This is a genomic window from Legionella sp. 39-23, from assembly GCF_001897665.1.
Classification (GTDB): domain Bacteria; phylum Pseudomonadota; class Gammaproteobacteria; order Legionellales; family Legionellaceae; genus Legionella; species Legionella steelei.
Genome location: NZ_MKTO01000035.1, coordinates 1 through 57,671, shown reverse-complemented (window position 1 = coordinate 57,671; position 57,671 = coordinate 1). Strand labels below are relative to the sequence as shown.

Below are 57,671 nucleotides of genomic sequence, written 5' to 3'. Positions count from 1 at the left end.
TCCGGAAAGACCCGCTCTTGTAAGATGCTGTATAACGTCGTGCTATTTTCCAGACGCTCCGAATATGCCCGCGATATAGAAGCGGCGCGTACATGCTTTGCCTACAATGGTATTAAGCTTGCTTTAAGCCGTAGGATGCAATCCCCCTATTTTTTGGCAACCCTCCCTTTTTTATTTACGAATCATCTCCAAAAGGGATTTCAGCTACCCACGATGATGTGGCCTATTTCCTCATGGAATGCGACTCAATACATGCCCATTCTTTCGGATTGGGCGGGGACTGGGCGGGGCATTTTATTGCCGACACTACGCAACCAATTTTCCTGTATCGATCCGTTCTCGGGTAAGTTGGGCACGAATTACAACATTTCTGTGACCGGCACGTCCGGTGGAGGTAAAAGTTTTTTCATTCAAATGCTAATGCTCAACGTGCTGTTTAACGGAGGGGATCTCTTTATTGTCGATGTAGGGGGAAGTTATAAGAAGTTATGCCATGCCTTAGGTGGTGTTTATCTGGAATACTCCAATTTGGCAATGAACCCCTTTACCCATGTCACCAACATTGGCAAAGAAATACAGCATATTCTTTCTTTATTTCAATTATTAGCGTGCTCTAAGGATGGGGCCAGTGATGATTCCCGAGGAACGTTACGAGAGGCAATACTGCAGGCGTTTTTTGAGCATCAACAAACCACTTTAATTGATCATGTGCAGTCTAAGCTTCTGGAATTGCATCAGAACGACCGAGAAAAATACCCTACAGGAAAAATTCTGGCGAAAAATCTTGATCCTTATTGTACTCATTCAGAGCATGGGACGGTCTTTAATGCGCCATCTAAATTAGCGCCTGATGCACGCATTATTGTCGTGGATTTAAAAGAAATTGAGGACGATGAACACATTCGTGCGCCTGTATTACTGTCTATTTTGTCTCAGTTTCAAGGCCGTATGTTTAATTCTGATCGCAGCCGTCAAAAAATGTGCATCATTGATGAAGCCTGGTCCTTATTCTCTGGTGATCAAATTGCAGTTAATTTCATTAACCGAGGTTTTCGTACAGGACGGCGGCATAATGCTTCTTTTGTGACGATTACGCAAGGTATCGATGATTATTACGCCTTTCCTGAAGCACGTGCTGCTTGGGAAAATTCTGCAATCAAACTCATTTTTCTTCAAGATGCAGATTCGCTGGCCAAACACCAACAAGAACATAACACGTTTTCTGATTTTGAATTTAAATTACTTTCTTCATTTCCTAAAGCGAAGGAGGCTGGATTTTCACAAGTTCTGATTCGTGCAGACGGTATTTCTTCGTTTAATCGACTTTTTGTTGATCCGTTTACACGGGTCCTATTGTCTTCCGATGGTCGCGATTATCAGGCAGTAATGGATTATATCGCACAAGGGCGCTCGTATATTCATGCAGCCATGTTGGTAGCCAACAAACATTATGGTTTATCCAAAAGTGTGTTGGTAGAGGGAGGTCTTGCCGATGCTGCGTAATTATAAAGCCCAACTCTTAATTCTAGCGGGTTTGGTTTTGTCTGGCATGGTGTTATGGAGCATGCACAAGACCACACCGATTGCTGTAGTGGATATGCAGCGCTTACTGAATCAGCCGGCAGTTTTATTGAGCCAAAGTAACTTATCAGAACAAGAACAAAAGAGGGTGTTAAAGCAGTATTCGTCGTTGTTGCCTCAGACCTTGTCTCAGTATGGGGCTTCTCATCATGTGACCTTAATCACCGCAACAGTGATCTCCAGTGGACCCTTCGATGTGACGGATGAGGTGATTGCAGCAACCTTGGAACAGTTGGGTGCATTATGAAGAAAGTAGCGGGTTTGATTGCAGCACTCTTAATGAACGGAGCTCCGGCATATGCCAAAAACTTAGGCAATTACGGCCAGCTTTTTCCTGTTATTGAGCAGGACATCCGCCAGGTCATCATGGCGAAGCTGCATCGCTTAGAGCAAACAGGCGCCCTGAAACAGCATCAGCAACACATGGTGGCGCGAGTAGAGGAGCACGTGAGAAGACCAAAACCTCTTCATTTACCTACGACGAACACTCCTAAAACGCATGAATTAGATCCAAGTATCGTCGTGAATCATACGCTTTATACCCATGATGGGGCGATGATTGCGAAGAAAGGGGCACACCTTAATCCTTTTGAACGCGTGTCCTTTTCTAAAACGCTGTTTTTCTTCGATGCTGATGATCCGAAGCAACTTGCCTGGGCCAAAGCGCATTATAAGCATTTTGATCAGGTGAAATTTATTTTAACCGGAGGGGATGTTAAGGAAGCCTCTGAAGCTTTGGGTTCGATTTATTTTGATTTGGAAGGGCGCTTGAGTCGTTATTTTCACTTAAAGCATGTGCCTTCAATAGTCAGCCAGAAGGGATTGGTTTGGCGTATTCAAGAAATTGGGCAACACGAGCTACACAAATAGGAGTAGGTACTATGAATAAAAAAACAGTGATTAAAATAACCAAAGGCATTGGTTCGCTTAGCGTGTATGGGATTTATCATCTGTTTATTGGATTAATTCTCACCTTCATTTTTTCTCAACATCCTCATGAGTTACTTCATGAATTAAACGTAAACTCATGGCCTGCTTACTTAGCTGTAGCGGGTGTTGTGATTGGAATTTATTTATCCCTGTCTTCCTGCCTTTCATTTTGTGAGGGAACAGCAAACCATCAATACCGAATCTTTGATTGGAATAAGGTTACTTTTTATATAGAAATTTTAGTCCATATGACCTGGATTTTGCTCCCAGCACTCTTAATCCAGCATGCCGAATCGCTAAGAGCATTGAATCATTCATTAATTATTTTGGGTGTTGTTTTTTTCTTAAGCTTTGCAATGAGAAGACGCAATCGTCTGCAAATTATTGGTGGATTACTATGATGCGTCGATTCATTTCCCTAATAGCACTGCTTTTTTTACTGAGCCCGCTTAGCGGCATCTATGCCTCGCAGTGTAAAGGGCACTTCGTCAATCCAATTACCGATGTCTGCTGGAATTGTTTGTTTCCACTCACCATTGGCAGTAGTGAGGTGGTTAAAAGCAGTTATCCTGATACAAAAAATCCAGGTAATCCTTTGTGTTTATGCCCTACACCCATTGGAGAACGCTTAGGCGTCACTATTGGTTATTGGGAACCAGCGGCCTTGGTTGATGTAACTCCTAAACCATGGTGCATGGTCAATTTAGGAGTGCAACTGAATGTCACTAAAAAAGGGTTCGGGGGCTCACAAATGCCGGAGACGGATGGACGCGGTGCGTTTTATTACGTTCATTGGTACAAATACCCTCTGGTCTATTGGTTGCAAGTGTTAACGTCCTTAGGGTGTATGGAAACTGAAGATTTTGACATCTTATATCCGTCGGAGTTAGACCCCACTTGGAATGATTCAGAACTGGCCTTTGTTCTAAATCCTGAAGCCGTTTTATTTACCTCCCCGCCTGCAAGAGCTTCTTGTGCCTTTGATGCGACCAAAGCACTTGCAGGCACTGCCGTGAACAGTCTTTTTTGGTGTCAAGGTGCCCAAGGCTCTACGTATCCATTAACGGGGTTTGTTGCGCATCAAGCAAGTCCTATAAGTACCGCAGCCTTACTTGCAGAACGCGTTGACTTTAAATTGCATCGACCACCGACACCTGCGATTCGCGATTCAATAGGCCAAGATTGGCCTGCTGTATGTCATACCTATGCATCGAGCATTATGCCCAAAGACCGTTATCGTTATCAGTTGGTGAATACTTTGCCTGAAGCGCGTCAATGCCATCCGTTTGGGCAATCGGTGATTGGGTGGGAAGCAGGGCACACCTATCCAGGTGATGGAGACAATTTTGGGTTTTTGATTTGGAAGAAAAGAAACTGTTGTTTTCTTTAAATGATGGGGATGAATCATGAATGCATTTGGAATTTTTTTAAGTAGCCTGTTTTTAGTCACGGCAAGCCATGCCAATGTGAATGATTTTATTAATGCGGCATCGACAATGGGGAAGGCTGCGCAGGATTCAGTAAGCCAGGTCACGTTGGCTCATTGGAATGCGACATCCAATCAATCAAGTGCCCAAAATAAGACCTTGATTGATCAGATTATTGAACGTTCACGTCAAGAAGTGCCCGTTGCTCAAAAAGGCCAAACGGTTGATGGAGCCGTATTATTTGTTTCTTTTTCCATGCCAGAGCCCTTGTTGTTTTCACTGAGCAATGAGGCGGCTTCTTATAAAATTCCAGTTGTGATTAATGGTCTGATTGAGGGGGATTTTAAAAAAACCATAACAGCGTTTTCCAAGCTTCATGCTAAGGCCAAGGAGTCCAAATGGGCGTTTAATGGGGTATCGATTGATCCTCTATGGTTTGAACAGTTTCATATCACTGCGGTGCCTGCACTTGTTGTGAGCAAAAGGCCGAGCTCCTGTGGACAGCAATTACTTTGTCCCGAACAGACTTATGATGTGGTGTATGGCAATGCATCTATAAAAAACAGTTTACAACTCATTGCACAGAAAGGTGACAGTGCAAACGAGGTGGCGCAGGCGCTTTTGGAGAACGCTCATGTCTAAGTGGGTTGTGTTTATGACATTACTCTCTATGGGATGTTTTGCGAATCAAACAGGAACGGATTTTAAAACCTTTAATAATTACGCCAAATCGTTAAACGCCCAACCTAAAGATGCCATGCACGGGTTTGATCCCCATGCTCTTTTTGAACAGTACACAGAGCACCCTGAACAAGAAGGGTATTATCAAGGGGTTCAAAAGGAACAAACGGATTTATCCAGTCAAGCTCAAGCGGCGATTAAAAATGATCCTGGTGCCCAAACAGTCATTGATCATTTTGGAACAAACCAATTTGAACTCAATCTTGCCAATTCCGTATTGGCTCAATCCCAATTGATTCAGGATGAAAGTTATGCGATTACGCACGGTCTTTCCAATGATCGCGTTCAATGCTCAAATCAAAAGCCTGTCTGCACGATGAAGACGCATGAAGAACAATGCTTTAGCTCTCGTTTATTACCCGATCAAACGTGCACCAAGCACCTTAAGGTGCTGGTGGATTCTGAAAAAGTGGTGCAACGCGCTGATTTTTCGTTTTCGGTCGCTAAAAAATGGACCGGAGTGATTAGTGTGAATTTGGTGACTGGAGCAATCACTAATGCCGTGGCGGGCTCGGTTCCTTATCCCATTCGGATGAAGCATCCTTGTGATGGAATGAGTGCCACTATTCATTCGATACGAAATAATGGTGCGAATGCTTATTGGGTTCAGGTGATTGGCACCCCAACGTGCGCTAATAATGGGTTGTTGACCTTTTATATTAATAAAGGATGGGGCCGAATCTATCCCATTCAAGTTGCTTTGACGGTCACAGCACACTCCAAACCCTATATTAGCCAAGAGTATTGGGACAGTAATTGCACGAGCTTTGAAAATAAGGGCTCGCTGTGTCGAGTAAAAAAAGAACAATGCACGGATACTCAATCACCTAAAGTAATTGATGGCCTTCCTGTATCACGCGCTTGTTGGGCAAACGAACTGACGTACTCCTGTTCCAGTAGCGCCGCTGATGAATGCATCGTACAGAAAAACAAAGGGTGTTTTCAAACAGGCTCTGAGTGTGCTCGTTTTGATAAGCAGGCTTGTGCCCTGTATAAGCAAACGTACAGCTGTCAGGAAAATGTGTGTGAAGCACCTATCGAATGCATTAAAGACTTATTTTGTGCCGATGGTGACTGTACAGAGCATTCCCAAACCCAAAACAGTGATTTTGGGCAAAGCGTTTCTTCTTTAGCGGTTGTGGGGGAAGCGGGGCATGAATTAAGTCAACAGTCCAATGCATCTCTTTTTGGCGGACAGGCAGTGCAATGCAAAATATGGCCCTTAGATATTATTGATTGCTGTCATGATAAAGGATGGGGAAAAGACATTGACTTAGTTCATTGTCGTGAGGAAGACAAAGCGCTAGGAAAAGCTAAGTTAAATTATGTTGCGCATTATCTAGGTGAGTTTTGTAGTGAAAAAGTGGCTGGGGTTTGTTTAGAACACAAACGCTCTTACTGCGTCTTTCCAAGCAAAATGGCGCGAATTATCCAGGAGGCTCGCCTTATACAAATTAATGGTCATGGTTTGGGTGATGCAGAGCATCCAACCTGTTCAGGAATGAGTGTTGCGGAACTGCAGAAGATGGATTTGGGTCGGGTTGATTTTGTTGAGCCCATCTATCCTTTTGGTCATGGGACACCCAATAAAGCGGCAGGGATTGCAGGCGATCTAAAGATCAAATCTCAAGATCCTAAAAAATCCATTGATGAAGTAGCTCTGCGAATGCAAAAAAAGGCAGGTGAATTATGAGCCGCCTGTTGATGCTGATAGTATGGGGACTGTTCGTGGCATCGCTTCATGCAGACATTGTGCAGGAGCATGCAAAAGGATTTCATTGGTATAGCGTTGAAGAGGCGCCCAAACCGATTAAAAAAATAGTGCAGCCACGACCTGCAACCGTTGCGAAATCCCCTTATGAGCGCTTAATGGATAAACGTCAGGCCACACTGAATAAGTTGGCCGAGGCGTTGCTCTCTCCTTCATTTGATTCAACACATGAATACATGAAGGCGCAGATGGATTATTCAAAAAATAACCAGCAATTTGTACGCTATTGGCAACAAGTCTTATTAGTCCATCCTGAATTGGATAGCACGCTTAATTTTCCAACCGATAACTCAGCGATTGCAGTACGCAATGATGCACAAAAAGTATTAATCAACAAAGTCATTCATGAAAGCAGTGCGCGTTTCGGCTTTATCTTATTTTATCGTGGCACGAGCTCCATTTCACAAAAAATGGTCATGCATTTGCTTCCCTTTATTAAAGAATATGGTTTTTCCATGATTTCAGTCAGTACGGATGGCCAACTCATTGATGGACTTCCTAATCCTAAATCAATTCCTCTGGAAATGGTTCAAAAACAAGTAGCACTTGAGGCGAAGTACATGCCCGCTCTTTATTTTGTGGATTTAAAGAGTAACAAGATGTCGCCAGTGTCTTATGGGTTTTTATCTTTAGAAGAGTTGAGAGAGCGCATTTTTGATGTGATGACGCAGTTTAAACGGTTTAGTTATGAAGGAGTGAATGAATGAAAAAAAGGTTCTTTTTAATCGTGCTATTCCTTCTCAGCACAGAGGCGTTTGCGAATGTAGCACTGAATGAATTAACCCAGCTCTTAAATAAAAAACAAGAGCAACAGGAAATGGCGCGTACCAAGAACAAAAGAATCAATGCGCTTTCGGAACAACATTACTTTATTTTTATATACCGCTCCACATGCCCTCATTGTCATCAATTTGCGCCCATACTTCGTGATTTTGCATCCAGTTTTCATATCCCTGTAGAGGCTTACAGTTTGGATGGAGAGTCTTTGGATGGATTTGATTCAGCCAATTTAACACCCGAACTGTTTCAAACCCTATATGTGTCTGGTGAATACAAGCCCGTAGTGCCAGCCCTGTATCTCGTGAATCGTCCTACCAATCAAGCGTATGCCGTGTTGTTTGGTGAGGCAGAGCCTGCACAACTTGCAAACCGCGTGGATGAACTGATGACGCATTTGGAGGAAAAATTTCATGATGAGTAGATTCACAACTTCGCGAGATGACTATGTTTAAAAAAACCGTTGCCGCTTTTTTGTTGTTAGGGACCAGTCAGCTCTTTGCGAATGCAGAATCTGATTTATCCCATTTTTTTAATAATTTGGGGTTTGATGCCAATGTGACGGGATCGCATGCCTATCAAACACAAGCGGCGGGTTTCGCGGCTCTTGGTTCTGTATATGCCCGTAATCAAGTACGTACCATCCGCCTTGCGCATGTGGATGTGCCTGGGATGCGTTCTGGTTGTGGCGGTATCGATCTCTTCGCAGGCGGTTTTTCCTTCATCAAGTCGGATCAGATTGTGAAGTTCATGCAAAATATTTTATCAGGAGGAGCAGGCTACGCATTAAACCTGGCCTTAGAAACAGAATTGCCTGAAATTGCACATGCGATGCAGTTTATGCAAAAACTGGCGAATGAAATTAATGGCACCAATTTTAATTCCTGTGAAATGGGTGAAAATTTAAGTGCTGCGGTGTGGCCGCGAAATAGGGCGGCACAACAGCGTCTTTGCGAAGATTTAGGTCGCCACAAAGGAACCTTTACGGATTGGGCCATGGCACGTCAGAAATGTTCCACAGGTGGTGAAGCCGATTCCATATTAGCTGAGGCTAAAAATAATCCTGAATACAAAGACCGTGTGTTAATTAACACCAATATTGTTTGGGACTCCTTACAAATTAATCAGTTTATTGCACAAGATCCTAAATTAGCCGAAGTGTACATGTCCATTTCAGGAACCATTGTCTTTAACGCGAAAGGGGCGTTAATGACTTACCCCTCACTTGCAACCAATCAAGATTTTATTAAGGCCTTGTTGTATGGAGGAAAGTTACCTAGTTACCACTGTACTGATACAGGGCCACAGTCGCATTGCTTATCCATTGATGCCACAAGCACACAAGAAATCAGTGCCAAAAAAGCTTTGGTGGCTCAAGTCCAGGAATTACTGCAGGGAATTTATGACAACATTAAAATGGGCAAAGAGTTATCCGATAAGCAAAAGGGACTGATTGAATTAACACAACCTGCCGTTTTTAATCTTATTTCTGCCAATGCGCAACAAAACACGGGTATTCAAGGCAGTTATGAGTTGGCTCAAAGTGTGGCAACGGACCTTTTAGCACAATACCTTTCCAATTCCCTCGATATTATTCGTGCCTCTCTCTCAGGAAAAGAACTGGGTGCTCACAATGAAGAGCGGTTATACAAAAACCTGCAACTAGCACAACAGTTTGTAGCACGTTTTAGTACGGAGAGCCGTGAGCGGTTTAATGCAGCGTTACAGACGAATGAATTAATTCGCAACAACGTCAAACAAGCATTAAGTGCATTAACACCCACTTTAAGAACAGCCTATTATGGAGACGCGCAATGAGTCTTTTAACCATTTATACGCCTCAAAATGGAGAGTATCTAAAAACAGTACTGGATGCCATGGTCACGCTGCTTGGCACGTCAACCTACAAATCGGCTCAGGACATAGTGAGTATTCTTGCGGTAGGCATTGTCGGGTTTCAATACGTGAGTGGTAAAAGGATTCAAGCCATTAGTCGTTATGTTTTGTGCACGTTTGTCTTTTTGTTCTGTATTTTAGGAATCAAAACGCCGGTAGCTATCATTGACATGCAAACAGCGGATTCAGCGGGACCTGCACTAACCGTAGATCATGTTCCTTTAGGCGTTGGTCTTCCTGCGGCACTTATTAGTGGCATTGGGTATGGGATTACTCAAGTATTTAGTGACGTGTTTCATATGCCGCAGGATTTAGATTACACCCGAACTGGCATGTTGTTTGGTTCACGTACCTTCTTAGCGTCCACCAGTTCTAATTTGTCTTTGTCGCCTGAGCTCTCTCGTGATTTATCCACCTACATTAGGCAATGCATTTTTTCAGCCAAACTTTTGGGGAGTCAGCAAATTGCACCCAATGAGATGAAGAACAGTTCTGATTTAATTCGGCTATATTTTGAGCATCCATCTCCCATTTATCGTGTCTTATTTCATGATGGGTCTAATTTGAGCTGTATTGAGGCTGCAGCACGTTTAAAACCAGAACTTAATGAGGGAATAGAAAAACAACTCGTTCATTTATCCAATATTATGACCAAGGGCGACAAGGAGAAGTTTAGTGATGGTTTGGCGGCAGCTCATTCCTATTTTATGAACGTGTCCAAAGATGCAGCCCAAGTACTCACACAAAATATTTTAATCAATGCCACCCGAGAATCAGCCCTTGATGCCTTTGCTTTTGCTGGTGCGGATGCGGAGCTGATGAATTACACCAACAGTTCCAGTTTGCAAAAAATGCATGTGGCTGAAGCGAACAGTTTTTGGCTTGCAGGGTATCGGCTTCCTTATTATATGACCGTCTTTTGGATGTTGACTCTGTGTATTTTTCCTTTAGTGATGTTGTTAGCGCTGGTTCCCGCCATGCATGGGGTATACATGATCTACATGCAAACCCAAGTGTTTTTATGGTCTTGGCCTCCGATGTTTATCATTATTCATTTTTTTGTGTCCTTAGCTTCCTCTACCACACTGACTTTATTTGGTTCTAAAAATGGTGGGGTTACTTTTTCAACCATTGATTCCATCGCCAGTATTCAAAGTAGCTTTGCGTATACGGCAGGGGGCTTGGCTATTAGTGTTCCAGTGATTTCCCTTTTTATTGCCAAAGGCTTACCTAATTTATTAAGTGCTGCGTCTCAACATCTAGGAGGAATGGCGCAATCGTTATCTACAGGAGAGGCTCAATCGGCCACGCAAGGAAATATCTCCATGGCGTCTTACAGTGGTTGGAACATGAACTACAACAACACGCATGCGAATAAATGGGATACCAATTATCAGCATATGGAAGGGCGGGCTACTGTTCAAACGGATAATGGTGCCTTGCTTTCGCAAGGATTGGATGGGTCGCGCGTGATTAATGCACAGTCTGCAATGAGTCAGATGGCAACGCGATTACACGCATCCGACCGAATCAGTGCCTCATTGCAAGACAGTGCAAGCCAATCGTTCCAGAATGCCCAATCGCATCGAACCAGTGCAGACTCTCATTATCAACAAGCCTTGAGTGGACTCTCTCAATTTAATGAAAGCGATGCCAGTGAGGTACGGGAAGGAACGGGTATTAATAGAACGCTCAGTAATGCGTTGAATCAAGATGTTCGTCAAATGCAAGACGCGGTTAACCAATACAATCAGCATCATGACAAATCAGGACAAGTGTCGTGGGATGCGGCGGTTTCGGCCAGGATTGATACACGCAAAGGGGTATTTGGATCGTTCGCCCACGCAGTAACGGGTATTTCTGGGGAGGCGAGCACGAGTTTGAAAACAGGTTTGTCTGCTTCTAACTCGGTTCAAGCCTTTTTTAACTCCAGTGAAGGTCAATCATTCTCTAGCGCATTGAACCACATGGAGTCTACAGCTAAGACGCACCACATGGATGCCAATGATTCGTTTAACTTGTCGAAATCGGAACAAATCGCAGCCAACCTATCTCAAGGACATGCTTTATCCGATATGGCCTCAGCAGAATACAGTAAGGGAGAACATTATCAGCACATGGCTAATCGTGTGAAAGAGCACTCCGACGGGATGGATAGAGTATTGGATCAAGCGTTTCACGATTGGGCGGTGCAGCATCATGGGGTGCAAGCTGAAAAAGCATTGATGGGGACAGACGCTTCGAGCTTAGACACGCAACAACAGTTGGCTGATCAGTTTATGAGATCTTCCCAAGGGCAATCGGCAGTAACAGCGCAAGTAAGCCGTATGATCCACTCATCATCTGATCAAGTGAGAAGTCAATTTGAAGCGCAACGTGCTTCGATGACTGCTCATCAAAAAGCACTCATCAACCAAGCTCATCAGGATGGTGCTGGAGGCGTTTTAAATAAATCGCAAGAGAGACATTTAAGCCAGGTGCAAGACAACACCATCCAGCAAGCGCACGATCTGCGTATGGATAATCGAGAGGATTTATCGAAGGCCTATCAACACCAAGAGAGCAGTACCCAACAGGAGATTAAGGCATCTGAAGCGGATTTAGCGAATCGCCAAGCAAAACAAAAAAAAGATTATGTAGACAATGATCGCGGGTTTAAGGAAGGGCGTTATGAATAAGCAAAAACTCGCGCTTACGTGTGCGCCCAGTGCATTGGCTTCTTCAAGAAGAGTGGTCAAACCGATGGATTTAAAATCATGAAACAAAGCTCCTTGCAAAATATGTGGCAATTTATGAGTGGCGGTCAGATTTTTGACTATAAAACAAAAATGATGATTCAGGTAAGTCAACGTATTTTTCACTGGGCTGTCTTAGGTTTTGTCGTGCTTTTTTCGCTGATTATGGCGTTTTATGCATCGTCTGAATTGAAGCTGGTGGTGCTTAACCACATTTCAAGGTTCTTGGTTAAATTCCATTATGGGGAGTATGTGTTATGGACCAATCTGAATGGGAGTAAAATTACAGCGCTTTTTTATCAAAAAAGTCCCCTTATTCAAGCATCCGTGCAGCAGGCACAGGACGCTCTTTGGAGAAAAGCGCAAGTTTCTTTATTTTTTGGTGGAGCGGTGTATTTGTTGATTACGCAGTTGTTTTCCCGTTTCTTTATTAAGTTAGGTGAAAAATACACCAAAGATCAATTTGTTTCTGGTACGCGCTTAGCGTCTTCGCCTAAAGAAACCATCAAATCGGTCAATGAATCACAACGTGGTGCTTCAGAAATTAAACTTTTGAATCGCCTACCTATGCCTAAGTATTCTGAAAAACAAGGGATGTTGTTTCATGGCACAACGGGGGCTGGAAAAACGCAAGCCATGATGATGCTGTTGGAGCAAATTAGGGCGCTGGGCGAGCCGGCAATCATTTATGATAAAGAATGTACCATCAAACCTTATTTCTTTGATGAGCGCATTGATGTTGAACTCAATCCCATTTCAGAATTATGTGCCAATTGGAAAATGTGGCGAGAATGCGCCAATCCGTTGGAGTTTGGTTCCTTTGCCACGTATTTAATTCCTAAATCAGTTCAAGGTAGCGATCCGTTTTGGGTTGACTCAGCAAGAACCATTTTTACCTCGATGGCGTGGAAAATCAGGGATTATGTAGAAAAAGATCCGGTGTTTCTTCTGCAGTTATTACTCACCACCTCATTGGAGGAAATCAGGAACATTCTCAAAGGGACTGAATCTGAAAATCTGGTGAGTAAGGAAATTGAAAAAACGGCCATTTCCATTAAATCCGTGTTGGCAACCTATACCAAGGCGCTTCGCTTTCTTGAGGGACTTGAGAAGTCGGGTAAAGAAGACTTTTCGATTAAAGAATGGATTGAAAATACAACCGATTCTAAAAAATACAATAAAGGGTGGTTATTTATTACCTCACGCTCCAAATACCATAAAGAGATAAAGCCTTTAATTTCTCTGTGGTTAGGACTAGCTATGCAAGGGGTGCAATCCTTGGTGGCTAATAATAAAGGGCGTATATGGCTTGTCATGGATGAATTAGCAAGCCTGCATCGTTTAGAAACCATTTCAGACACTCTGGCAGACATTCGTAAATTTGGAGGGTGTGTTGCCATTGGCATTCAATCCATTGCGCAATTAGATTTTATCTATGGAACCCATGAGGCCGGAGCCATTGCGGATCTACTCAATACATCCATTTATTTTAGGAGTCCAAAATCGAAAGTGGCTAAGTGGGTTTCCGAGGACTTAGGTCCACAAGTGATTAATGAAATGAAAGAAAGTCAGTCTTATGGTCCTGATTCTGTTCGTGATGGTAATACGGTGGGTTCGCAACGCACCAAGCGAAATACGGTCGAAGAGGGCGATATTATGACTCTTGATGACATGGAATGCTATGTTCGTTTGGTAGGAAACCATCCCATTACCCGCTTGAAAAACAAATACATTGAGCGTAAAGAAATTTGCGTACCGCTTATTGAGCGAACCATCAATTTTGATGCATTGGAAAAAGTAAATCACCGCGCGTTAATGGTGCAGAATAACCCTCAAAGAAATGACGACGTTAAAAAAATCCATCAATTTGAAACATTGGCGCATGAGGTATCGGATAAGGATTTAGTACCTCCTGAATCACTTTATGCGGAACCCAAAGACCAAGCTGCAGCTAACAAAAACGACACCGATGCTATTGAGTTGCGTGAGGCGTCCATTGTTATAAAAGAAATTTTTTAAGTCATCCAGGGAGGTATTATGTTGACCTTAAATAAAATAAGTGCAGCTAAAGACGCGGTGCATTATTACACCAATCAAGATAATTATTATTTAAGCGATCGAGATTCGCTTAATAGTCTGTCACGATGGATAGGGAATGGTGCACAAAAGTTACAGCTGTCCGGTCAAATTGAGCCTTCGCAATTTTTGCAGTTACTAGACGGACAATTACCCAGTGGGCAATTGCTGGGTATTATTGATAAAGGAGAACGTCTGCATCGTCCTGGAACCGATGTGACTTTATCAGCGCCTAAGTCTGTATCCATTTTAGCCCTGGTGGGGCAGGACGCGCGCTTGCTTCAAGCCCATCAAGAAGCCGTGAACATTACCTTTGGTCGGATTGAGCAGCTGGCAGCAGAAGCACGCATTACATTTAATGGCGAAACCACCTTTGAAAAAACCCGTAATTTAGTAGCAGCCATGTTTGTCCATACAACCTCTCGTGAATTAGATCCCGATTTGCACACGCATGTACCCATACTCAACATGACCGAACGTTCGGATGGATTATGGCGTTCTTTATCGTCACGAGCAAAAAATGATAAAGAACATCTGGATCATGGTTTTCGTGAATTAATTTATTCTAATCAACATTATTTGGGATTGGTATACATGTCCTCTTTAGCGAAAAAAGTTAAGGAGCTGGGCTACGATATTCGCATTAAAGACAGGTACGGTAATTTTGAGGTTGTAGGTATTAGTGATGAGGCTATTACTGCTACGTCCAAAAGGCGCGTACAGATTCTTGATGATATGAAGGAACGTGGCACAAGTAGTGCGAAGGCTGCTGAAAAATCTAATTTATCAACGCGCAACCCCAAAACTGAAATAAACAGTCAAACGCTGCATCAGCAGTGGGTAGACGAAATTAAAGAGCTTGGTATTGATTTGAGGGCGATAATCCAGGATTCCAAATTAAATAACGGACGAGGAGCGGTTAAAAGCACTCACACTACACCTTTAAGCCCTGATGCGCAAAAAGCCGTGAATGATGCGCTAGCTCATTTGTCCGAATATTCTACGCAAATCCAGCATGGGGCTTTGGTACGCCAGGCCATGACTTTTTCAGCAGGTCTTGTGGGGCATGAGGACATTGAGCGGGAAATTGAATCGCTTTTGGCGGCAAGGACACTCCAGGGGAAACCCTTGGAATATTATACAACGGCGCCTCTTCTTGCCCGCGAGAAGGAGTTTATTGCAAAAACTACCAACGAGTTAAAAGTAAGTTTTTCGTTGTCCGTACCAAATCACGGGCTCACATCTTCAGTATTTAAAAATAACGAACGCATTCAAATCATTGATGTAGCCGGTTTTCGGTGCGAGAAAGAGCTGATTCAAGACATGGTGCATCTTGCAGAAGCGCATTTTCTCAATTCTTATGTACTTCACCCTGGTAGCCTAAAAACGCAGCAACTTCGAGCAGATATCAAGCATTTGGATACAGGATTTATTTCCAGGATTAAAAATTTGTTTAAAGACGATATTGTACATACGGTGTCTGGGTTTCAATATCATTATGGGAAACACATCAAATCGTCACCGTTTTTGAGAAAAAAGCAAGATTTGGTGATTGTCCATGATGCACAAAAACTTTCTTTTGATGATTTATCTGCGTTAAGCGATATTACTCAAGCACACAGAAGCAAACTCATTTTATTGAATAACTCGGCAGGAACCTTAGGCTTTAGTGCAGGAAATCCTATTAAGATTTTAAAAGAGCAGGGCATTCATTCGTATAAATCGTTAACAGCGCCTATCAAAGGGGAGCTCAAGCTCTCGATTGGAAAACAAGTTAATGAATCCATGAGTACCGCTTGGCTTCAATTGACTCCAGAACAACAGCAAAAAAGTGCGCTGGTTGCCTTGAATAACAAACAAAAAGAGGCCATAACGTGCCAGATACGAGAAGGGCTGGTGCAACAGGGTCAGTTATCAAGATTTATGAAAAAGGTCTCTGTTTTGACGACAGTTTCCTTGACACAAACGGAAAAAGGATACGCTCACTCTTATAAAGTGGGTGATAAAATTACGTTTTATAATGAAGGGCGAATACCGAAGCACTATAAGGTGTGTGAAGTTGATACCAATGGGCTGCATTTAGAAAATGCCCAAGGCAAGACAAGTCTGTTTTCTTATAACACCAAAGAAGACTTTCGTGTATCACGAGAAAAAATACTGGAAGTCGCTGTTGGTGAGCGGTTAATTAATGAACAATCCCTAGTTCATCAGCGCGTTAAATATGCGCCTAAGAGTTCGTTTGTTGTGTCAAAAATTACTGAAGAGGGAATTTATGTTCGCCATGAGTCCAACACCTTATTTTTGACTAATAAAGCGTTGTCCGAACATCATTTTGATTATGATTATTGTAAAAAACCGCATGAGATAAAACCAGACACCACACAAGTGTTTATAGCGGCAAGACCGTACCAGCTCAATCGTAATCTCATCGGAGAAATTGGTGAAAACGCACAACAGGTGCTTTTATTTACGGATGATGAACAAAAAGCACAGCGCTTTTTAGAGAGTGTGCAATTGAAATGGACTGCTTATGATGTGCAACAAAAAAAGCCCGATTTAGTCTACCGTGATATAGCCTATGCCAATAAGGCTTTGGCGCGAGAAATCAACTCGTTAATTCATCATCTTGAGCTTAAATCGGAAGACAAAGAGGGCATTGCGGCTACAGCGCTCACGTATGCGCTTGCGAAATGCACAGAACGCAATGCAGCCTTTAAACACAGTGATTTAATGACTCATGCGTTGATGCATGCATTAGGAGAGGCCGATTTTGAAGACATTGCCCCATTACTTAAATCGCGAATGGCCGAGTCGCTGGTGTATATGGATACCTATTGGACGACCAAAGAGGCGTTACATATTGAAGAGGCGATTCTTCGCGCTAATTACCAAGAGCAGAATACGGTACAGCCCATTGAGTTGTCATCGCAAAGGCTTTTGTCTTTACCTGAAACCTTAACACAAGGGCAAAAAGATGCCATCACGTTGGTGGTGAGCACTTCCGACCGGTTTGTATCCATTCAAGGGCTTGCAGGTGTTGGTAAGACCACAATGATGCGGCATGTGAAGGACATTGCTGAAAACAATCAATTTCAAGTCCTTGGACTTGCACCGACGCATAAAGCCGTAGAAGAGCTCAATGCAAATGGTATCCAGGCACAAACCGTGGATAGTTTTTTACGCAATGACGGTGGGTTGGGTGCCAGTCACTTAGTCATTGTGGATGAGAGTTCCATGATTGATAATGAGAAGTACCATGCCTTACAGCAAAAGTGCATTGACGCTCAATCTCGAATGGTGTTTACAGGGGATATTACGCAGTTGCAATCTCTAGCTTCAGGAATTCCTCACGAGCTCACTATCAAAAGCCAATCGCAAAAAACAGCGTTTATGACGGAGATTGTGCGTCAAAATCCGAACCCTGAATTAAAAAAAGCAGCGGAGTTTGCATCACGTAGAGAAATTAGCAAGGCTTTTGAACTCATAAAAAACATCGATCCTGAAGAGTATGTGCAGCGAAAAACATCGATACAGGGATTGAATCATTCATCACTGGTTGAAATTAATTGTACTGATGAGGAAGGAAAGAAGGACTATAAATCCATTTATCGTGCTATCGCTGATGATTTTCTCAGCCGAACCCATGAGTGTCAAAAAAATACGCTAATAGTTGCTCATGCGCATGAGGATAGAACACCCATTGAAGTGTTACTACGCGATGGTTTGCGCAAGCAACATCAACTACACAGTCAAGATATATTGTGTAAGCGCTTATTTCCAATCAGCCTGGATCAGGCCGACCAGATACAAGCACATTCTTTTGAACCAGGCGATGTCATTCGGTTTGGTAAAAACTATTCAGTGGCTAAAAAGGACGAGTATTTCACCGTCAAAGCCATTGATAGTGAAGCAAATAAATTGTTCTGTGTTGATGAGTCGCAGGTTGCGTTTACAATCAGTGCTTCTATTTTACCCAAAACAATGCCTTCCTTTTATAAATTGCACGAACGGCCTTTAGCCTCAGGGGATCGGATTCGGTTAAAACGAAATGATGACGTTCGCGGCATTATTGCCAATGAAGAATATACGGTCACACAGGTTTTTGGTGAAACAGTAGGCTTAAGCAACAGTAAAAATCAGGTCACGCTTAATTTAAAAAAACAATCAGATCTTCATTGGGATTATTCCTATACGAATACGGCTTATTCAAGTCAGGGTGCTACATCCAAGTTCATGATTGCCTTGGAATTGGAGGACCGTCTTGTTGTAACCACCCATCGATCTCATGAAATTGATGCAACTCGTGCCAGCCATCAAGCAACTTTTTATACCGATAATTTTGATGGATTGGTTAAAAGACTTGAAGATCCCCTGAAACAACGCGATGCGGATAAAACCTCTGCTGTATTGACCGAAGAGGATTATCGATTGAAGCAACAGAAACAGCAAAGAATCAGTACTCAGTTAATGGATCGTGCTCAAGAACACATTCTGGACGAAGCTAAGGAGCAGAGAAACGATTCTCGACCCGCAAAAAAATATGAGTCTGCTCAAAAGCCGTCTATTAATGCGGATGAACTGTATAAAGGATTATTGAACGTATCTGATTCTTTAGTTAAAAGCCTTTTTGGCGAGCCTAATCATCGATTATCAACGCAGTCTGAATATCGATATGGAGCCAAAGGCAGTTTGAAAATTGATCTTGATTCAGGTCTTTGGCACCATTTTGAGACAGGGGAGTCCGGTAACTTATTTCATCTCATTGAACGTGAAAAGGGTTTATCCGGCTTTAAAGAAACTTTGGAGCATGCGGCGCAATACATCCATTACATCCCTGAATATGAGCGTAAAGCACCACAAAAATTGAATGAGAAAAAAGAGATGTCAGTAAAAGAAGGGAAACGTCAATTAGCCCAAAAGCTATTTCAACAATCACAACCTATTAAAGGCACAATCGCTGAAAAATATTTAATCATCCATCGCGGATTGGCTCATTATGAGCATGCTGATCTAAGGTTTTGTAATTCGGTATACACCAAGACCCATGATGGGCAAAAGCATGTTCCCGCGTTATTGGCTTTTAGTAAAGATGAACAGGGTAATATACATCATGCTCAGATAACAAAATTAGATCTTCATTCTGCACATAAAGATAAGTCGTGTGAGCCTGTGAAACAAACGTTTGGTTCAATCAGTAATTATTTTGTCAACTTAAATCACCATGGTAAAGGCGATATGGCCTATTTTACTGAAGGGGTTGAGACAGGATTAAGTATACTTCAAGCCAATGAACATGCGCGTGTATATGCTGTATTGGGTAAAGCAAATTTTTCAAATATTGATCCAAAAAATACACCCAAACAGGTGGTTATTTGCTTGGATAATGATGGAAAAGACACTTATAAATACGCAAAAAATGAACAAACCAATACGATTATAAAAGCAGCTCAGAGATTACATGATTCTGGTATCCATGTATCCATTATGATTCCTAAGAAAGAAAATACCGATTTAAATGATGTTCTTGTTAAGGAAGGAAAGGATGAGCTAAAAAAACAATTAAACCGATGTCTGAGTTTCGAGGAATTTAAAAAACAATGCGCTTTAGAAAACAAGGAATCGGAGCTAAAAAAAATAAATCGGGATACACAAATTCAGTCTTTGATAAAGCAAGAACGCAAACTTAATGCACAAAGTGATAATGAGTTTATAACACTCAATCAAGGATTAATTAATGGAATTAAAGACCGTGTGTACAACAAAGAGTTTGTAGAAAATACTCGTACTTTTAATAAATCACAGTCTAATCGAGAAATGGAGCGAGAGATTTAAGAAATACCTTTTAACAAATTTGGAATCATCCGTTCAATCATGGCTAATGCAGTTTCTGCATCATAAGCACCGATTTTAGACAAATCTTTGTTATATACACTGTATAAAATTTCAGTAATAATTTGTATGGAGCGAACACTATTTTCGAGTAATAATTGGGTTGATTCATCTGTCTTTTTTTCTAAAGATTGTAGATAAATACGTGCGCCAAATGACAGCATTTCTGCTGCAGTCACATTTAATTCGTTGTTATTCATTTTTGCTATTTTATTCAACGAATGAAGGGTATCTGCGCCAATATCAATAGTTATTTCCATAACGATTCACCTTCTTCTATAGGGACTGTTTTAAGTCCAATTCCGTTCATTTTAAACCGAACTTCTTTATAAGTATTATTCTGAAATCCTGAGAAATTATCGTTTAAATATTCGATGGTTTTTTGTTTTATTTCTTTCAAAGAGTCGTCATTAATATTGGATGAAATAACTAAACTTTGATAATGATTGTGATACATCAAATGGGGTATGGATGCATGAATTTGTTCAATCATTTTTCTTATATCTTGTAATGGATTTTCATTTTTTCTCTGCGGTGAAATCTCATTATGTAAACAAAATTCTAAAAGAAATTTTAATGCTTTTGCAGGTGATGCGTCTGATGAGCCTCGTTTTTGTAACTCAAATTGATGTGCAATTTTATTTAAGTACTCGCGCTCATATTCTGAAATACGTAAGGTAATGACATCATTTTCTTTCATAGAGAGGCTCATTTATTGAATCAAAACAAGTATACAATAGTATCATTTATGTATACAACTGTATTTTTAAGTTGATATCCATTGATTTACAAGGGTTTCATGTATACAATTGTATACATGAGTGTTTTACTTTAAATTACTCGTTTTTTAATGGTATTGAATTATTTCAATATAAATCATATGGTTATGTGCACGTTTTTTAAGCAATCACATTGCGTGGTGTGTGTAGAATCAGAAAATACAACTAGGCACAATCCTTGTGAAGTACTACTATTAGTATAGTTAGAATGATGGATTATGGAATAAATAAAGAGCGCGAGCCTTTGCGCGTTTGTGAAGGAATAAATTAGTTATCTAAATAGGATAAAAAAATGAAACTATTTTTTCAAAAGGATGCGATAATTGATCGTATAAAAAAATTAATACAATTACTCATCCGAATTAAAGATTTTGTATTAGAACCACCACCAGGTTATCTTGAATATCAAAAAGCCATTGCATCAAAAAATGAACATTTTAATTACATGGAAAATGAATATTTTAAACGGCATATTTTACCTTACATGATTAAAGGTCATAGTGTAAATCAGGGCGACCATTCTTCCATTAATCAGCAGCAATTATTTAATAACCATTCACAAGATACTTTTAGAGTAAATCCTGTCACTGGCCTGCCTATGATTGGTTCCTATGATGCGGGAGGGAATCCATTTGGTTTTAATTACAATCACTCCATGCATCATCATATTAATCATCATACCAGCTTTAGCAATATACATACGAGTAACCAATTTAATTCATTTGATTATTGGAATAGATAGTTAACATGAAAAGCCAGCTTGGAGCTATTAGATCAGAAAAGGCATGCTCTTGAATCCAATCAAGCTGGTGAGAGTGTCAATCAATGTGTACGGACTTTAAATATCACGTAATGTAAGTACAAACAGCCCAAGCTTAGTTTTTGTGGTGAAGCTTAACGCGAATACTGCAAATTATGCTGAACAATTACCGATTAGGGTTTTTAGCATAAACATACAAAAATAGCATCAATTTCTATTTGATTGGTGCTGTTTAAATAGGTTTCAATTAAGTATTCAGATTGTTTGTTCGGATCTTCGTCATCTTCAAAAATGGCCTGAGTAATTTTTTCTATAATATTCATAGAACCGCCCCTTATGTAAAGGCCGTAATTTAAGTTTACGGCCTGTTTTATCTGCTTAATCAATCGCGGCATAAATGTCAGTAGCTTCTTTGTGGTATTCGATGTAATCCCGCAACAAATAATATTGATGGATTGTTTTATCCGATTTAGTTTTCCAACACAGTTGATTAAGAACACATAGGGTTGTAATAATTCCAGCAGCATCTGCACTCACTTCACCATCATAGCCGTTGCCTTCCACATATATGGGAAGTGGCTCGTCCATGTCGGGAGCTAAATAAAAACCACGATTGCTCAATTCGTAAAAATGCCAATAGCCGCCTTCGTAAGAAGAGCATATCACTTTTAATGTGTTGTAGATTGCTTGTTCTGCCCTTATCATCATGGTGCCAAAATGTTTAGGCAAAAAAGAAAGGCGTTGCTGATCGCTAACTAGTTTTGAAGTAATGATTGTTGTCATTTTTGATCCTTAATGTTTTCTATTATGTTCCTAAGTGAACAAATACATTATGGCAAAAACCAGTAATTTTGTCAACAAAATACATCTTTTAAATTGACGCTTTTTGTTATTATATGACGATGCTATTTCATTCCACGATGTAATTTATTAGCTTCATCGGAATTGATTTGTTGCGTTCTTGTTATAAATTCAGACGCGCTAAGCCTTTGACCTTGATCTAGCTCAAACCTGCTTATAGATGCAACAGGGTGAGGGGGCTTTCTTGTTCCCAAGTGACTCGCACAAGGTATTCATCCTGTATTTTTATATAGATAATATGCGCATAGAAAATTATTGCCTTTAAAAAATCGCTCATGCTCAATCCAATCTTGAGAGTTTTTGTCAATTGGCCAGCAAGGTGTGTGTATTTGATCGTTTTTATAATGATTTTTTCCTTTGAATAGGTCATTTAAAAAATTTTTAAGCCCCTGGCTTCTAAAATAAGTATGCCTCTCGTCACCATAATGTTTAAAAAATAGTTCGGAAAATCGCTCTAAGGGGCTTTTTTCGATAACAAAAAAATATGGTCAAAGGAGGGGTTTAAGAATCAAATAGCGTTTAATATCAGGCCTTTTTAGCAGCAAATTATTATTGTAATATAATTTTAAGCGTTGAAAATTGAGAAAGCTGTGGATAGAATAACTTAGGGTAATTAATCCACCTACTATATATAGCGTTATCAAAAACTCTTTTACACTCACATCCATTGCTTACTCCATAATTCCTAAATCAAAAATCTTTAAATGAGGACTTTTAACGATCGGTTAATTATAACATTCTTATGGGTAATTGGCGTGTACGGTGATTCAGTTACGTTGCACATTCTGTTAAAATTACATTAATGACAATCAATCTTATTTGATTTTGAGTGCAATCGGGTTATAATATAATTAACCATACCCGCCACGCCTCTTAACAATGCGGACCAGGGCGGGTTATTTATTTTATGCATTCAAAAATGGTTTTTAATAAACCACCTCTTTCCATACCAGAACAAATACATCACTTACGGCAAAAAGGGCTGTTGCTGGATAATGAACAAGAAGCTAGTCAGTATTTGACGACCATTGGTTACTATCGTTTGATGATTTATTTTAAACCTTTTCTCATTAGCTCTGCGACAAGCTCTCACCAATTTAAACCCAACACGCGATTTTCGGATCTTTTAAATTTGTATGCATTTGATAGGGAGCTGCGCTTATTAGTTATCGATGCCCTAGAGCGAATAGAGGTTTCTTTTCGTACCGCTATATCAAATGCCATGAGTTTGAAATATGGCGCACATTGGTATCTAAGCATGGATTTATTTTCTTCGGCTGAGCAACATCAAATGTTTTTGGAGGAGGTTAAATCACATCTGAAACGTTCACACGAAGACTTTATTAAAACGTATTATGCTAAATATAATCATCCAGAACACCCACCAAACTGGATGGTCATGGAATGCATTTCTTTTGGTACAGTGTCCAAGCTCTATGCCAATATTAAAGATCGTACTGTAAGAAAAGAAATTGGTGATACTCTTGGACAATATAGTGAGATCATCAAATCATGGATGCGCTCACTGACTTATACCAGAAATTTATGTGCTCACCATTCTCGCTTATGGAATCGGTTTTTCGTCAATAAACCCAAGGTTTCAGAAATAACAATATCTTTTGAACATAACGAAAGCCCTTTCTATCTTCAAGCTTATATTATTCATGCATTATTAAAAAACAGCTCGCCAGGCAATCATTGGCGCAAACAATTGTTTCATCTTATGCAAAATCATCCTTCTATACCCTTTTCAAAAATGGGATTTTCTGAGTATTGGGAACAAGATGGTTTATGGTTGTTGGAATAGATAATCTCAATAAACCAATTCGATAACACTTGATGGGAACACCTAATACCTTTTGTTATTGGGGTTATAGAGCACAACCCCAATAACTCCGTTATTAATTTTTTATGTCTGCGCTAGCTACATTGCCAGTTATAATACTTTGCTGCAATTGCGATGCGATATCATTCGGTAACTGCGGCAATAAGATCGTACTGGATTTGTTATGTGACCCTATTTCTTTTAATGTATCAAAATATTGAGTAATCAATACCAAGTTCATTATCTCTGCAGACGATACCCCCGGTACGGACTTTTGGAAATCTTCTACAGAATGGCTTAGCCCATTGATAATTGCTTTTCGTTGATTGGCTGTTCCTTCACCTTGTAATCGCTTGCTTTCTGCTTCTGCCTCTGCCTTTTTGACCATCAATATTTTTTCTGCTTCTCCCTTGGCTTGAGCGGCAACTTGCAATCGTTGTTGTTCGTTAATTTCATTCATTGCATTTTTTACTTTGGCTTCTAACTCTATGTTCGTTACTAATGCTTTGATAATTTCAAATCCAAAGTCTTGCATTGTGTCGGTTAAGTGGCTTTTAACGGCATTAGCAATGCTGTCTTTTTTTTCAAAAATATCATCCAAGATCATTGTTGGCGTTTCAGAACGAACTAGATCAAGGACATAGGCTGTAATTTGTTGCGTAGGATCTTCCAATTTATAGTAAGCATCATAAACTCCGCCATCTTTGATGCGATATTGCACGGAAACTTGAATTTGGACAATCACGTTATCTTTTGTCTTGGTTTCGACTTTGACATCTAATTGTTGAATTCGTAACGATAACTTACCGGCAATCCAGTCAATAAAGGGTATTTTAAAATTAAGCCCCGCATGTGCAATAGAGTGATATTTCCCTAAGCGTTCAATAAGTGCAACTTCTTGCTGTTTGACAATAAACAGACCTGTCAAAATAAAAATTAACAAGATAACAGCGATACCAATTAATAGTTCGATCATCATTTATATAACTCCTTATAGTTATAATTTATTATTTAGTTTTAAAAAAAAAATTCAGCAGTAACGGCAGGAATAGAAACGGCCATACATATAAGAAATAACTGACAAATTTTTCTCGCATGGATTCAAAAATGTCTTTTCTTGCTGCATTTGGAACGTAGTAGGCGTGGGATAATTCTAATACGAGCTTTTTATCCTTTTTATCTCTCAAATTTACTTTAATGGCGTTATCTCCCCACGTTTCTGAATAGGTAAATTGATAGGGATGTGTGTTATTGGGTTTCATTTCATTAATATTCACCACATCAAAATCACTTATTGGTTTTGGGCTTTCATCTGAAAACCTGAGCTCATAAAGGAGCTGTTTGCGTTTTACTTGAATATCCGGTTTTTCGTTAGGGTTATACGATTTTTCAATTTTTGATTCAATTACCTTTTCTTTGAGTGGAACCAATTGAAGAGTGAATGCGCTCATGTATCTTTTTTCAGCTAACGCAATTAATCTGTTTTTTATCTGTTGATTTCTGCGCTCTAGTGTTAATCGCTTATCCTGAGGCAAGCCACCTTGAGTCAATAATTGATTATTGCGCTCGTATTCACTATACAGCTCGCCATCAGGTGACTCAAAATCCGGCTTATTGTAAGAGAACGGATGTCCCTTCTGCGAAAATAAAATAGAGCCTGCAGCTAACCCAGTTAAAAATTTAGAATGTTTTACCGTGGGCGATATTCGCTGCGGTTTCGTCTTCCCATGGGTATGAGCTACTCTAAATGATTTAGAAGGCCCTGAATGAGCAGGAAAGGATAAAGAAGCCCCCATGAATAGGGTGAGGGCAAAAAGCCTATTTATAGCAATTAAATAGTTATAACTTCTTAAATAACTCATGTGCGATTCCTTTAGGTAATTTTTTATCAAACCATTTCCAGAGTTCGAATTTATTCGTTCCTTTTTCAAAATGAAGGAAATCTTCTTAAATTTCATCATCATCGTTTATTGGTACATCCACTAATTGGTGCCATAAATTTAAATAATCCATTGTGTTCCCTCCTAATAGCGAGTAGGCTAGAAAAAATCTAGCCTACTTAATTGAATTCCTCTTCTTCGGTATAGTGCAACCCATCAATAAAGGCTTGAGCTACAGAAACGGCCTCTGATTCAGTTTTTAAACCACAAAATCCTTGGACGGTATGGCCATCACAATCATCGATGCGAATATCCGCTATATAGCGTTCATCGGATTCTTGATAACTAATTTCTATTTCGTGTTCTTTATAACGAAGTGTTTTAATCACTCTAATCGGCTTTAAGAATAAATCGTCTGAAACGATTTCTATGACATCCCAATTAATGCCTATTGTGGCATCATGATTTTTTTTAAGGTGTTGTAATACGATACTTGCTTGCTCTTTGCTGAGTAGTGGCCTCACATCCAACACATCATCTATAGACCAAACGATGCTGATTTCTTGTATTAAACTATTTGTTCCGGCTGTTGATATATTGCTCATCAAAATCTCCAATTTTTTATTAAACAGTTAATTAGTGGTAACTCCCTGCTTATGCAGGGAGCATTTTCGAAGTCTAATGATAAGAAGAATAATAAAGAGGGGCGCCATCCCAAAGACTTGCATGCGAGAAGGAGTTCATGCGTACTATGCCTTGCGCGTTTGCTCTTTTTCGAAATGGTTCATCAATAAAACAATTAGGTTTGGCTTTTGTTTTTCCGCAAAAAGCATCGTTGCTGTCAGTGACTTTTTCTTGAGCAATTTCTCTGAGTACCACAGTGGAAGTTCCAATTAGCTCAATGACCTGATAAAAGTCAATGTTAGTTTGCTCGTAACCCCAAGAAGCATAGAGAATGGAACCGATTTGAAGAGGGTGTTTAATCATGATTTATTCCTTATTTTATCTATTATGTTCCTAAGTGAACATCTATAGTATGGCAGACCATAACAAAACAGTCAATATAATAGATGTTTTTAATTTATCTATTTTATGGATTTTATTTGTTGACAAATTTGGTTCTTGTAAATAAACTAAGTAGTGTCATTAGGACAATAAAAGAAAACGAGGTAATTATGATTCATCTAAATCAAACCAATGCACCACTTGAGCTGGCCTTTTCTTTAAACGATTTATTGAGAGCGTTAATGCTTACATCTTCATCTACCAGAAATCAGGATATTTCTTATTCTTACTGGAATAGGTTGTCCATTAAAGAAGCCATCGGCACTTATTTGGAATTAAATACTCTTGTTCATTACCCCCAGCTGTGCAATGCACTAAGGCGGTTGGAGCGTTTAGATTATCAGGTAGAACTTTCTCTGGGGGATATTCCTGAGATGAATCAGCAGGGTATTGAGTCGATGATCTATTCTTTAGAGACAATAAAAAATAAATTATTGGGTGCACGAACTCAAAAAGCCACTCTTGATGCTCAATTCAATAAGCTCGTTTACCTGTACGGACAAAATACAACAGTGCCTGTATTGCGTGCTTTTAAACCTTATTATTATTTGCGAAGAACAAATTACTATAACCAGTACACTACACGTGCCAGAAAAATAAATATTTCCGGTGTTCCTTATTTCATGCATTATCATGGCCACCGATTACAAAAACTAAAAAACCTTCATGAATTAAATGAACACCATTTATTAAGTCACTATTTTGATGCGACAAAACAGGATACAACAGCAATAACCCCAACAATGAGAACTTATTTGTTGGGAGGATTCATCAATACATCCGTGTTTGCGTTTCGTTCTAAATACGATTACAAACAAGCTGGTAAAAAATATTACATCGATTTGGCAACAAACAAAACGTACACGCGACTAAATGATGCAAAAGATTGTGCATTTCAATACTGCAACAGTTCATCACTTATTTTATTAGAGGCTTATTAATGAAAAAATTATTGCGATTCGAAGTGAAACAAAATTTGCGTAGACCCTCAAGGGTTTACGTCAAATCAACGGATGGGAAGAACATTTATGGTTCTTTTCATATGAATGAGCCGGATTTATTTGATGGTTGGGATAATCTTTCAATTAATCAAACGATTGAGTTAAAACAGTTCATGCAGAATCTTAAGGCCATTCATCAGCACTTGCATCCTTCACCAACAAGCACGTTGCTCGATTTGCGCTTTCGATTGCCTTATGAATTTATCGATGTTTTGGAGCAGATTGAAATTATTTGTGACGAACAAAAAGTGGAGTTAAACATCTTTGAACCCATGGTTAGTAGTATGATACAGCAAATTAAAGTTGTAGTAGGGAAGCTTTCAGGTTCCAGCAAAGAACAAGCGTTAACGTTACTGAATCGGGTAAATCTTGCCGAATATAAAAAGCAGGATTTTAGCAATCAAATAAAATCTATTTTTTCAGAATTACAAGCCGTTGTTAATCGTTCTGAAAAATTGCACCACAAAGCGAAGACTTTATTTGATAAGGATAAAAGCTATTCTCCTATGGCTATTAAAGGCATGGCTGGTGGAGAAACAACGCCATCAAAATGGCTAGTAGCTTGTGCTGTTGAAGTATTGCTCGATGAAAAAAACGATATGCTTTTTAAGATTCTCACCGAGGATGATGTGTTTATGCTATGGGCTAAACAATTGCTCGATCAAGAGCATAGTCCTGAGAGCATCATGCATAAAATAGATACGCTCAATAAAAATGAGTTAATTAATAAGATTAAATGCTATAAAAAATCAATATGATAAAATAGTAACCATTTGCATAGATAATTTTTACAAGAGAGGTATTGATAGTGTTCTTAACATTTACAAACGTCTTTATCATTTTGCTAGGCCTTGTGCTTACGTGGTGCATTCTATTTTCTATTTTCAATGAAAAATCATCGCAGCGTTTGGGTATAAAGCTAGGGATCTTGGTATTGTTCCTATCTCCATTCATCGCTAAATTAAGTTATGATTTTTATGCGACTGCTTCGCGTCAATTGTTTCTTATGGGTGCCAATGGTGAAATTCAATTAGCGTATTCACCATTAAAAGTGCCAAAGAACCAAAATAACCATTATTGCGATCGCTTTACAGACAGCAAAGGTAATTTATTAAACCGCTCTACAGTAGGTGATAAGCATCTATTTTGTGGTGTTTTTTGGAATATGGGGGAACATGATGTGGTGTTTTTGCCTTACAAACTTTTGGACAATAATAAAGCCATCTATTGGGCTTCACCAGAACTAAAAATTATCGGCCCAATGCCTCCTGAACTCCTTTTAATAAAAAACAAAGAAAAAAATACCCATTCTATTTCATCAGTAAAACCCAATAGAATTTATGTTGAAGCAGGTAAAACGGCGCATATTATAGTAACAAAACAATTTAAGCTTCCATCTGATACGGCTCATAAGGAAAAAACAGTTTTATCTGGGACAGTGTTATCAGGAGTTACTCTAAAACCGTTTTACGCTTCAGAAAAACAAAGCCAAAGACGTTTTAAATTATTTATTGGAAACACAACATGTATCGCATCGTCAGATACACATATTAGACCTGATTACGATACAGCAACTGCTATGGCTAAAATTATCAGCTTAAATTGTTCTAATGATGAGGAACATGCGATTCCTATAGAAGCAATAGCGACCATTTCTGGAAGAACACTATACCCTAAAGAATAAACGATGAGCTAAAGCACTCACACCATGATCAAAAAAGGGAACTGTTATAATGCGCATAAATCTAAAAACACCAATATACTACTTATCGTTTTTACTGTTGGTTTTGTCTTATTTGTCGCTTTCTTTTGAAACCGCTTTAAAATCAGGGGTATTTTCCTCTTATAGCGATTTATTTACCCCAATAACCCATATTTTTTACTGGCCAAGGTTTGCTTTGCTTCTAGCGCCTGCTCTTGTTTTGATTATTTTTACTTCTGTTAAAATGAAGAATTATGAGTTTATTTTAAAAGGGTTTTTCCTTTTTACAGCACCAGTTATTATAAGTAACAATATCAGTTTATTTTCAGCCCCTAATGTAATTCCCCATCTAAATCAGCCTCAACAATTCATACAGCTTTATTATTATGCCTCATGGATCAAATCAATAACTTGGATGGGGATTATTCTACTAGGCTTGATTTGGACTTTTCAAAAGGAACCACAGCCGACAGGAGCACAAGCCCATTAAGATATAGCGGATTCATTATCATTGCTATGGATCGGGCAGATTATTTATTACTCAACAAGTAATACAGTCTGGTTTTTCTCTGTTCCCAGCCTGTCTATAATGGCTGTTTTTATTGAAACACCTAATTTATCCGCTTCAATTCGCAGTTCTTTGTAGCCTTCATAACTATGTAACGCATCAAACATAAGCCAATGCTCATCCATTAATACACAGTTTCGCTGTTCTTCATTCATTTTTACCCCTTAACTGACACCATATTAATTATACGGTAATTACGTCTAACATTAGCAAGAACTCACATAATTGTTTTGATTGGTAAATGATTATTATCAACGATCCATGTGACATCATAAGAATTCAGTTTAATTTTTTGTACTTTCATATATATGTTCCAACGTTATCTAAAAATAAGACATAATTTCGACGTTGTACACGTTGGACGGAAATATCCTTAGGTCTGATTATCAGGATAATCAGATAATTTATATATTAATCAAGTGGTTACGTTATTGATTTTTTTAAAACTTCAGTGCCACTTAAGCATCAACAGGACTTACGAAAAACCCCACCTATTAGGCCAATAGATCAAAGAAAAACAAGAGAATTCTCAAGGAGAGGATGTCGAAAAGATCATTTGCAATGTAGTTTTATTTATCTAAGATGGCGTATATTTTTTCCGACAGAGCGCAGCCATAGCCCGCCCAAGAAAGTCATTTGGCCGATTAGAATATTGCCAATATTTGCTAAGTAGCCAAGTCAATTATACGCTCACCAATTATGCGGAGCATGTATCTGATGTAAGCCATGATTTGGTAAAATTGTACCTAGAAAGAGAGCGATTAACAGCCAGTGACGTTTGGTTACAAGTTAAGGCTGAGCTTGTGGCAAGTGAGGAAGGATTTATTGTATTCGATGATACGGTTCTAGATAAAAGCCATTCCCGCCATATCGAATCAGTACGTTGGCAGTACAGTGGTAATGCCCATGGCGTTATTCGCGGAATAGGACTGGTTAACTGCATCTACGTTAACCCACAGACCGAGCAATTTTGGGTTATCGATTTTAGAATTTTTGACCCGGAAAAAGACGGGAAAGGTAAAGCAGACCATGTGAAAGACATGCTTAATAATATTGTTTACCACAAGAAATTACCGTTTAAAACGGTGTTAATGGATACCTGGTATGCTACCAGCACGCTGATGTTGTTTATCAATGATCATAACAAAATATTCTATTGCCCCATGAGAAAAAATCGATTAGCTAAACTCAAGGGGTCTGATGAAACCTACCAGCCATTGCGTAGCTTTGAATGGAGCGAAGATGAATTAAGACACGGCAAGCTCATTAGGCTTAAAGGGATGCCTGAGCATTTACAGATGAAGTTGTTTTCTGTTGCTATTTCTTCTAATAGAACAGATCTTATTGCTACTAATGATACGTCACAAACTTGCGCTAATGACACGAAGAAAATTTGTGCCATACGATGGTATGTGGAACAATTTCATCGCGAAGTGAAGCAGCTTACTGGTATTGATAAATGTCAGTGCCGCAAGCAACGCATACAACGAAATCACATCGCCTGCGCTATTTATGTCTGGGTTAATTTGAAAAAAATTGCTTACCAAACGGCACAAACTGTCTATCAAATAAAAAAAAACCTCTTAAAAAATTATCTTATCAATGAACTAAAAAATCCTTCTGTTTTAATGAGTTTTTCGTAAGTCCTGATCAAATGAAAATAGCGGCTAATTTTTTGGTTGCTGATTTTGAACGATAATTTATGGATCTTTTGACTTTAACTCCCTTACTTCTTCTACCAGAGAAGCAATTTGATTTATAAAAAGAGGATGTGCCAGTATAATCCAATCACTAATGATGAGTGGATTATTCATAGAGGCTTTCCAAAGGTTTTATCCTCAATCTTTGGTTATTCTTTTTCTTCCTCATCTAATAACATTTCATTCAAATCAAATTCAACACCATTCAGAAATGATTCAATTCGATTGAATAATGTTTTATTTATTGAAGTTAAATGCTGGGGGTTATTTCTTATATCTTCAGCTATAGAATCCAGAAAATTATCTATAGTAGGCATCTTGATTTTCTTCCATTTTCGAAAGGAATACATGCCCATCAGGCTGAACAGTATCAGGAATAATAATTTGATATCTATCTGTTAAAGTAGATTCAATGTGTAATAGGTTGGCCACAATTTCTCTCCTAAATACCTCATATAATATATCGCAATGCAAATGCATTACCAAGTCAAGATCGGGTTTATAATAGATCAATAGGTGGCGGCTTCTTATGCCCTATCCTCTGTCGCAACTTGTTTTATGTAACGCGTTAATAACAGCGGTAGGGTTGCTTGCAATAACAGTTAAATAAGCTCTTGCAGATGATTCCGGCGTTCGTTCACCCCGCTCCCATTTTTCTAATGTTCGAACACTGAACCCGAATTCTTCACAAAATTTTTGTCGGCTCATATGCATTTTCTTTCTAATAGCCATAACATCTACTTGAGTAGGAACCAGCACTTCATGTGTAACTGCGCCTTCCTGATTACCTTTGGCATACTCAAGAGCTTCTTGGGCGCCGCGAATTAAACTTTCACCTAAATCACTCATGTTCAACCTCCCCATAAACCTTAACAATAGATTTAATAATGGTTTTTAATATGCTCTTCTCGCTTTCGGAAATATTTTCCTTCTTGCTCTTTCCGTAGGCAGTAAATAAAAAAATGGGTATTTTTTGGTTATGATAATAGTATATAACTCGAGCACCACCACTCTTACCCTGATTACTATCAGTTGTCCAACGAATCTTCCTTGCCCCACCAGTGCCGGGGATGAGATCTCCTTCCGTAGGATTTTGAGCAATATGACTTACAAAGTCCTCTCTGCTTTTCTTATCCATACAAGATTCTGCTTGCTTTAAATATTCAGCCGTTTCAACCACAACTTGTAATTTTTTTATTATTTTCATAATGACATTATGACCCCAAAGGGGTTATTTGTCAACCCTAATGGGGTTGTTCCTGAAAGTATATGCTTATTAATTAGAGACTAACCATGACATGTTTATATAAGTATATTGAATGTTAATTGAATAATTAAAACTAGCCATATCTCCTGCTATAATCAACTGAATTAATTGTGAAAGGATATACAATGGAAAGCCAAATAAACATTGAATATATTTATGATAAAAATATAAATATACTCCTTGGTGCGGGAGCCTCTTATGGCTTATTCCCAACCTTGGAATTAATGTTAGAAGGCGAGAATGGTAACCGATTCACTATCGAAACTTTAGCGGAAAAATTTGAAAGCCAAAATCAACCTAAACTAAAAACTTTACTATTTATGTATTATTTTAAATCATGTATAAAACCTGTTTTAGAATTTTGTATACATAATTTAGAGACTTCCAAACAAAATGTAATACTGCAATATAGTAATTTTATCCATACGATTTTAAGTATTTTATATAAACGCACATCGCCTAAACGAAGATGTAATATTTTTACAACAAACTATGATGGATGTATAGCTCTTTCATCGGAAGAAATATTAAAACAAGGGCAACGCGATTTTATCTTAAATGATGGAACAAGAGGGTTTAGAAAAAAATATTTACAAGCCAAAAACTTTAATACATTTTTATGCCAGACAGGAATTTTTGAGAAAAATTATATCGATGTACCTCAAATAAATCTAATTCATCTACATGGTTCGGCTTATTGGCAGAAAGAAGATGATCGCATAATTGTCGATTATCAATCATCAGGTAAATTTTCAGAAATAGGCCAAATTGTTACTCAAATGAGTCCTCTATTAGATCAATTCACAGACATAATTTCTTCTGATAAATCAGAATTTTCATCTTTAAACTCTATGCGCTTAGATGATTTAAGTTATGATTTGGAACAACAGTTCTGGCAGGAATACAAAAAAATACCTATTGTTAATCCTGAAAAGTGGAAGTTTCATGAAACGGTATTTGAGGAACATTATTATCAAATGCTCAGGGCTTTAAGTTATGAACTTGAAAAGGATCATACCATACTTATCTCATTTGGTTTTTCTTTTGCTGATGAACATATACTTAATTTGATTAAACGTTCTTTATCAAATCATCTACTGCAGTTATTCGTTTGCTGTTTTAATGATCAAGAAAAAAAGAATCTGGAAAAAAAGTTTCTTGGATATAAGAACATACAATTTATTTCCTGCAAGGAAAATTTAAATTTTGAAATATTTAATACCAATGTTTTCACTTTGGAACCCAATAACCCAGAGAGACAATAATGACCATTTTAGTAGGTGAGGTTATAGCGGTGCACGGTATAAAAATAATTTTAAAAATTTTCGATGAATCAAGTAAAGATACTATATTTTATAAAGGGAATAAGTTTAAAGGTGTATCTATTCGAGAACATTTAATTATTCAAAGGGGGTTTATAAATATTGCCTGTATTGTTGAAGGGGAATTTCTTGACGAATCTAGATTTGAGGCAGAGAGCAACAAAATCACATATATAAGAAAGGTAGAAGTTAAACCTATTGGTTACTTTAAAAAAGATATTTTTACCGAAGGAATTAAATTTTTACCCATGATTAAAGATCCGGTGTTTCTTATTTCTGAAGAAGAAATATCTAAAATCTATCATAATGACATGGCAAATCATGATCTTGTTATTGGCAAAATGTTAAAAGAAAATATACCTGTCTATCTTCAATGGGAAAAACTGTTCAACACACATATTGGTATATTTGGAAATACCGGAAGTGGTAAGTCGAATACTTTAGCAAAGTTATATACAACTTTATTTAATTCAAAATTAAATGAAATTAAAAATAAAAGCCAATTCATATTAATCGATTTCAATGGTGAATATACGAATGATCAGCTGGTCCAAGAAAAAGACAAAACCGTTTACCATTTAAATACTCGAGGAACTGGAAGGGAAAAAAATAAATTTCCCATTAGTCCAGAGAATTTATTGGATTCAGAAGTATTAGGCTTATTATTTAAAGCAACCTCAAATACGCAAAAGCCTTTCCTAGATAGATTAGTTAATTCTTGGAAAAAATATTATGACGAAGACACTAATAGTAATCTTCTCGCCTATATAAAATACACCTTTAAAAAATCATTTTCCGCATCATCCCAAAAAAAGGAAGTTAAAGATTTACTTCTCACTGCAATGGTAAATATTAATAATAAGGATATGGAAGAGTTTCTAAATAAAATATCGTGGCACTCTACTCAGGAACATTTTATTACTGATAGTAACCAACACTTCAATGGTAGTGAAGAGTCTTATAAACTAATAATGAAGGCCAATGTTGATAAAATAACGATTGAAAATATTGATTTTTTTAAAGAGCTAATTATTCGTGTTCATTTACAGTTAACTAATGATTTAACTTCAAGTCATTTTCAATTTGAGCACATACAACCATTATTAAAAAGAATAGAATCTACAGTAAAAGACTTGGAAAAAACTTTATCTGTTTCTTCGAAAAAGCATAATACTCACTTTTTGAAAATCATATCATTAAGAAAATGCAATCAAGATATTAAAAAAATTATTCCTCTACTTTTAGCTAAATACTATTATGAATCTCATAAAAAAACTGTTAACAGCCCACCGGAAAAGACTTTACATTTAATCATTGATGAAGCCCATAATGTCTTATCTCTGCAGTCAACACGTGAACAAGAAAGCTGGAAAGATTATCGTTTGGAATTATTTGAAGAAATAATTAAAGAAGGACGTAAATTTGGTGTTTTTTTGACATTATCAAGCCAACGACCCGCCGATATTTCCGCAACAATAATGTCTCAGATTCATAATTTTTTTATACATCGCCTCGTAAATGATAAAGATTTATTTTTACTAGATAATACTATAAGCACGTTAGATACATTATCAAAAGGTATGATCCCAAACTTAGCAAAAGGCTGCTGTATAATAACAGGTACATCTTTTAATCTGCCACTCGTAGTCCAAGTAGACAAATTGGAAAGACAGCATCAACCAGATAGTGAAGATGTTAACTTAGCTGAAATATGGCGATAAAATTCGTCATATTTCATAATTATGTAAAGTGAATTTTTAGTAGGGCATTCACTTTATGCAAAAAGATCTTCAATTGTTGACTGCATTTCTTCTTGGCTGGGCTTGGCGTATCGAAAAATTTCTTTAATAGAAACGTTCCCACTCAACTCTTGCGCAAAATGCACTCCATGCTTGTCGGTCACTTTCTTTAAAAAAGTATGTCGAAGTTTATGGGGTGTAAATTCAAATCGCTCATTTTCGGGTAAAAGTGCAAGCACTTGTTTTAAAACACGCTGACATATTCGAAAAATATTCCGTGTATTAATACGATTCCCTGCCCTATTTATAAATAAGGGTTCGTTAGGCTCTGAAACTCGGCTCTTTAAATAATTATCCAAATGTTCTCTGGCTTCTTGCGGTAACGCAATTTTAGTAGTCACCCGTTTACTTTTATGTCGAACAACAGAATGAAACCCTTTTGAATGATACTGGTGTATATTTAATGAGACCAATTCAGATTCCCGCAAGCCAGTTCCTAACAATACATAAAAGACTGCCGTCTCCAGTAATGCATTTTGATTTTTTCGAGTACACATTTTGGCACGCTGCTCACAGGCTGCTTTTAAACGCATAAGCTGTTTCGAACTTAAACCATTCCATTCTGGCGCATCGGTTTGTAAATCCTTAACCCCAGATAACGGATCACCAGCTATTAAGGGTCTTTGTTGGTAAAGCCATCGGCCTGCATGACGAATGGTTGCCATGGTTCGATTTATGGAAGTCGCCTTGTATCCTTTACCGGTTTTCTCAGAAATGGTATTACACAAGGAGCGTTGAAATTGTTTGCTGACTGCTGGTGTCCAATTGTCCACCTGGTCATGCCCTACTTCGACCTGGAAAAAATTTAAAAATTTAGATAAGTCTTTTTGTTTCGCCTGAACTGTTTTTTCAGGTGCGCCTTTGACATGAACCTGAAAATAAAATGACAACCAGGCCGACAAAGAATTGGTATCAAAATGAACATCCAAGGGATGAAAAACCTTATCTACCCCAAACTTTCGATTTTTGTCATTTTGGTCATCCAGGAAATTCAAGGCCTTCTCCATGAGTGTTTTTTCAATAATACCCTATTTGGGGTAGATAAGGTACGTTATCTACCCCAAATATTAACACATCCTACACCAACTTAAATCTCCCCTGTTTTTATAAATTTTTCTGGGATAAAAACTCAGCGCGCCTTATAATGGTGTATCAAGCTTTAACCCCGGATTTAATAATGAATATCAGCCAATTAGACGTAGAAGATAAAATAATCGAAATCAGAAACAAACATGTCATTATAGATAGTGATGTCGCTCAGTTATATGGTGTAGAAACTAAAAGAATTAACGAAGCTGTAAGCAGAAATCCAGAAAAATTTCCTGAAGGTTATTTGGTTGAACTTACCGAACAAGAAAAACAGGAGGTAGTCGCAAATTGCGACCACCTAACTTCTCTAAAATTTTCACCTAATTTGCCTAAGGCTTTCACAGAGAAAGGCCTTTATATGCTAGCGACTATATTAAAAAGCCCAAAAGCCACAGAAACTACCCTAGCTATCATCGATACCTTCACAAAGGTAAGAGAAATATCACGCACTATTAAAGCAATACCACAAACCCCACAAAACTCACCAAAGTATCAAGAGCTCATGCAAAAAACAGGTGATTTAATTTCAGATCTAGTAGTTCCTGATGACCTCGACACATCTGAAACTGAAGCTAGCATAGAAGTTAATCTTGCTATTGTAAAATTCAAATATTCAGTCAAGAAAAAAAACAAGTAATATTTTGTTGAAAATAAAGCATTTTAATGGGATTACAATATTTTAAATATTGATATGAGGTTTTAATGCTTAGATACCATTTAAATAATGGATTAAAGCTACATTCCAGACTATGGGGGACTATTTTTTATTAATCAAAGTTGCACTCTGAGCAGTAATCACCGGAATGTGGAAGAAAATTTATGTATGGAATATAATTGAACATCTTTTAAACCAAGGTGCTTTATGACAGAAGAGTTGTTTGTTTCTGCCTGGAAGAAAGGGATTAAAAAAGTAGGAGCTGAATTTTTTAATATAAAAGCCTCATCTCTTGATATGGCTCAGAAAAAATGGCAGTTAGAGCCAAACTACCAGTTTATCAAAAATGCAATTGGCAGCTACAGTCATGGCAAACAAGTTTTACTTGGTTTAATGTATTCGTTTTATGATCCTGACTGTGGTCAGGAACTTTTAGTCCAGGCTCAGTGCCCTAATTTCGTGCAGGCAATTTTCATTCTTGACGAAGAAGCACGGAACATTATCTCACAATTATGGTTACATCATACAGGTTGGTAATTTATCTTAAACTGATGTGTAATTTATCCTGAAACAACATATAATTTTATCAAAAGCCACTCACCATGGTTCATCATGCCAATAGCAGGAAGCATCATCCATGACAGGTTTTCAATATGTTGACGGGTAAATACAATTCTATTTATACCTCAAATCATCTCATTAATCACTTTTTCTGGGTTGAATACAACTTGTTCACTATGCTCCATGGCCTCTATTTAGGAGATTATCACCTGTATGAATAATTCAAATAAAGTAGTGGTATCCATGAAGAAATATGTTTGGATATTATATTTTCTTAAACGAGATCCTAGAGTTAATAGGAAAGCTAAATTAGTTGTACTAATGACTCTCGCTTATGCTTTGAGCCCAATTGATTTAATTCCTGATTTCATTCCTATTCTAGGATTACTAGATGATTTAATCATTATCCCCTTAGGAATTTACTTAGCGATTAAACTAATACCTCAAGAGGTTTGGAATGACTGCAATCGGCTTGCAGATATTTCTATTGATAAAGGTGAGTTATTACCAAAAAACTGGGTGGTTGCGTCAATTATTGTGCTCTTGTGGGTAATAGTTATTACCCTAGTTGCTAAATGGCTATGGCATTTTTTTCTTACTTAGTTGCCAATCCTTATTTGACCTAACTAGTTAATTCCAATTATAAGTTTAGGCGAGCAATCGACCTTTTACCTTCCCTTTATTTACCTCACTCATTCTGTATATAAAATTCACGCTCTTGTCTATTTTCACCTTGACTAAGAATGATGAGATTGTGAGTCCAGGGCAATTGTCTCGCCACTGGTGAGACAATTTTGTCATCCTAATAGATTTCGTACAATTGCCTCATGCTAAACAATTTGGTCTTGTAAATCCTCGAAGTCCCGAATGAGTTTTTTCTATATAATCAGCAAGTTGTGGTACACTCCAGGCCGTGAAATAGTAAAATAAATAATAATTAACACAAGATAAATATGGATTCATCTTCTTTACATGTATTGCCCACCATTAATATCTAGATTAGCGCCAGTAATAAAGCCTCTTTCGGGAGCTGCAAGGAATGTGACTGCATCAGCTACCTCTTCAGGTTTACCTAATCGACCAACGGGTATGTAAGTAACAATTGCATTGAGAATCTCTTCTTTGATAGAAGCTAACATGGGCGTTTCAATATATCCTGGAGAAATGGTATTGACTGTAATTCCTTTATTAGCTACTTCCAACGCTAAACTTTTGGTAAAACCAAAAAGAGCTGCTTTGGTTGCAGCATAATTGCATTGCCCAAATTGGCCTTTGCGACCATTAATCGATGAAATACTAATAATTCGACCATAGCCTTGAGCAAGCATAGCGGGTAACACATTACGCGTCATATTAAATACACTGGTCAAATTGGCATCAATAACCTGTTGCCATTGTTGGGAGGTCATTTTCTTTAAAGTCGTATCGCATGTGATCCCCGCATTATTGACCAAAACATCGATACGTCCATAGCGCTCCATCAATAAATCAGTGAGTTTTTCACAATCAGCAAATTGAGTCGTATCACCATAGAGAATATCCACATCATAGCCGGCCTCTCTCTGACTTTCTTGCCATCGTTTTGCTTCGTCATGTTTGCCATTTTTAAAATAACATGCAATGACTTGGTAATCAGCTGCAAGACGTTGGCATATTGCAGAACCTATCCCACCGGTACCTCCTGTTACCACTGCTGTCATTCGTTCCATAAACGACTCCTTCATTTAAATATTTCTTCAATAGATAAAAAAATAATAAATTATCATGCAATCTCAACTTCTTCTGCCTGCAAGCCTTTTTGGCCTTTACCCACTTTAAATAGAACACTAGAATTTTCATGAAGATTTTTAAAACCGCTACCCTGAATGGCACTGAAGTGCACAAAATAATCCTTGCCACTACTCTCAATAAAGCCAAATCCTTTATCTTTATTAAACCATTTTACCTTTCCACGTATTTTATCTGTCATAGCGATCGTCCTAATGATAATAAAATAGAGCTTACACCAAATGAAGAAAAATTACTCTAAATGGACTGCTGAATTTTATAGAAACGCTCCGTTGTTTTCTATTATGGGGTATTTTAAGAATACCCCAGAAACTGCCTCCTATCTGAATATAAATTATCAACAGCATCTCGAATATTTTGAATGCAAGGACAAATCCTGCGCTGATTGACTCCAATAAGACAAAGTTATAAAAATACTTCAACGGTTTATCTAGCTGAGTGAACTATGACAACTACTATAAGAACAATGCTGTCTTCTGATTGGAACGAGGTTAAAAATATCTATTTAGAAGGTATAGCCACTCAAAATGCAACTTTTCAAACAGCTGCTCCAAAGTGGCATGAATGGGATAAAACCCATTTAACCATATGTAGATTTGTAGCAACATCCACACAAATGATGGGTAGGGCAATGTTAAGCCCTATATCAAATCGTTGTGTATATTCTGGGGTAGCTGAAGTTAGTGTCTATGTATCTAAATATAATCAAAATCAGGGGATTGGCAGTTTACTTCTTTCGAAAGTTATTTCCGAATCAGAGAAAAATAAAATATGGACATTGGAGGCTGGGATCTTTCCTGAAAATTCAGCAAGTCTCATACTTCATAAAAAACTTGGTTTTCGTGAAATTGGTTTTAGAGAAAAGTTAGGTCAGTTAAATGGTGTTTGGAGAGACGTTATATTATTAGAACGTAGAAGCAAATTATTTTAATGTACTCTATGTAGATCATTTTTGGATTGCCGCACCTAATACATTTGACTAAATTTAATTATTCGACTATTCTGGAATTATGGACACAAAAGAATCTATAAAAATATTTGATACTCTTTCGCAAGAAACCCGTTTGCAAGTTTTTCGATTACTTGTTCAGGCGGGACCTGAAGGGTTATCAGCAAGTGCAATTGGCGATGAATTAGGTATCTTACACAATACCTTGTCATTTCATCTAAGCCACTTGTCTCATGCTGGAATTGTAACCTCTTGCCGTAAAGGACGTTATGTTTTTTATTCAGCAAATTTTGAATTAATGCGGGATTTTATCGCCTTTCTTGTTCAGGATTGTTGCAGCAAACAACAAGTCAGAATTCAACAACCCGATACAAAAAATTGTCTCGTTATTGAGTTAAATAGTTGTTGTCCTTCTACTAAGGAGTAAATCATGAAGCGTTTTCATATTCATATTGGTGTGAGCAACCTTGATGAGAGCATCCGTTTCTATAATGCTTTGTTTGGAGCTGAGCCTGTCAAAGTGAAATCTGATTATGCCAAATGGATGCTGGAAGATCCGCGCATCAATTTTGCAATTTCAACGCGTGCTGACAAACATGGGGTAGAGCACTTAGGTATTCAAGTAGATAATGCCGTTGAGTTAGCGGAATTAAGAAAACAATTTTCAGAAGCCAATATTTCTATGCATAGTGAGGGTGAAACAACCTGTTGTTATGCCAAATCAGAGAAGTCATGGGTCAATGACCCAAATGGAATCGTCTGGGAAGCCTATCATACCATGCAAGATGTACAATTTTTTTCGGGTGGAGATTCAACTGAAAGCTCTTGTTGTATACCAGAAAAAAACACAACAACTTCTTGCTGTGATACCAAGTCAAAAGCAACTGGATGCTGTGGCTGATGAATACTAAGCCAATTAGATTATTATTTCTTTGTACAGGTAATTCTTGTCGGTCTATTATGGCCGAAGCTATAACCAATCATTACTCCAATGGCCGCCATCTAGCCTTTAGCGCGGGTAGTTTCCCGACTGGAAACATACATCCCAAAGCAATTGAAACGCTTACCAATCATGGCATAAAGCCAAATGCGCCTCGTAGTAAATCCTGGAATGAGTTTAAATCAGAGTCTATTGATTTAGTGATTACCGTCTGTGATCAGGCCGCTCGCGAAAGTTGTCCCATTTTCCCTGGTCACCCGAAAAAACTCCATTGGAGTATTCCTGATCCTGCTAAAGCAGAAGGCTCTGAAATGGAAATTAATGCCGCATTTGAGGAGGTATTTAATCAACTGAAACAACGGATAGAAAAGGAGTTGCTATCATGAACACTTGTAGCACCCATCGCCTTTCTTTTTTAGATAGGTATTTAACCTTCTGGATTTTCCTGACCATGGCCGCAGGTGTTGGTATCGGTTCACTCTTTACGGAAACACCACAATTTATCAACTCATTATCTATTGGCTCCACCAATATTCCTATCGCATTTGGATTGATTTTAATGATGTACCCTCCTCTGGCCCGAGTGAAATATGAAGAATTACCGCTGGTATTTAGAGATTGGCGCATTTTATTATTGTCCTTAATTCAAAATTGGCTTATTGGTCCATTCCTCATGTTTGGGCTTGCTGTTTTATTTTTGCATAGCTACCCTGAATATATGACTGGACTCATTCTCATTGGGTTAGCGCGGTGTATTGCCATGGTCATTGTCTGGAATCAGCTGGCTGAGGGTGATAATCAATATGTTGCAGCCTTAGTCGCGTTTAATAGCATTTTTCAATTGTTGTTTTTTAGTATCTATGCCTGGTTTTTCCTCACGGTCTTGCCTCCTCTGATAGGCATGACTGGCCAAATAATTCACATCGATTTTATGACCATTGCTGAAAGTGTCTTTATCTATCTTGGAGTTCCCTTTTTTGCTGGATTTCTAACTCGCTTTGTATTGATAAAGAAAAAAGGGCTGTCTTGGTATGAAACCCATTTTTTACCAAAAATTTCTCCTATTACCCTAGTTGCTCTGCTTTTTACGATATTGTCAATGTTTGCTTTGAAAGGGGCTATGGTTTTACAACTTCCCTTGGATGTGATTCGTATTGCAACTCCATTAACACTTTATTTTATTGTGATGTTCTTTATCAGTTTTGCGATGGGCAAACTCGTTGGTGCTAACTATGAAAAAACAACAGCAGCGTCTTTTACAGCAGCCAGTAATAATTTTGAACTGGCTATTGCTGTAGCAATTGCTACCTTCGGACTAAATTCTAGCATTGCTTTTACAACAGTCATTGGCCCACTGGTTGAAGTACCTGTTCTTATTTTGTTAGTGGATGTTGCCTTTTGGCTACAACGTTCATGGTTTTCAGAAAGAAACCTGGAACCAGAAAAATAGATATAATCTAATATTGAAATTACTCAATATTAGACCAGATCATTTTTGGAGGTTCTTAACCAGAACCAGATGTGGGATTTATTTCATTAGCTTTTATAGCCACAATAGGGTTATTCACTTATGCATTTGCATTGCAAGAGACGAAGGAGATGAGTACTGATGATTGATCATTGCCAGTTTGGGCTTGATATGCAGGAAAACCCAATTATCTATAAAACAACTGAGGGCACTCTTTATATTGTACCGTGTCACTACTATTATTAGACAGTTAATTTTTAAGGTCAGTACATGAAAACAAAAGGTGTCTTTCGATTCTTTGCAGCAATGTTATACCTTTTTTGGGGAATAGCACCCTTTGCTTTTGCACAAAACCGACCACTGACTCTAACCGAAGCAGAACATCTAGCAATTAACCAATCTCCAGAGCTACAACGTTTAAACGCAAACAGCCAAGCCCTAAGACAGCAATCAATCGCAGACGGACAACTACCCGATCCCCAATTAGCCGCAGGGACTATTAATGTTCCAACCGATACCTTTAGTTTTACTCAAGACGAAATGACGATGGTACAAGTTGGACTCCAGCAACAATTTGCACGCGGTAGATCGCTCAAAATGAAATCCCAACAAACGCGCGCATTAGCCAAAACCGAACTGATTAAGATAACAGAACAAAAACTGACGTTAATTCGTACTGTGCGTGAAGTTTGGTTGGAGTTGTATTACTGGTCCCAAGCGCTACACACCCTAAAGACCAATGAATCACTTTATAAAGAGTTACTGCAAGTAACAGAGTCTCAATACAGCACAGGAAAAATCAACCAAACCGATGTAGTGCAAGTTCAGTTAGAACTATCAAAACTGAAGAATCAAATAATTCAAAACAAGCAGCAAATTGCAATTTTGAAAGCACAACTGGGTCGTTGGATTGGCATGAATAACGTCAATCGTCCTTTAGCACTGTCCATGCCCCGTTGGCCTGCCCTGCCTTCCATGGCAAAATTACAAGACAGCCTTATGAAACATCCTCTATTACAAGCAGATGCAGCAAATATCAAAGCCTCCTCTTTCGAAGTCGCTTATGCTAAAGAGCAGTATAAACCGGGATGGCAATTGGGTGTAGGTTATGGACTAAGACAAGGTAGAATGCCTGATGGAACACCACGCTCTGATATGCTGACGGCTCAAGTGACTATGGATTTGCCTTTTTTCACGGCAAACCGCCAAGACCGACAACTCAATGCAAGCCTCAATAAATTAAATGCAACTCAAATGGACAGACACATTCATTATCGTGATTTGCTGCAATCTCTTAATGTACAATATACCACCTGGAAACATCTTTTAGAGCGAGAACATTTATACAACCAGCAATTAATTCCAGATTCCAAGCAAAATGCTAAGGCGGCATTACTCGCTTATCAAAATGCTACGACCGAATTAACCACCGTATTACGCGCCTACAGCAGTGAATTGACCATTCAATTAGAGCACATTCAACTGCAAGTAGAGCGCTTAAAAGCTCATGCAACCTTGCTCTATCTCGAAGGAACCCCAACATGAACAAAAAATTAGTCACTTTTGCACTCGTTGTTCTGATTTTAGGCATTGTTCTTGGGCGATGGTCAACAGATGCCACTAATAAAAAAGCATCCATGGCCAAAGAAGAAAAAAAACCGCTTTATTGGATTGATTCCATGGAGCCCACCATTCACTACCCAGGACCTGGAAAATCACGCATGGGAATGGAATTAACTCCGGTCTATGCTGATGAACATCCAAATGATGGGACAGTGCAAATCTCTCCTGTCGTGAGCAATAATCTAGGCATTCGTCTTGCACCTGTGATGCAAAGTGATTTGGCAAAGCAAATTGATACGGTGGGTTATGTGGAGCCTAATGAAAACAAAATTGGTCATATTCATACCTATGCTGATGGTTGGGTAAAAAATCTCGTGGTTAAAACAGTAGGTGAGACGGTAAAAAAAGGCCAACTTCTATTACAGTATTACTCGCCGCAATTAGTAACTGCTCAAGAAGAATACTTAATTGCTTTAGAGAACAAAAAGCCGGTCTTAATCAATGCTTCTTATAAAAAATTACAGTCGTTACATATTTCCGAACAACAAATTCAAGAAATCAAAACAACTCATAAAGCCAATCAATTAGTCGCTATCTATGCACCTCAAGATGGCATTGTCGCCCAACTTAATATTCGTGAAGGCATGCGAGTCACTCCAGATTTAGAGATGATGAGCCTTGTAGATCTTGCTAGTGTGTGGATGATTGCTCAAATTTTTGAAGAACAAGCCAGTTGGGTGCATGTTGGGGATTGTGCCATCGCAAAAATATCTGCTTTTCCTAATAAACAATGGAAAGGTGCTGTAGAGTACATTTATCCGCAATTAGACACCACGACCCGCACTGTTAAAGTCAGATTTCGCTTTGAAAATTCGGATAATCAGTTAAAGCCTAATATGTATGTGAGTATTACCATTCTTACCCAACCTAAAGCCAATGTGCTTCATATTCCCATCGAAGCATTAATAAGAAGCAGCCAAGGTGATCGCGTAATCGTGGCGCAAGCCCAAGGACGATTTGAAGTTCGTCCTGTAACCGTGGGTATGGAGTCAGAAAGCCAAGTTGAAATTATCTCCGGATTGAAACGAGGCGAACAGGTGGTTGTTTCTGGACAATTTCTTCTTGATTCCGAGTCCAATTTAAAAGCAGGACTTGAACGGTTACAAACACCGAACCAAGACAAAAAGAATCAAAAATCCAGTGCTACCTCTAATACATCCGTTGAAGGAGTCGGGATTATAAAAAAGATAAATTTTGCCAATCATTCGCTCACCATTCAACACGAGGCAATTCCCTCTTTAAATTGGCCTGCCATGGAAATGAATTTTTCAGTAGCACAAGACATTGTATTTGATGAGCTTAAAATCGGTGACTCGATTCAATTTGATTTAGAAAAAAAGAACACTGATTTTATGATTACTAAGATAAAAAAATTACCCAAGGACGATAACTCTAAATGATAGCTGCCATTATTCGCTGGTCGATTAAAAATCGCTTTTTAATTGTATTAATGACCGGCATGCTCATACTGGGGGGAATCTATACAGTAAAACATACTGTAGTCGATGCCATTCCTGATTTGTCTGATGTGCAAGTCATCATCAAAACAGAGTTCCCAGGTCAAGCGCCACAAATCGTTGAAGACCAAGTAACCTACCCTCTAACCACTGCGATGTTGGCAGTACCGGGTGCGGTGACGGTACGTGGTGAATCGGGTTTTGGAGTATCTTATGTGTATGTTATTTTCCAAGATGGGGTTGACTTATATTGGGCCCGTTCACGGGTTTTGGAATATTTAAGCCAAATTACCAATCGCCTACCCCTAGGTGCCCAGCCCACTTTAGGTCCTGATGCAACTGGTGTGGGTTGGGTCTATGAATATGCATTAGTGGATCGCACAGGAACACACGACCTCGCCCAATTAACCAGTCTGCAAAATTGGTTTTTGAAATATGAATTACAAAAAGTGCCTGGTGTAGCTGAGGTAGCGACCGCAGGAGGCATGGTCAAACAATATCAAATAACCTTAGATCCTGACCGTTTACGCGCTTACGGATTAACCCTTCAACAAGTAAAACAAGCCGTGGTACGCAGCAATCGCGAAGCAGGCGGCTCTGCCATTGAAATGGGTGAAGCCGAATACATGATACGCGCCAAGGGCTATCTAAAATCCATAAAAGATATGGAGCAAATTCCCGTAGGACTTGGTAAAAATGGCATTCCTATTTTGTTACAAGAAGTCGCTCAAGTGCAATTAGGCCCACAAATGCGCCGCGGAATTACCGAGCTCAACGGTCAAGGTGAAGCTGTAGGTGGCATTATCGTGATGCGCTTTGGGCAAAACGCCATGCAAACCATCGCGAATGTGAAAGAAAAACTAAAACAATTGCAAGCAAGTCTACCCAAAGGGGTAGAAATTAGTACGACTTATGATCGCTCAAGCTTAATTCAGCGTGCCATTAATACCCTGCAAGATAAATTGATTGAAGAGTTTATTGTGGTGTCGCTTATTTGTATCGTCTTTTTATTTCATTTTCGCTCCTCCTTAATCATTGTCATAAGCTTACCTATTGGAATTTTATTGGCGTTGATGGTCATGCACCTTCAAGGTATTAATGCCAACATCATGTCCTTAGGAGGAATTGCCATTGCCATTGGCGCCATGGTTGATGCCGCCATCGTGATGATTGAAAACGCACATAAACACCTCGAGCATGAACCCCTTACAGAAAAGAATCGTTGGCACATCATGCAACAAGCCTCACTTGAGGTAGGGCCTCCTTTATTTTTTTCCTTACTCATTATTACCATTAGCTTTCTACCGGTCTTCAGTTTACAAGCACAGGAAGGACGATTGTTTGCCCCTCTTGCCTATACCAAAACCTATGCGATGGCCGCAGCCGCTCTTCTTTCGATTACTTTAGTTCCCGTACTCATGGGCTATTTTATCCGGGGTAAAATCAAACAAGAACATGAAAATCCTATTAACCGAATGTTACTTGCATTGTATCAACCGGTGTTATATGCCAGTTTAAAAGCCCCAAAAATGATTTTAGCCCTAGCCGCTCTAATTGTCTTTCTTGGTTTTTTACCCCTTCATTATTTGGGTAATGAGTTCATGCCGGAACTTGATGAAGGAGATTTACTTTACATGCCCACAACATTTCCTGGAATCTCCATCGGAAAAGCACAACAACTACTCCAACAAACCGATAAACTTATTGCGACTGTCCCAGAAGTCAAAACGGTGTTTGGTAAAATAGGCAGAGCAGAAACTGCCACCGACCCAGCACCTTTATCTATGGTTGAAACAACCATTCAATTTAAACCCCATAACGAATGGCGCCCAGGAATGACCATGGATAAATTGCGCGAAGAGTTGTCTTTACGGCTTAAATTGCCGGGACTTTCCAACGCCTGGGTCATGCCCATCAAAACCCGTATTGATATGTTGGCCACAGGGATAAAAACTCCAGTGGGTATTAAAATTGCGGGGCCTGACTTAAATACCATTCAATCCATTGGGGAACAACTGGAAATCATTTTGAAAAAAATTCCCGGCACCACGTCTGTTTTTGCAGAGCGCGTTGCAAGCAGCCATTACATCACCATTGATATAGACCGTCTTAAAGCGGCTCGTTATGGATTAAATGTTGAGGACATTCAAGAAATTATTGAAACAACCGTCGGTGGCATGAATGTAACCCAAACCATTGAGGGACGCGAACGTTATCCTGTAAATCTTCGTTATCCTCGCGACCTTCGCGATTCCTTAGAAAAGCTTCGTTTATTGCCTATTGTCACGCCAATGGGTGCCACGATTCCGTTAAGTGAAATTGCCTCTTTATCAATTACCGAAGGCCCCGACATGATTCGCAGTGAAAATGCCAGGCTTAATGGGTGGGTTTACATTGATATTGCCGGACGCGATCTAGGTTCTTATGTTAAAGAAGCTCAGGATGCTGTTCAGAGTCAAGTGAAATTACCCGCGGGTTACTCATTAACTTGGTCTGGTCAATACGAATATTTGGAACGCGCCAAACAACGCCTTTCTTTGGTAGCCCCATTAACCTTAGCAATTATTGCCTTTTTGCTGTATCTTAATTTTGGTCGATTAGCTGAGGTTCTGATTATTTTAGGGACATTACCCTTAGCGTTAGTCGGGGGCATTTGGCTCTTGTATTTATTAGGCTATCATCTCTCTGTCGCGGTCGGCATTGGTTTTATTGCCCTAGCTGGAGTCGCTGCAGAAACTGGGGTCATTATGCTTGTATTTCTTAACCAGGCCTTGGAAAAAGCAAGGGAAGAGGCGTTACAGCAGCAGCGTGCCCTGACTCGAGCGGATGTTTTTGATGCGGTAGTGGCCGGTGCTCTTTTACGGCTTCGCCCTAAAATCATGACGGTAACTGCCATTATCGGCGGTCTATTACCTATTATGCTCTTAGGGGGCCTAGCGCTCCGGAACTTGCGCCCTGACGCAAAAATCCAGAATATCAGATCGGAAAATCTCCTATAACATCATTATACTTATCCTGCGCATCAGCTAAACTTAATTTGGAGTAAATTTCAAGGGAATCTCGTTTAGAATGCCCTGAATAGGGTTGGATGAAAGCATCATCGATATTTTGCTTCTTAAGCCAAGTAAATAAAAAATGTCTAAGTTTGTGTGGAGATATTGATCGCTCAATACCCGCAAGCTTGGTATATCTCATAAGAATTTTTCTAATTCCACGATCGGTATAATGACGACGAAAAGCTGATTCAAATAAAAACATCCTATTTTCGTTTTTATATTGTTTCAAATGAAGTGCTAATGTTTCTTTAAATGCTGGCGAAAAAGGAACAACCCTATCTTTTTTCCCTTTCCCCTGATTTATTTTCATTCGGCAATTAGTTAAATCGATATCACATATTTGTATATTAACTAATTCGCTGACCCTTATCCCTGTGTAAAGCAGAACTTTAACAATGAGCATGGGTATTATTTCGTTAGATTCCCACACTGTTTTATAAAATAGTCTAATCTCATCCTCAGTTGGAACGTAGGGTAAGCGCTTGGGTGTTGTTGTTACTTCAATATTAAGATTTTCCCTTACAAATCGAAATACATCTCGAAGATAATCATAATTTGGGCTTTGCGTCTTAAGTAGACTCGAAACTTTTTGAGCCATTTTTTTAGCTGATATTTTTTCCATCATGCGGCTTCCTTATAACGAAGATGCGGTAGCCGTGTTGATAAATCTAACGGAAATAAGCCATATGGGTTAACATGCTCATAAATCAGGGGGGTTAATGCTCTCTTGTCTTCCTTTGTAAGTATATTTTTTAAATCATGCTCTTCTATGATCTGCTGAATCATTAGCGTATTAACATAAACCATTGAAAGCTGTAATAGATGCAGGGACATTACTGAGAGGGTTTGTGCCTTCTCATGGTTCGATGAAATTTCTCCGGCACGGCCATAAAAAATGAACTTGCTAACACCATTCCAAAGCTCGACTACATTTAATCCTTCCTGAATTTCCTGTCTGATAGATTCATGCATTAGATAATTACAGATAAAGATAGTTTTAAGAACTTTACCTAATTGAGATAACGCCATGTAAATTGGGTGTTTCAGATTATTTTGGTTAAAGCGTCTGAGGATGGATTCAGGATCAGCATGACCCGCTTTCATCGCAGCAGTATATTTTACGATTTGGCTGTATTGTTCCTTGATTAATTGCCAATTAATCGTGTCTGTCATCACTGGTTGTAAGTTTTTATATTGCTGGTAATCACCAAGCTCGCATTGTGCCAGTTTTTGTTTATTCAAATTGGCAAGCCGTGGCATCAAGGAAAATCCTAATAGATGCGAGAAAGCGAAGCCAATTTCACTCTGGCCGTGAGTATCCACATAATTTTTTTGAACGGACATTTCGGTGCAGTGTTTTAAAACACCTTCAATCATGGCTGAAACTTCTGAACTTGATACACTTTTTAACTGTGAGTGAATGCAGCAGGCATTTTTTTCAACATGCCAATAAATCATAACACCCCGTCCGCCATAACGATTATGGTATTCTGAAATGAGGTTTTGAAAGTAGGCTGAAAATTGTGTGGAATCACTGGCTACAGCAATAGGCATTCCTCCCCATATTTCTTCTAATCTCAATTTAAATAATGCATTTGCGACTTTACTTAACGCATTTTTTAAATTATCAGGGGATAAAAAATAATTTTTAATGTGTCGAAGTTGATGGTCACTGATATGAGGGTTTCCAGCACACATATGCTTTAACCCAACATTCGTTCCCATCCCATAGATTGTAAGTAATATTCTTTCTGAAATTTCAGTCGGTTTTAAATATGTTTTCTGGCCATAAGAAATAAAATCATGAGTAAATTGGTTTTCTAAATCGACTTCTTTAAACATATCAATTAGATTGGTTCCTTCCCATTGTTCCTGTAGATGTTTTTTTATAAATCCAACGTTCTTTGATTCTGCCTGAGGTGTAAGAGGTGTGACAATAATACGACCACCATTTTGAGTAGTAATTCGAACTTTTGGATTTTTTGGGATAGTGTCATTTAAAGTGGTTAATGCGCCAGTTAATTTTTGTTTTAATTGAGCAATAAATACCTCTTCATCAAGAGGTAAAGACAAATCATCAAAATACTCTTCTTTGTTCTCTTCAAAGTTATTTGGTAAATCTTCATCTGGGTTTTTATGTTTAAAAGATCCCTCAATCCATATTTCACGGCACCGAATACGATCTGCAAGTTTTTTTAATACATAGACTTCATAACAAATTCGTTTAATTTTCCCGGTATGAATATCAACAATGCGTTTTTGCCATTTATCAGGCAAGCAATCCATAGGTATAAATTCATCATCTGGAAAATAGACCTTATTACTGTCAAAATACTTTTTGATTAATACCAAGGCATTAAGTATAGGTTGATGCTCTGAGTTATTAGAACGAAAAACCACGTTTTCCAATAAAGGTTGAACCATACGTCGATAATAACTGGCATAAGAGCTTCGAATCTGTTGATGAAGCAGGCTCTGATACTTTGGCCCTTTTTTCTTATATTCATCAATGATATTTTTTAATTTATCACGGCCAACAATAGGAAAAATTTTATCTCGTATCGTTCCATCTGGTTCGTTTAAACATGCTTCCGCTATGTGGAAAAGGATAATCTCTTTACCATAAACCTTCTTTACATCGTTGATAAGCTTTTTAACGATTCGCTTTTCTGATTTATGAATCACATTACGGATAATGCGATTGAACATGTCAATTAATTTATCTGTAAGCTGTTCTTTTCTGATGTGGCTATGTATCTGCAAATGAGCGCATCGGTTATTATCGGTCATTTGTTTTAAGTCGCTAGGATTTAAACGTGTGAATGCGTCTGAATAGTGAACAATCCTTTTTCTTGGAATAAGTCTAATGGTGGCTAGATCAAAGTTAAATCGGTTCAATATGGATAGCTGTTCCATTAAACCCAACATTGAATCAAGTGATGGATTATTAATCTCTTTATTTATCCAGCCTAAATAAGATAAGCCATCTTTGTAAGGTAATAATAAACCATTCAACTGCGCTTCATCTTCTGGCGACAATGTGTTCTTTAGTTTTTCAAACAACTCATTCTCAAAGGCATTTGTGGCGTCAAGAATGATTCGCGTCATCGTTTTTTCTTTAAATGACTCAATGCCTCTTTCTTTTAAATAGTGTATGGCAAAGTCCTTTATTTCCTCTTCCGCTAAACAATTGGTTGGCAGTAACTCGTTTTTAATCCATTCTTCAAGTTCTTTATAATGCGTTTTTTTAGAGAATGATGTTTTAAAATATGTTCTAATCAATGAGATATAATTATCATAAGTTCTTGGTGATACTTTCCCTATGGTAGGCGGAACATCAAGTAAATTAGCTAGTTTATTAATAATAAAACAGGGTACTTTAGTAAGATCATCAATAAATTGATGACTCCCTTGGTACCATTTAAATAACAATGCAAATGCTAATTGTTTTGTAGCATGTCTTGTTTTTATAAAGCTTAGTTCTTCTTGGGTTAGGTCAACAGCATCCATCGTTATCATCATATGTTACTCATTAAGTCAGTTCCTAGAATAGCCAGAGTCGGAACTCAAAGGGCACTATTCCTGTAAATTTATCGTTGTAAGCTACCTAAACTTGATGCTAATATCAACCACAAATCACAACTAGGAACACATGTTTGATAATTAACTTTCTAAAACAATATCGAAAGTGATTAATTAAAATGAGCGTATACAAATAAGTGCATTTAATGTTTAATTTTAAAATGACGCGGTAAAATTCAACTACAGTCAATAAAAGGATTTTTTGATGGCTTTAAAAACCAGTAATAAGATAGCTGATAAAACGATTATTCCCGCACTTTTTTGCTTCTTCATTTCATCCCAAGCTGTTGCTTTAGATTCAACATGGACTGGAACGATAAGTACTTCCTGGGCGACTGCAGGTAATTGGAGTTCGGGCATTCCTGGTTTGCCGGTGGGTGCTGCAACGGATAAGGCGACGTTTACGGGAACGACGCTCTTTACAACGGTAGCTAACAATAATGTGTCACGAACTTTAGCAACTCTTGAATTTAGCGCAAGTGCGGCTCAATACACGATTACTAATTTAACCTCTGGTGGTGCTTTTACCTTAAGTGGTCAAGGGATTGTCAATAATTCATCAAATACTCAAATTATTACAAATAGGCGAAGTTTTACTTTTAGCAACGCTGCAGATGCTGGAACTAATGTTTTATTTAATAACAACGCAGGTGGAACGCTCACTTTTTTAGGTAATAGCACCGCAACCAATGCAACCATTGCTAATGCCGGCACAGTGAATATTTCAGGGTTGACTGCTAGTCAGATTTCAATAGGCAGTCTTTCAGGCACTGCAGGAACAATTAATTTAGGGGCTAAAAAACTCAAAACGGGTAGTTTAAATACTTCAACTACAGTTCGTTCGAATATTTCCGGAGGCTTTGGTGTTTTAGAAAAAGAAGGCTCAGGTACTTTAACGCTAACAGGAGCGAATACTTATGCAGGCGGGACTATTATTTCAGGAGGTACTTTACAAATTGGTGCAGGGGGCACGATTGGGAGCATTGCGGGTGACATCTTAAATAACTCAGCACTGATATTTAACCGCTCAAACGATTTAACTTATGCACGTGTGGTTTCAGGAATAGGAACGCTCACCAAGTTAGGAGCAGGAATACTTACCTTAACGGGCAATCATACCTTTGCTGGGGATACGACCATCAGTGCGGGTACGTTAAGCATTGGCAGTGGTGGCACTACCGGCAGTATTACTGGAAACATCATTGATAATTCTGCGTTGAGATTTAATCGCTCTGATAATGTTACCTATGCTGGGGTCATTAGCGGTTCTGGCACCTTGCAAAAACAAGGCGCTGGAAATTTAACCCTTACAGGTATTAATTTGTATACAGGCCAAACCTTATTGAACCAAGGTACGATTAGCATTAGCCAAGATGCCAATCTGGGAACAGGAGGAGCATTAACTTTTAATGGGGGAATTCTGCAAAGTACGGCTGATTTAACCACCAATAGAACAGCTACCCTGAATGCCGGAAACGGAACCTTCTTTACCGATGCAGGAACAACACTTACCTATAATGGACAAATTACGGGGGTTGGGCGGCTTAGAAAAAATGGCGATGGCACAATGATTCTAGGAAGCTTGCTGAACAATTATTCAGGTGGCACACTGGTATTGGACGGCACGCTTCAGGCAACTACTGCAACGCTACCCGGAAATGTTATTGTCAATAGTGGGGCTTTTTTAGAATTTGAACAAAATTTTGATGGTACTTACACTGGTGTTATTAGCGGTGCGGGTGATGTGATAAAAGATGGTAGTGGTAATGTCACCTTAACTGGAATCCAAACCTACAGCGGCCAAACAACGATTAATCAAGGCGGGATACAAGGAACCACAACATCAATCAACAATCAAAGTGTCAATACAACAGCTGTCAATACCGCACTGATTTTTAATCAGAATTTTGATGGCACATACAGTGGTATTTTAAGTGGCCTTGGCTCATTGCTAAAGTTTGGCACCGGTACGGTAACATTAACAGGAGTCAATACTTATACAGGAGGAACCTTTATTGATGCAGGGGCATTTAGTATCAGTTCTGCTGCCAATATTGGAAGTAGCTCAAGTCCACTTGTATTTTTTGCTGGCGCTCTAAAGACTACAGCGACCATGGTTTTAGATAATGTTACTCATCTTGGTTTTTTGGGAGGAACGTTCGTTACTGACCCCGCAACCATATTAACTTTGAATGGCCAGGTTATTGGAGTGGGTTCATTAACCAAAGAAGGTGCAGGAACGCTCATCCTCAATAACGCATCTAACAATTATACAGGAGGAACTATTGTACAAGAGGGCATCCTTCAAGCAGGCGTTTCTGGAGGGTTAAGTAATCATTCGCAATACACGATTGATGGTGGTCAGCTAAATTTAAATGGATATGCACTCAGCATGGGGTTTCTTACAGGCCTTGGCGGGGCGGTTGATGTTACGGCTACGTCATTAACCTTAGAACAAAACAGTGATTCAATCTATGCCGGCTCCTTTCTTGGTGATACAACGGCGATTATCGAAAAAACCAGTTCAGGGCAGCTCACTTTAACAGGGAACAGTTCAAGCTATCAAGGAACCATGAATATTAATCAGGGGACGCTAGTAATGGATGGGCAGATGGGCGGGCATCTTAATATTGGAAATTCAGGGATATTAAAGGGAGTAGGAGCAGTAAACGATTTATCGGTATATGGAACAATTGCGCCAGGCAATTCAATTGGAACATTGACTGTTAATGGAAATTATATTCAGAACTCAGGTTCTTTTTATGAATTAGAATTTAACCCCTCTGGCGATACAGACCTAATCTCTATTTTAGGAACGGCAACCATTAATGGAGGAACAGTCCGGTTACTCCCAGACCAACCGCCATACACGCCTGAAACCAAGTATACTATTTTAGAAGCCCAAGGAGGGGTATCAGGGACATATTCAGATTTGACCAATCCTAATTTACCCTACCTGTTTTTCAATTTAAGTTATGATGCCAATCATGTCTATTTGGATGTTTTTAGAAGTGGTATCGATTTCTCAGCATTGGCGATTACGCCGAACCAAATTGCAACCGCGAATGCCATCGAAACGATTCGACCATCGAATCCGCTTTATATTGCCATTGTTAATTTAGATACAGCAGAACAAGCGCAGGCTGCTTTTAATTTATTATCAGGAGAAATTCATGCATCAATTATAGGCTCTGTAGTTGAAGAAAGCCGTTACTTAAGAGATGCCATATTTCAACACCTTACGGATGAAACCCCAAATAATAATGATGGATTATGGTTAAGAACTTATAATGCTAAAACAACACGCGATACCGATAATAACGCCGCAACACTAGATGGAAACAGTTTTGGATTTTTTATAGGTGTTGATAAGAATATTACTTCTAATGTGAAAATAGGTAGTGTCGTAGGTTATGGTACTCGCCAGGATGGCGTAGCCAATCGACTTTCAAATGCCAGTTTACAGCAATTTGATTTTTCCTTGTATTCAGAATACACGCATCAACCATTTTACCTTCGATACGGTTATGGACATTTCTGGTACTCTGTTTCCACTCAAAGAACGGTTGAATTACCTACCTTAGTTAACTATTTAAAGTCTGATTATACACTCTACTCTGACCAATTTTTTGCAGAAATGGGGCTTAAAGGATTATATAAAAATATTCCAGTAGATCCTGTTGCACAAGTTGCTTTTATTGAAGCAGGTAATAACCGGTTTAATGAACGTGGTGGAGTAAGTGCTCTAAATGGTTCCGCCAATCAAATGAAAACGCCTTTTACAACATTAGGTTTTAGAAGTAAGACTACTGTATTTAACTCAGAAAAACTGGGAGTGAAAGGCAATGGAATGCTAGGGTGGCAACATGCCTATTCCGATACAGTACCTGGTAGTACCATGGCTTTTGCACCAAGTGCTAATTTTTTAATTGGAGGTACTCCAATTGCGAAGGACAGCGCATTAGTGAACGCAGGATTGGAATTTAAAAACCCGCAATATGATTCTTTAAAAATGAATCTATTTTATCAAGGCGTGTTTGCAGATAATGTTTCAAATAATAGTATTTTAGTTTCGTTAAACTGGGGTTTTAATTAATATCCACGCCATGATACTTTGGATTTTTGCGTCAGAGCGCAAGTTCCGGAGCGCT

At 38.7% G+C, this 57,671-nt stretch carries 52 protein-coding genes (1 of these 52 running past the window's edge); 34 read left to right on the top strand and 18 right to left on the bottom strand.

Annotated elements, in window-relative coordinates:
- The 13 genes from traC to traI all read left to right on the top strand — a co-directional run.
- Positions 1–1,503: the 3' portion of a type IV secretion system protein TraC gene (traC, locus tag BGO44_RS12400; protein WP_058478542.1), read on the top strand. It extends 1,077 nt beyond the left edge of the window; only the last 1,503 of its 2,580 coding nucleotides appear in the window; its start codon lies off the left edge, out of view; it ends in the stop codon at positions 1,501–1,503.
- Positions 1,493–1,828, top strand: coding sequence for a type-F conjugative transfer system protein TrbI (gene trbI / locus BGO44_RS12395; protein WP_058478543.1), 336 nt, complete (start codon positions 1,493–1,495; stop codon positions 1,826–1,828). The genes traC and trbI overlap by 11 nt, the downstream gene beginning before the upstream one ends.
- Complete coding sequence (gene traW / locus BGO44_RS12390) at positions 1,825–2,451, top strand: type-F conjugative transfer system protein TraW (RefSeq protein WP_058478544.1); 627 nt, start codon at positions 1,825–1,827, stop codon at positions 2,449–2,451. Before trbI ends, traW begins: the two co-directional genes overlap by 4 nt.
- A gap of 11 nt (positions 2,452–2,462) precedes the next feature.
- Positions 2,463–2,912 (top strand): hypothetical protein, encoded by a 450-nt coding sequence (locus BGO44_RS12385; protein ID WP_058478545.1) that lies wholly within the window; start codon positions 2,463–2,465, stop codon positions 2,910–2,912.
- Positions 2,912–3,901 (top strand): conjugal transfer pilus assembly protein TraU, encoded by a 990-nt coding sequence (traU, locus tag BGO44_RS12380; protein ID WP_058478646.1) that lies wholly within the window; start codon positions 2,912–2,914, stop codon positions 3,899–3,901. Before BGO44_RS12385 ends, traU begins: the two co-directional genes overlap by 1 nt.
- Positions 3,902–3,917: 16 nt before the next feature.
- Positions 3,918–4,580, top strand: a complete 663-nt coding sequence (gene trbC / locus BGO44_RS12375) for a type-F conjugative transfer system pilin assembly protein TrbC (RefSeq protein WP_058478546.1) — start codon at positions 3,918–3,920, stop codon at positions 4,578–4,580.
- Positions 4,573–6,372: a type-F conjugative transfer system mating-pair stabilization protein TraN gene (gene traN, locus BGO44_RS12370; RefSeq protein ID WP_058478547.1), complete on the top strand. Its 1,800-nt coding sequence runs from the start codon at positions 4,573–4,575 to the stop codon at positions 6,370–6,372. Before trbC ends, traN begins: the two co-directional genes overlap by 8 nt.
- Complete coding sequence (gene traF / locus BGO44_RS12365; protein ID WP_058478548.1) at positions 6,369–7,157, top strand: type-F conjugative transfer system pilin assembly protein TraF; 789 nt, start codon at positions 6,369–6,371, stop codon at positions 7,155–7,157. The genes traN and traF overlap by 4 nt, the downstream gene beginning before the upstream one ends.
- A complete protein-coding gene (gene trbB / locus BGO44_RS12360) occupies positions 7,154–7,651 on the top strand; it encodes a type-F conjugative transfer system pilin assembly thiol-disulfide isomerase TrbB (protein WP_058478549.1) in 498 nt (165 codons plus the stop codon). The genes traF and trbB overlap by 4 nt, the downstream gene beginning before the upstream one ends.
- Positions 7,652–7,674: 23 nt before the next feature.
- Positions 7,675–9,045, top strand: coding sequence for a conjugal transfer protein TraH (locus BGO44_RS12355; RefSeq protein ID WP_238585458.1), 1,371 nt, complete (start codon positions 7,675–7,677; stop codon positions 9,043–9,045).
- On the top strand, positions 9,042–11,801 hold the full coding sequence (locus tag BGO44_RS12350) for a conjugal transfer protein TraG N-terminal domain-containing protein (RefSeq protein ID WP_058478551.1): 2,760 nt from the start codon (positions 9,042–9,044) through the stop codon (positions 11,799–11,801). The genes BGO44_RS12355 and BGO44_RS12350 overlap by 4 nt, the downstream gene beginning before the upstream one ends.
- 78 nt (positions 11,802–11,879) lie before the next feature.
- Positions 11,880–13,877 (top strand): type IV conjugative transfer system coupling protein TraD, encoded by a 1,998-nt coding sequence (gene traD / locus BGO44_RS12345; RefSeq protein ID WP_058478552.1) that lies wholly within the window; start codon positions 11,880–11,882, stop codon positions 13,875–13,877.
- Positions 13,878–13,895: 18 nt separating this feature from the next.
- A complete protein-coding gene (gene traI / locus BGO44_RS12340; protein ID WP_058478553.1) occupies positions 13,896–19,766 on the top strand; it encodes a conjugative transfer relaxase/helicase TraI in 5,871 nt (1,956 codons plus the stop codon).
- On the opposite strand, the gene BGO44_RS12335 is transcribed toward traI, so the two are convergent.
- Both BGO44_RS12335 and BGO44_RS12330 read right to left on the bottom strand, forming a co-directional pair.
- Positions 19,763–20,083, bottom strand: a complete 321-nt coding sequence (locus tag BGO44_RS12335) for a hypothetical protein (protein ID WP_058478554.1) — start codon at positions 20,081–20,083, stop codon at positions 19,763–19,765. The genes traI and BGO44_RS12335 overlap by 4 nt on opposite strands.
- On the bottom strand, positions 20,074–20,523 hold the full coding sequence (locus BGO44_RS12330) for a hypothetical protein (protein ID WP_058478555.1): 450 nt from the start codon (positions 20,521–20,523) through the stop codon (positions 20,074–20,076). The genes BGO44_RS12335 and BGO44_RS12330 overlap by 10 nt, the downstream gene beginning before the upstream one ends.
- A 371-nt stretch (positions 20,524–20,894) precedes the next feature.
- Between BGO44_RS12330 and BGO44_RS12325 the strand changes: the two genes are divergently transcribed.
- On the top strand, positions 20,895–21,344 hold the full coding sequence (locus tag BGO44_RS12325; protein ID WP_058478556.1) for a hypothetical protein: 450 nt from the start codon (positions 20,895–20,897) through the stop codon (positions 21,342–21,344).
- Positions 21,345–21,544: 200 nt separating this feature from the next.
- Here BGO44_RS12325 and BGO44_RS12320 read toward each other — a convergent pair whose 3' ends face one another.
- Complete coding sequence (locus BGO44_RS12320) at positions 21,545–21,685, bottom strand: hypothetical protein (RefSeq protein ID WP_156413874.1); 141 nt, start codon at positions 21,683–21,685, stop codon at positions 21,545–21,547.
- A 55-nt stretch (positions 21,686–21,740) separates the two neighbouring features.
- The gene (locus tag BGO44_RS12315) at positions 21,741–22,145 is read right to left on the bottom strand and encodes an antirestriction protein (protein WP_058478557.1); all 405 of its coding nucleotides are present in this window, start codon (positions 22,143–22,145) and stop codon (positions 21,741–21,743) included.
- A gap of 985 nt (positions 22,146–23,130) precedes the next feature.
- On the opposite strand from BGO44_RS12315, the gene BGO44_RS12310 reads away from it, so the two are divergent.
- On the top strand, positions 23,131–24,030 hold the full coding sequence (locus BGO44_RS12310; RefSeq protein WP_058478560.1) for an Abi family protein: 900 nt from the start codon (positions 23,131–23,133) through the stop codon (positions 24,028–24,030).
- A gap of 94 nt (positions 24,031–24,124) precedes the next feature.
- Here BGO44_RS12310 and BGO44_RS12305 read toward each other — a convergent pair whose 3' ends face one another.
- The 4 genes from BGO44_RS12305 to BGO44_RS12290 form a co-directional block, all read right to left on the bottom strand.
- Positions 24,125–25,027, bottom strand: a complete 903-nt coding sequence (locus BGO44_RS12305) for an SPFH domain-containing protein (RefSeq protein ID WP_172462864.1) — start codon at positions 25,025–25,027, stop codon at positions 24,125–24,127.
- Positions 25,028–25,055: 28 nt separating this feature from the next.
- Entirely contained in the window at positions 25,056–25,910 is an 855-nt protein-coding gene (locus BGO44_RS12300; RefSeq protein WP_230849093.1) for a hypothetical protein, read from the bottom strand.
- Positions 25,911–26,107: 197 nt separating this feature from the next.
- The gene (locus BGO44_RS12295; protein ID WP_058478561.1) at positions 26,108–26,533 is read right to left on the bottom strand and encodes a hypothetical protein; all 426 of its coding nucleotides are present in this window, start codon (positions 26,531–26,533) and stop codon (positions 26,108–26,110) included.
- Between the two features lie 73 nt (positions 26,534–26,606).
- Entirely contained in the window at positions 26,607–26,915 is a 309-nt protein-coding gene (locus tag BGO44_RS12290) for a hypothetical protein (RefSeq protein WP_058478562.1), read from the bottom strand.
- 188 nt (positions 26,916–27,103) lie between these two features.
- Between BGO44_RS12290 and BGO44_RS12285 the strand changes: the two genes are divergently transcribed.
- Genes BGO44_RS12285 through BGO44_RS12270 form a run of 4 tightly spaced genes read left to right on the top strand, consistent with a single transcriptional unit; the run spans position 27,104 to position 30,186 of the window.
- Positions 27,104–27,934, top strand: a complete 831-nt coding sequence (locus tag BGO44_RS12285; protein WP_058478563.1) for a hypothetical protein — start codon at positions 27,104–27,106, stop codon at positions 27,932–27,934.
- Positions 27,934–28,752 carry a hypothetical protein gene (locus BGO44_RS12280; RefSeq protein WP_058478564.1) on the top strand — a complete coding sequence of 273 codons (819 nt, stop codon included), beginning with the start codon at positions 27,934–27,936 and terminating at the stop codon, positions 28,750–28,752. The genes BGO44_RS12285 and BGO44_RS12280 overlap by 1 nt, the downstream gene beginning before the upstream one ends.
- Before the next feature lie 50 nt (positions 28,753–28,802).
- Complete coding sequence (locus tag BGO44_RS12275; RefSeq protein ID WP_058478565.1) at positions 28,803–29,678, top strand: hypothetical protein; 876 nt, start codon at positions 28,803–28,805, stop codon at positions 29,676–29,678.
- A 49-nt stretch (positions 29,679–29,727) separates the two neighbouring features.
- Entirely contained in the window at positions 29,728–30,186 is a 459-nt protein-coding gene (locus BGO44_RS12270) for a hypothetical protein (RefSeq protein WP_058478566.1), read from the top strand.
- Between the two features lie 47 nt (positions 30,187–30,233).
- Here BGO44_RS12270 and BGO44_RS12265 read toward each other — a convergent pair whose 3' ends face one another.
- Entirely contained in the window at positions 30,234–30,419 is a 186-nt protein-coding gene (locus tag BGO44_RS12265) for a hypothetical protein (RefSeq protein WP_058478567.1), read from the bottom strand.
- 459 nt (positions 30,420–30,878) lie between these two features.
- Here BGO44_RS12265 and BGO44_RS12260 point away from each other — a divergent pair, with 459 nt between their 5' ends.
- Positions 30,879–31,907: an IS701 family transposase gene (locus tag BGO44_RS12260; RefSeq protein ID WP_058478568.1), complete on the top strand. Its 1,029-nt coding sequence runs from the start codon at positions 30,879–30,881 to the stop codon at positions 31,905–31,907.
- Between the two features lie 206 nt (positions 31,908–32,113).
- Here BGO44_RS12260 and BGO44_RS12255 read toward each other — a convergent pair whose 3' ends face one another.
- The 4 genes from BGO44_RS12255 to BGO44_RS12240 form a co-directional block, all read right to left on the bottom strand.
- Complete coding sequence (locus tag BGO44_RS12255) at positions 32,114–32,281, bottom strand: type II toxin-antitoxin system PrlF family antitoxin (RefSeq protein ID WP_230849074.1); 168 nt, start codon at positions 32,279–32,281, stop codon at positions 32,114–32,116.
- Positions 32,265–32,396, bottom strand: coding sequence for an AbrB/MazE/SpoVT family DNA-binding domain-containing protein (locus tag BGO44_RS12250; RefSeq protein ID WP_261341902.1), 132 nt, complete (start codon positions 32,394–32,396; stop codon positions 32,265–32,267). Before BGO44_RS12250 ends, BGO44_RS12255 begins: the two co-directional genes overlap by 17 nt.
- A gap of 102 nt (positions 32,397–32,498) precedes the next feature.
- A complete protein-coding gene (locus BGO44_RS12245; protein ID WP_058478569.1) occupies positions 32,499–32,813 on the bottom strand; it encodes a helix-turn-helix domain-containing protein in 315 nt (104 codons plus the stop codon).
- Complete coding sequence (locus BGO44_RS12240; protein ID WP_058478570.1) at positions 32,806–33,171, bottom strand: type II toxin-antitoxin system RelE/ParE family toxin; 366 nt, start codon at positions 33,169–33,171, stop codon at positions 32,806–32,808. The genes BGO44_RS12245 and BGO44_RS12240 overlap by 8 nt, the downstream gene beginning before the upstream one ends.
- A gap of 185 nt (positions 33,172–33,356) precedes the next feature.
- On the opposite strand from BGO44_RS12240, the gene BGO44_RS12235 reads away from it, so the two are divergent.
- Both BGO44_RS12235 and BGO44_RS12230 read left to right on the top strand, forming a co-directional pair.
- A complete protein-coding gene (locus tag BGO44_RS12235; protein ID WP_058478571.1) occupies positions 33,357–34,496 on the top strand; it encodes an SIR2 family protein in 1,140 nt (379 codons plus the stop codon).
- Positions 34,496–36,274: an ATP-binding protein gene (locus BGO44_RS12230; RefSeq protein ID WP_058478572.1), complete on the top strand. Its 1,779-nt coding sequence runs from the start codon at positions 34,496–34,498 to the stop codon at positions 36,272–36,274. The genes BGO44_RS12235 and BGO44_RS12230 overlap by 1 nt, the downstream gene beginning before the upstream one ends.
- 53 nt (positions 36,275–36,327) lie before the next feature.
- Here the strand turns inward: BGO44_RS12230 and BGO44_RS12225 are convergent, their stop codons facing one another.
- Complete coding sequence (locus tag BGO44_RS12225; RefSeq protein ID WP_058478648.1) at positions 36,328–37,347, bottom strand: tyrosine-type recombinase/integrase; 1,020 nt, start codon at positions 37,345–37,347, stop codon at positions 36,328–36,330.
- 182 nt (positions 37,348–37,529) lie between these two features.
- On the opposite strand from BGO44_RS12225, the gene BGO44_RS12220 reads away from it, so the two are divergent.
- From BGO44_RS12220 to BGO44_RS12210, 3 genes are all read left to right on the top strand, one after another.
- Positions 37,530–38,078, top strand: coding sequence for an ORF6N domain-containing protein (locus BGO44_RS12220; RefSeq protein WP_058478573.1), 549 nt, complete (start codon positions 37,530–37,532; stop codon positions 38,076–38,078).
- Between the two features lie 225 nt (positions 38,079–38,303).
- Positions 38,304–38,633 carry a hypothetical protein gene (locus tag BGO44_RS12215; RefSeq protein ID WP_058478574.1) on the top strand — a complete coding sequence of 110 codons (330 nt, stop codon included), beginning with the start codon at positions 38,304–38,306 and terminating at the stop codon, positions 38,631–38,633.
- Between the two features lie 237 nt (positions 38,634–38,870).
- Positions 38,871–39,260, top strand: a complete 390-nt coding sequence (locus BGO44_RS12210; RefSeq protein WP_058478575.1) for a YkvA family protein — start codon at positions 38,871–38,873, stop codon at positions 39,258–39,260.
- A 365-nt stretch (positions 39,261–39,625) separates the two neighbouring features.
- Here BGO44_RS12210 and phbB read toward each other — a convergent pair whose 3' ends face one another.
- Both phbB and BGO44_RS12200 read right to left on the bottom strand, forming a co-directional pair.
- Positions 39,626–40,366 (bottom strand): acetoacetyl-CoA reductase, encoded by a 741-nt coding sequence (phbB, locus tag BGO44_RS12205; RefSeq protein WP_058478576.1) that lies wholly within the window; start codon positions 40,364–40,366, stop codon positions 39,626–39,628.
- Between the two features lie 53 nt (positions 40,367–40,419).
- Positions 40,420–40,626 (bottom strand): cold-shock protein, encoded by a 207-nt coding sequence (locus BGO44_RS12200; protein ID WP_058478577.1) that lies wholly within the window; start codon positions 40,624–40,626, stop codon positions 40,420–40,422.
- A gap of 264 nt (positions 40,627–40,890) precedes the next feature.
- Between BGO44_RS12200 and BGO44_RS12195 the strand changes: the two genes are divergently transcribed.
- The 8 genes from BGO44_RS12195 to BGO44_RS12160 all read left to right on the top strand — a co-directional run bounded on the left by BGO44_RS12195 (position 40,891) and on the right by BGO44_RS12160 (position 49,881).
- Positions 40,891–41,376 carry a GNAT family N-acetyltransferase gene (locus BGO44_RS12195; protein ID WP_058478578.1) on the top strand — a complete coding sequence of 162 codons (486 nt, stop codon included), beginning with the start codon at positions 40,891–40,893 and terminating at the stop codon, positions 41,374–41,376.
- 79 nt (positions 41,377–41,455) lie between these two features.
- Positions 41,456–41,821: an ArsR/SmtB family transcription factor gene (locus BGO44_RS12190; protein ID WP_058478579.1), complete on the top strand. Its 366-nt coding sequence runs from the start codon at positions 41,456–41,458 to the stop codon at positions 41,819–41,821.
- 3 nt (positions 41,822–41,824) lie between these two features.
- Positions 41,825–42,295: an ArsI/CadI family heavy metal resistance metalloenzyme gene (locus BGO44_RS12185; protein ID WP_058478580.1), complete on the top strand. Its 471-nt coding sequence runs from the start codon at positions 41,825–41,827 to the stop codon at positions 42,293–42,295.
- A complete protein-coding gene (locus BGO44_RS12180) occupies positions 42,283–42,720 on the top strand; it encodes an arsenate reductase ArsC (RefSeq protein ID WP_337955818.1) in 438 nt (145 codons plus the stop codon). Before BGO44_RS12185 ends, BGO44_RS12180 begins: the two co-directional genes overlap by 13 nt.
- The gene (arsB, locus tag BGO44_RS12175; protein WP_058478582.1) at positions 42,717–43,784 is read left to right on the top strand and encodes an ACR3 family arsenite efflux transporter; all 1,068 of its coding nucleotides are present in this window, start codon (positions 42,717–42,719) and stop codon (positions 43,782–43,784) included. The genes BGO44_RS12180 and arsB overlap by 4 nt, the downstream gene beginning before the upstream one ends.
- 288 nt (positions 43,785–44,072) lie before the next feature.
- A complete protein-coding gene (locus tag BGO44_RS12170) occupies positions 44,073–45,347 on the top strand; it encodes a TolC family protein (RefSeq protein WP_058478583.1) in 1,275 nt (424 codons plus the stop codon).
- Positions 45,344–46,825, top strand: coding sequence for an efflux RND transporter periplasmic adaptor subunit (locus tag BGO44_RS12165; protein ID WP_078061483.1), 1,482 nt, complete (start codon positions 45,344–45,346; stop codon positions 46,823–46,825). Before BGO44_RS12170 ends, BGO44_RS12165 begins: the two co-directional genes overlap by 4 nt.
- The gene (locus BGO44_RS12160; RefSeq protein ID WP_273201060.1) at positions 46,822–49,881 is read left to right on the top strand and encodes an efflux RND transporter permease subunit; all 3,060 of its coding nucleotides are present in this window, start codon (positions 46,822–46,824) and stop codon (positions 49,879–49,881) included. The genes BGO44_RS12165 and BGO44_RS12160 overlap by 4 nt, the downstream gene beginning before the upstream one ends.
- Here the strand turns inward: BGO44_RS12160 and BGO44_RS12155 are convergent.
- The gene (locus tag BGO44_RS12155; RefSeq protein WP_286823149.1) at positions 49,859–50,563 is read right to left on the bottom strand and encodes a tyrosine-type recombinase/integrase; all 705 of its coding nucleotides are present in this window, start codon (positions 50,561–50,563) and stop codon (positions 49,859–49,861) included. The two genes, BGO44_RS12160 and BGO44_RS12155, sit on opposite strands and share 23 nt — an antisense overlap.
- Positions 50,560–53,460 (bottom strand): Tn3 family transposase, encoded by a 2,901-nt coding sequence (locus BGO44_RS12150; RefSeq protein WP_286823148.1) that lies wholly within the window; start codon positions 53,458–53,460, stop codon positions 50,560–50,562. Before BGO44_RS12150 ends, BGO44_RS12155 begins: the two co-directional genes overlap by 4 nt.
- 265 nt (positions 53,461–53,725) lie before the next feature.
- On the opposite strand from BGO44_RS12150, the gene BGO44_RS12145 reads away from it, so the two are divergent.
- Positions 53,726–57,616 carry an autotransporter-associated beta strand repeat-containing protein gene (locus BGO44_RS12145; RefSeq protein WP_286823147.1) on the top strand — a complete coding sequence of 1,297 codons (3,891 nt, stop codon included), beginning with the start codon at positions 53,726–53,728 and terminating at the stop codon, positions 57,614–57,616.
- The last annotated feature ends 55 nt before the right edge of the window (positions 57,617–57,671 follow it).

What these genes read in the sequence shown, in the direction of transcription:
- trbI (WP_058478543.1), top strand. Translation starts at nt 1,493, where the DNA reads ATGCTGCGTAATTATAAAGCCCAACTCTTAATTCTAGCGGGTTTGGTT.
- traW (WP_058478544.1), top strand. Translation starts at nt 1,825, where the DNA reads ATGAAGAAAGTAGCGGGTTTGATTGCAGCACTCTTAATGAACGGAGCT.
- BGO44_RS12385 (WP_058478545.1), top strand. Translation starts at nt 2,463, where the DNA reads ATGAATAAAAAAACAGTGATTAAAATAACCAAAGGCATTGGTTCGCTT.
- traU (WP_058478646.1), top strand. Translation starts at nt 2,912, where the DNA reads ATGCGTCGATTCATTTCCCTAATAGCACTGCTTTTTTTACTGAGCCCG.
- trbC (WP_058478546.1), top strand. Translation starts at nt 3,918, where the DNA reads ATGAATGCATTTGGAATTTTTTTAAGTAGCCTGTTTTTAGTCACGGCA.
- traN (WP_058478547.1), top strand. Translation starts at nt 4,573, where the DNA reads ATGTCTAAGTGGGTTGTGTTTATGACATTACTCTCTATGGGATGTTTT.
- traF (WP_058478548.1), top strand. Translation starts at nt 6,369, where the DNA reads ATGAGCCGCCTGTTGATGCTGATAGTATGGGGACTGTTCGTGGCATCG.
- trbB (WP_058478549.1), top strand. Translation starts at nt 7,154, where the DNA reads ATGAAAAAAAGGTTCTTTTTAATCGTGCTATTCCTTCTCAGCACAGAG.
- BGO44_RS12355 (WP_238585458.1), top strand. Translation starts at nt 7,675, where the DNA reads ATGTTTAAAAAAACCGTTGCCGCTTTTTTGTTGTTAGGGACCAGTCAG.
- BGO44_RS12350 (WP_058478551.1), top strand. Translation starts at nt 9,042, where the DNA reads ATGAGTCTTTTAACCATTTATACGCCTCAAAATGGAGAGTATCTAAAA.
- traD (WP_058478552.1), top strand. Translation starts at nt 11,880, where the DNA reads ATGAAACAAAGCTCCTTGCAAAATATGTGGCAATTTATGAGTGGCGGT.
- traI (WP_058478553.1), top strand. Translation starts at nt 13,896, where the DNA reads ATGTTGACCTTAAATAAAATAAGTGCAGCTAAAGACGCGGTGCATTAT.
- BGO44_RS12335 (WP_058478554.1), bottom strand. Translation starts at nt 20,083, where the DNA reads ATGGAAATAACTATTGATATTGGCGCAGATACCCTTCATTCGTTGAAT.
- BGO44_RS12330 (WP_058478555.1), bottom strand. Translation starts at nt 20,523, where the DNA reads ATGAAAGAAAATGATGTCATTACCTTACGTATTTCAGAATATGAGCGC.
- BGO44_RS12325 (WP_058478556.1), top strand. Translation starts at nt 20,895, where the DNA reads ATGAAACTATTTTTTCAAAAGGATGCGATAATTGATCGTATAAAAAAA.
- BGO44_RS12320 (WP_156413874.1), bottom strand. Translation starts at nt 21,685, where the DNA reads ATGAATATTATAGAAAAAATTACTCAGGCCATTTTTGAAGATGACGAA.
- BGO44_RS12315 (WP_058478557.1), bottom strand. Translation starts at nt 22,145, where the DNA reads ATGACAACAATCATTACTTCAAAACTAGTTAGCGATCAGCAACGCCTT.
- BGO44_RS12310 (WP_058478560.1), top strand. Translation starts at nt 23,131, where the DNA reads ATGCATTCAAAAATGGTTTTTAATAAACCACCTCTTTCCATACCAGAA.
- BGO44_RS12305 (WP_172462864.1), bottom strand. Translation starts at nt 25,027, where the DNA reads ATGATGATCGAACTATTAATTGGTATCGCTGTTATCTTGTTAATTTTT.
- BGO44_RS12300 (WP_230849093.1), bottom strand. Translation starts at nt 25,910, where the DNA reads ATGAGTTATTTAAGAAGTTATAACTATTTAATTGCTATAAATAGGCTT.
- BGO44_RS12295 (WP_058478561.1), bottom strand. Translation starts at nt 26,533, where the DNA reads ATGAGCAATATATCAACAGCCGGAACAAATAGTTTAATACAAGAAATC.
- BGO44_RS12290 (WP_058478562.1), bottom strand. Translation starts at nt 26,915, where the DNA reads ATGATTAAACACCCTCTTCAAATCGGTTCCATTCTCTATGCTTCTTGG.
- BGO44_RS12285 (WP_058478563.1), top strand. Translation starts at nt 27,104, where the DNA reads ATGATTCATCTAAATCAAACCAATGCACCACTTGAGCTGGCCTTTTCT.
- BGO44_RS12280 (WP_058478564.1), top strand. Translation starts at nt 27,934, where the DNA reads ATGAAAAAATTATTGCGATTCGAAGTGAAACAAAATTTGCGTAGACCC.
- BGO44_RS12270 (WP_058478566.1), top strand. Translation starts at nt 29,728, where the DNA reads ATGCGCATAAATCTAAAAACACCAATATACTACTTATCGTTTTTACTG.
- BGO44_RS12265 (WP_058478567.1), bottom strand. Translation starts at nt 30,419, where the DNA reads ATGAATGAAGAACAGCGAAACTGTGTATTAATGGATGAGCATTGGCTT.
- BGO44_RS12255 (WP_230849074.1), bottom strand. Translation starts at nt 32,281, where the DNA reads ATGCCTACTATAGATAATTTTCTGGATTCTATAGCTGAAGATATAAGA.
- BGO44_RS12245 (WP_058478569.1), bottom strand. Translation starts at nt 32,813, where the DNA reads ATGAGTGATTTAGGTGAAAGTTTAATTCGCGGCGCCCAAGAAGCTCTT.
- BGO44_RS12240 (WP_058478570.1), bottom strand. Translation starts at nt 33,171, where the DNA reads ATGAAAATAATAAAAAAATTACAAGTTGTGGTTGAAACGGCTGAATAT.
- BGO44_RS12235 (WP_058478571.1), top strand. Translation starts at nt 33,357, where the DNA reads ATGGAAAGCCAAATAAACATTGAATATATTTATGATAAAAATATAAAT.
- BGO44_RS12230 (WP_058478572.1), top strand. Translation starts at nt 34,496, where the DNA reads ATGACCATTTTAGTAGGTGAGGTTATAGCGGTGCACGGTATAAAAATA.
- BGO44_RS12220 (WP_058478573.1), top strand. Translation starts at nt 37,530, where the DNA reads ATGAATATCAGCCAATTAGACGTAGAAGATAAAATAATCGAAATCAGA.
- BGO44_RS12215 (WP_058478574.1), top strand. Translation starts at nt 38,304, where the DNA reads ATGACAGAAGAGTTGTTTGTTTCTGCCTGGAAGAAAGGGATTAAAAAA.
- BGO44_RS12210 (WP_058478575.1), top strand. Translation starts at nt 38,871, where the DNA reads ATGAATAATTCAAATAAAGTAGTGGTATCCATGAAGAAATATGTTTGG.
- phbB (WP_058478576.1), bottom strand. Translation starts at nt 40,366, where the DNA reads ATGGAACGAATGACAGCAGTGGTAACAGGAGGTACCGGTGGGATAGGT.
- BGO44_RS12200 (WP_058478577.1), bottom strand. Translation starts at nt 40,626, where the DNA reads ATGACAGATAAAATACGTGGAAAGGTAAAATGGTTTAATAAAGATAAA.
- BGO44_RS12195 (WP_058478578.1), top strand. Translation starts at nt 40,891, where the DNA reads ATGACAACTACTATAAGAACAATGCTGTCTTCTGATTGGAACGAGGTT.
- BGO44_RS12190 (WP_058478579.1), top strand. Translation starts at nt 41,456, where the DNA reads ATGGACACAAAAGAATCTATAAAAATATTTGATACTCTTTCGCAAGAA.
- BGO44_RS12185 (WP_058478580.1), top strand. Translation starts at nt 41,825, where the DNA reads ATGAAGCGTTTTCATATTCATATTGGTGTGAGCAACCTTGATGAGAGC.
- BGO44_RS12180 (WP_337955818.1), top strand. Translation starts at nt 42,283, where the DNA reads ATGCTGTGGCTGATGAATACTAAGCCAATTAGATTATTATTTCTTTGT.
- arsB (WP_058478582.1), top strand. Translation starts at nt 42,717, where the DNA reads ATGAACACTTGTAGCACCCATCGCCTTTCTTTTTTAGATAGGTATTTA.
- BGO44_RS12170 (WP_058478583.1), top strand. Translation starts at nt 44,073, where the DNA reads ATGAAAACAAAAGGTGTCTTTCGATTCTTTGCAGCAATGTTATACCTT.
- BGO44_RS12165 (WP_078061483.1), top strand. Translation starts at nt 45,344, where the DNA reads ATGAACAAAAAATTAGTCACTTTTGCACTCGTTGTTCTGATTTTAGGC.
- BGO44_RS12160 (WP_273201060.1), top strand. Translation starts at nt 46,822, where the DNA reads ATGATAGCTGCCATTATTCGCTGGTCGATTAAAAATCGCTTTTTAATT.
- BGO44_RS12155 (WP_286823149.1), bottom strand. Translation starts at nt 50,563, where the DNA reads ATGATGGAAAAAATATCAGCTAAAAAAATGGCTCAAAAAGTTTCGAGT.
- BGO44_RS12150 (WP_286823148.1), bottom strand. Translation starts at nt 53,460, where the DNA reads ATGATGATAACGATGGATGCTGTTGACCTAACCCAAGAAGAACTAAGC.
- BGO44_RS12145 (WP_286823147.1), top strand. Translation starts at nt 53,726, where the DNA reads ATGGCTTTAAAAACCAGTAATAAGATAGCTGATAAAACGATTATTCCC.